We start from the raw sequence: 57,671 nt of genomic DNA, 5'->3' as shown, positions 1-57,671 counted from the left end.
GCCTGGATCCCGTTGATTCCCGGCATATGAATGTCCATAAAGACAATGTCCGGATGAAAAGTTTCTGCTTTTTCTGTCACTGCTCTTCCTGTCTTGGCAGTTTCTGTGATACAGCTGTCCCCAAATGTACTGGATATCACACTTTTGAAAGCTTCCAGCATAATTCCCTCGTCATCTGCTACCAATATACGATACATTGTTTTGTTTCCCCTCCACTTTCTTATGCTACTCCAGTTCCTCTTTTTCCATCGGAATGACAATATGAACTTTCGTTCCGGTTCCAGGTCCGTCACTCTCGATCGTCATAAGTCCTTCCTGTTTGTAATACAGCTTCAGTCTTTCTATGACATTATGTACCGCGATTCCTGTAGAATAGCGGTTTTCTTCATCCTGCACTGCTCTTCCTTCCATAACCTTCGCGATCATTTCTTCCGTCATTCCCGCACCATTGTCGCTGACCGTGATATCGATCATATCCTGGTTTCTGTGGATAGACATCACAATGCGTCCCGTCTCCATGCAGTCATGGATTCCATGCTGGACGGCATTTTCTACCAGCGGCTGAAGGATCATGCTTGGAATGCGGATGTTTTCGATGTCTTCATCTATTTCCCGGATATATACAATATCTCCGGCAAAGCGCACATTCAGGATGTAGATATAATTATCTACCGCCTCGATCTCCTCCCAGAGCATCGCATCTTCTTCCATCTTGCGCACATTATACCGGAAAAAATCCGCCATTTTTTCCAGAAATATACCTGTCTTGTCCGCATCTCCCATCATCGCAAGCTGTGCACCTGCATTCAGGGAATTGAACAGAAAATGCGGATTGATCTGCGCCTGAAGGAACTTCAGCTGTGCTTCCTTAAGGTGTGCCTCCATCATAAGCTCTCGTTCCTTCATCTGCGCCTGCCGCTCCATGCTTTCCTTGAGCTGGTCGATGTTCTCGCGGATGCTCTCCAGCATCTGGTTAAAACTTCTCGTCACGACTCCAACTTCATCATCCATAACAATAGGAAGCTGCGGAACATCGAGATTTCCTTTTGCAACCTCATGTGCCGTATTGGAAAGAGCGGTCAGCGGGCGGATCATATTCCGCACCAGAAGGACCGTCACTGCAAGCCCAACCACATAGACGACGATCAGTACGATCAGGCAGAGTCTGTACAGCACATTCATCGATGACAGTAATAACTGATAATTTGCTGAGTTTGTCTTAAAGCGCAAATTATTTAATTTGTATATGTAAGTGTTGATATATTCATAGAGCTGATTTTCTGTTTCGTAGGAAGTCTTGTATTTCTCTACATTTCTTCCTCGCTTCGCCTGAACTGTCTCATTTGTCTGATCCAGATAACTCTCGGACATCCTGCGGATGTTTTTTTCGAGCATCTTTACTTCGCTGTCCATGTTTTTGTCGTTGAGATCTTCGATCAGATTTTTGTAATTCTGGTCATAACGGTAATAGTTTTCCAGTGTCTCGGTACTTTTTGTATTCAGGTATTCATAGACTGTGTTCTCAACAAGTTCCAGTGCTTCCGAAAGCTCATTCACATCGACATTGCTGGAAAAGACCGCATCGATCCTGGTAACGGCATTCTGGATCTGACTGAAAATAAAGAAATTGATCCCGAGTGCAAAGACAAGCACCATGAGCATGACTCCACTCAGTCTGGTCTGTATGGAATTATTTACGGAAGGGGTGTCCTTTTTTTCTGTCATTTTTCGCCCTCCGTTCTGTACTCATCGGTGTTATCCTTTGTGATCACATGCTGATTGACACTGTAATATCCGTTGCTGTGCCCAAGAGATAAATACTCTTCCAGTGCGTTGACACTGTATTTTCCTACTTCATCCATATCCATCGCGATCGTGGAGGACAGGATCCCCTTGTCGATCGCATTCAGAATCACATCGGAATAATAGTAACCGATCACCTTGACATTTCCAACCTGGTTATAATCGACCAGGGCCTGATATACGCATTCCGTCACGACTTCATCCATGCATACCAGGACATCCGGCAGACTTTCCTCATTTACAAACATATCCCGGACAAATTCTTCCGTGTCAAAATCTGCACTGCTATCCACACAGTACTCTGACAGATTGACAGACTGGCCTGTTTTTTTCCTGGATTCCAGTTCTTTTTTTACCTGATAGTAAACAAGATTGGTCTCCTGTGTCTTGGAACTGGAAGTCGAAAGAAACAGGATCTGTGTGGTCCCTTTTTCATTCAGCATTCCTGCTATCTGGTCAGTATAAGCACTTCCCATCTCATAACTGTTCAGACCGACAAAGCTGATCCTGCGGCATGCAGAATCGTCTGTAAGGATCGTGACAACCGGGATTCCCTCGCGGGCAGCCTCTTCGATCAGTTTCTGCTCGGCCTTGCTTCCGTCTGCTTCAAGAATGATCCCGTCAACGTGAGATGCGATCCCGATCCGCAGACAGTCTTCCTGTGTGTAATTCTTCATCTGTTCCGGTGAAAGAAGTTCGACGTAGGCATCGGCTTCTTTGGCAGTTTCGCTGGCGCTTTGGTAGATGGACTGCCACATCAGGGTATCTTTGTCATTGGAGATCATCAGATAGTGCTTCTGATAACTCGCTGCATATTCTCCTTCGCCCAGATCCACCTTATCCATGGATTTCTGAAAGTAGACCCAGATCCCTGACAGAAAAAAGATGCATCCTGCCAGTATGCAAAAAACTGTCAGTGTAAATTTTTTCATAATTCATCATAATTCCTTTGTATTTTTTCATATTGTAACACAATTATGACAGCATTGCAAAAGGAGCCATTGCTTTTGCACAATGACTCCTCTTGTTAATCTGATCAGATCGATCAGCCGTTCTTTCTGTTGGATAATACATCAAATACAACTGCGATAAGAAGTACGGCACCTTTTACTACGTACTGCCAGGAATCACCGATACCCATGATGGACATACCCATGTTGATGACACCGAGGAGAAGAGCACCGATCACTACACCGCCTACAGTACCGCTGCCGCCGTATGCGGAAGCACCACCGATGAAACAGGAACCGATCGCATCCATCTCGAAGGATGTACCTGTACTACCGTTTACAGAACCTACACGTGCTGCACAAAGAAGACCTGCAAGACCTGCAAGAAGTCCCATGTTTGCATACGCGATGAAGTAAACTTTGTTTGTATCAATACCGGAAAGCTGTGTAGCTTTCTCGTTACCGCCGATTGCGTAGAAGTAACGTCCAAATGCTGTTCTGGATGTGATGAAGTTGTAGATCAGGCAGATTGCAACAACCCATACGAACATGATGGAGATACCTTTGTACTGGAACAGTTTGTAGCAGTACCAGAGGATAACTGCTGCGATGATGACTGCTTTGCTGTAATCAGAAAATGCTGTGTTCTGGCGATATCCTCTTTTTGCTTTGTTTGCTCTGGAACGAACTACGTTGAAGATCACATAAACTGCAACTACGATACCAACGATCAGTGCAGAATAGTTTGCTGTGTCGTCAAGTCCAGGAATGTTGATGTAGGATGTAAATACATTCAGGAAACCTTTGTCCTGGATAGAAACAGTCTTGTTGTCCAGGATCAGACGTCCAAATCCACGGAAGATGAACATACCTGCAAGTGTTGTGATAAATGGAGGGATACGTTTGTAACCGATCCAGTAACCCTGCCATACACCTACCAGAAGACCTACAACGAGGCAGATGATAATGGTAAGATATGGGTTCATTCCTTTGTTACCGATCATGACAGCTGCAAGACCACCGACCATACAGATAACAGCACCTACAGAAAGGTCGATGTTACCACCTGTCAGGATACATAACAACATACCACATGCAAGAACCAGAACGTAACCATTCTGAAGCATCAGGTTTGACATATTCTGTGCATACAGAAGTCTTCCATCTGTCAGGCCACAGAACAGGATAAATACAACTACCAGTGCAATGACCATTGTATATTTTCTTAAGAAATCTTTTACATTAAACTTCATTTTTTTACCCCTTTCCCGGTAGAATCGAATTCACGTTTCGACCTTATTTCTTATTCTGCTCCTGCATGATCGAAGCCATAATACGTTCCTGTGTTGCCTCTTCGGCACTGAGTTCGCCTGCCAGACGGCCCTCACTCATAACGTAGATACGGTCACACATACCAAGAAGCTCCGGCATTTCGGATGAGATCATGATAACTGATTTTCCATCTTCTACCATTTTGTTGATCAGGCAATAGATATCGTATTTTGCACCTACATCGATGCCTCGTGTCGGCTCATCCAGAATCAGGATATCCGGTTCTGTAAACATCCATTTGCCGAGAAGTGCTTTCTGCTGGTTACCACCGGAAAGGTTGCCGATCTTCTGCTCATTGGAAGGAGTCTTGGTTCCCATTTCCTTTGTCATCTCATCAGCCAGGTGCACTTCCAGATCTGTGTTGATCACGCCCTTTTCACAGACTTTGGAAAGTCGTGCAAGCGTTGTATTAAATCGAATAGATTCTCCGAGGATCACACCGTTTGTCTTACGGTCTTCTGTTACATAGGCAAGACCATGACGGATCGCATCACGCGGATTCTTGAGGTTTACTTTTTCTCCCTTGATATAGAGTTCACCACTGATGTTGCTTCCGTAGCTCTTTCCGAATACGGACATTGCAAACTCAGTACGTCCTGCACCCTGCAGTCCGGAGAAACCAATAACCTCGCCTTTATGTACTTTACAGGAAATATTGTCATCTACGACTTTTTCCGGATAAAGCGGATGATGTACGGTCCAGTTCTTTACTTCCAGCATGACATCTTTGCTGACGTTATGCTTTCTGGCCGGATAACGGTCATCCATAGAACGGCCAACCATACCTTTGATGATACGGTCTTCGCTTAAGTCATCTACGCCTTTTGTCAGTGTTTCGATCGTTGTACCATCTCGGATGATCGTACAGCGGTCTGCACAATAGATGATCTCATTCAGTTTATGTGTGATGATGATAGAGGTAAGACCGTTTTTCTTGAATTCCATCAGAAGATCCAGAAGCATTTTGGCATCTTCATCATTCAGAGAAGAGGTAGGCTCATCCAGGATCAGAAGTTTAACCTTCTTGGAAAATGCCTTGGCGATCTCTACCAGCTGCTGTTTACCTGTTCCGATATCTTTGATCAGTGTCTGTGCAGATTCATGGAGCCCAACCTGAGCCATGTGTTTTTCTGCTTCACTGTATGTTTTGTCCCAGTCAATGCTGCCTCTTTTATTCTTAATCTCGTTTCCGAGAAACATATTCTCTCCGATAGAAAGCAACGGAATCAGTGCAAGTTCCTGATGAATAATGACGATACCTTTCGCTTCACTGTCGTTCAGGTTTTTAAACTTACATTCCTCGCCTTCATAGGTAACGGTACCTGTATAACTTCCATATGGATACTGACCACTTAATACGTTCATCAGTGTGGATTTTCCCGCACCGTTTTCACCGATCAGCGCGTGAATCTCTCCTCGCTGGACCTCAAGATTTACATTGTCCAGAGCTTTGACACCGGGGAACTCCTTCGTAATGTGATCCATTACTAAAATATTGTCTGCCAAAATGGCGCCCCCTTTCCAAAAAGCAGGCGGGGCATTCACCCCGCCCATTTAATTCAAGTTTATATATTTACTGGTTGCTCACTGCCTGCGGAAGTATCAGCCTGCTGGATGAAGGTATCCGTCATCGTCCTGTGTGTAGTATCCTGTGTCAACAAGTTCTTCTTTCATGTTGTCTTTGGTTACAACTGTAGGAACAAGCAGGAAGGATGGGCATTTGTTTCCATCAGATGTTTCATAGGATTCTGTATCATATGCACAATCGAAATCCCAGCCAGAGTTTTTGATCAGAGATTCATCAATTGTGTCACCTTTCAGCATTGCTTCTGCAAGGTCAAGTGTTACGACTGCTTCGTTTGCAACTGCTTTGTAAACGGTCATGGACTGTTTTCCGTCAACGATGTTTGCAAGGTTTGCTTCGTCACCGTCCTGTCCTGTGATCAGAACGTCATTTTTGCCTGCATAGTCAGACTCGATCGCCTGTGTAACACCAAGTGCTGTAGAGTCATTGGAGCAAAGAGCTACATCAAGCTGTGTTCCGTCTGCATAGTAGGAAGCGAGGATGTTCTGCATTCTTTCGAGAGCTGTCTGTGTATCCCACTGAGCTGTTGCAACAGAGTCGAAATCTGTCTGTCCGGAAACTACATTTAATGTTCCTGCATCCAGATAAGGTTTCAGAGTATCGTAAGCACCGTTGAAGAAGTATCCAGCGTTGTTATCTGCCGGGTCACCTGCTGTGAACTCGATGTTGTAGGTTTTGTCACCTGCATTGTCAAGATCCAGAGTATCGATTACGTACTGTCCCTGAAGAGTACCTACTGTGTAGTTATCGAAAGAAATATAGTAGGAAACTGCATCGGATTTGATCAGACGGTCATAAGAAATAACCGGGATTCCAGCATCTTTAGCTTCATCCATAACTGTGTTAAGTGCTTCACCATCGATAGCTGCAACTACCAGAAGGTCAACTCCGTCGGAGATCAGGTTCTGGATATCATTTACCTGACGGTCTGTTTCGTTGTCGGAGTATGTCAGCTCTACATCATAGCCAGCTGCTTTGAACTGTTCTTCCAGATAAGAACCATCTCTGTTCCAACGCTCCAGAGACTGTGTCGGCATGGAAATTCCGATCTTTCCGCCGCCTGCTGCATCATCAGAAGCAAATGCAGGAACTGCACAGGATGTGATTGCCATTGCTGCTGCCATCGCTAAAACTAATTTTTTCTTCATAAGAAACCTCCCATTTTTTATTCGTTCTTATTAGCTATTTCGTATAGCTTTTTGATGAGATTATAATACCATATGGATATATTAAACAAAATGGACTGTTTTTTGATGCACCTTTCAATTTTTGCGAAAAAAAATATCCAGATGGGACTCATCTGGATATTTTAGTAAAATCTTTATAAATGATAGTAAAATTATGCTATTGACAGGGAGTTGTATGCTATTTTGCTGCCTTATTTACTCTCTGCATCCAGGGCGCGGAGGCTGTGTACGAGTTCTTCGCAGATCTCCAGCTTGTCCTTGCCATCTGTCTCGATCACGATGTCAGAAGCAGCTTCGTATTTCTCGCGGCGTTTCTCCATCAGGTCTGCGATGAAATCAACGTTTTTGTTGCCCTCAAGGAGCGGTCTGTCGTGATTGTCCTTGACACGGTTCAGGATTGTCTCCGGTTTTGCGGTAAGGAGAACGACACGTCCATTCTTCTTCATCTCAACAACGTTGCGCTCTCTCATCGGAACACCACCGCCGCAGGAGATGACAACGTTTTTCCTGGACTGCATCTCGATCAGCAGTTCTGTCTCCAGATTGCGGAAGTATTCTTCTCCATAGGTCTCGAAGATATCGGAGATGGACATTCCCTCTCTCTCCGCGATGATCTGATCCATCTCAACAACTTCCATGGCAAAAACTGTCCGAAGAAAATCAGAGATTGTAGATTTGCCGGCTCCCATGAAACCGATCAGCACGATATTGTAATCAAACAGTTTACGTGCCTGGATCTTCTTGCTGTTTCTGGTGATCTCCTCAAATACTGCGTCTACTTCGTTCTTATGACGCTTGCCTTCCATTCTTCTGGCAAGCCATTCCTTCTGTTTTGCCTCCTGCTCCGGCTGGAGGATCGGGATATCGTTGGCTTCCTTGTAAACCATGATATCCTCTACAATTCTGTTACGCATGAGCAGTGCATCCAGAAGGATCTCGTCACACTGTCCCAGGCTCTCTCTAAGTACATCTAACTGGCTCATATCGTTTCCTCTTTTCCGTTCACCTCTGTTATCTATTCTATATTCTGCAAAATGGAATTCTTTTCCGTGAACAATTTCGTCCTTTTATTATAACAGCTATTTAACACTTTAACAATATGAAGTGCGAATTTTATTCCAGTTTATTCTGCATTTTTGAGAGCTTCGCCCATAGGAACTTTGCGGATCCTTCTGTATTCCAGCAGCGCAACGATACCATAGGTCACAAATCCTGCTGCAAACATCTGCACATAGATCATCGGGTCGATCCATAAGGCAATCCAGCCGGAAATACTCTGCAGCATCATTTCCCTGAACAGGACTTCCATCACGGTCGCCTCGATCGGCAGACTGATGAGAAGGCACAGGATGACTACGATCGATGTGGACATGATGTACAGCCTGCTGATCTCTCCGTTCGTGTAACCAAGGATCTTTGTCATGGAGATGGACTGTGCGTTTTTTTCGATGATGATCTTGGACAGGAGATAGATCAGGATCATATAGATTGCGATCGCAAAGCCGTTGACCAGCCCCATCATGCTTCCCATTGATACATTCAGCTGTCTGGAAATCTTTGTCAATGCATCCAGATCTATCACGGAACCAATGTAGCTGCTGTCGATATCCGTAATCTCTGAGTTGCTGAAATAGCCACTGAAATAATCATCTCCCAGATCAAACATCTGATTCAGTTCATCCTGCGGCATAAAGATACAGAGACCTCCATTGTAATCATAGATCCCGCCGATTCCGAATGTATACTCATCATCTTCATATTTTTCTTTGAGGGTGATCGTGTCTCCCGGCTTCAACAAAAACTTATCTGCATATGCCTGTGAGATATAAACTCCATCCGAAAAATCCGCATCGATATACTTACTGTCATCATGAATGCCATAAAGAGACACTTCTTCGCTCTTATATTTGCCCGGAAGCGTATTCAGTGAATAGGCACTGAATTCTTCCGCATCTTCATTATCCGTTTCCGTATCACGTGAAAAAAGAAGCATATCCAGCATACTTTCCAGTTTATTGCTGCCTCCCATCACACTGACCGGCACAGACAACATATACTGGTATTTTGCCAGCATATTGTTCTGGATCTCCATCTGATAATGATCCAGTGCGGACGGAAGCAGAAGCCCGAACATCAGAAGCAGGTTTGCAAAAACGATTCCCACAAAAAGCACCAGATAGTTGCTGATATTCTGGAAGATCACACGCAGACGGAATCTGTGGAAGATCTTGAGTTTCGGGCTTAAATAAAGGGCTCTTTTCTGTTTTCTGGTGGACAGATCCCTTCGAAGGAATTTAAGCGGGGAAAGCTTCAGCTTATGATGCAGGATTGCATAGTTGACCACAAACATGATCACCACAGGAACCACAGTTGTCAGAAGAAACGCTTCTGCATTCCAGATCGTCACATAAGTCGGAAGGCTGTAGCTTCCATAATACATACCGGCGCAGACATCTTTGAACGCCGTATATCCCAGAATATTTCCGATCAGTGCACCGATGAGTGTCACAATGACAGGAAGTGTCATATAATGCTGGGCCAGCTCGCCTCTGGTATAACCGGATGCCCGGAGTGTTCCGATGACACCGGCCTCTTTGGCGATCGTATTGCTGGTTGTGATGCCAAATACAAATGCCATGATCACAATGATGATATACAGAAGCATGACCATCATTGCCTTATCGCTTCCCATATCGTCACCGGTAAAAATGATCGCCTGATTCTGATACTGTGGAACAAAATTTTCCAGTGTGACTACTTTTCCCATTGCCTTCATCAGATCTTCGGAAACATCTTTTTCCTCAATCTCGCTCTGTGGCTTTTCATTGTAAGTCCAGGCATAGTTATACTGGAGTTTGTCCTGATCGAGAGTGTCAAACTCTTCCTCCGTTACCAGACCAACACCAAATTTTACCGCATCAAACATTGTGTCACTGTTGTTCTGAAACAGGCAGCTGTAATCGGAAAGTGCAACGAGCCCTGTGACCGTCCAGGATTTTGTTCCATCCTCCAGCGTATCTCCGATCTTCAGGTCATTGTTATCCGCATACATACGGTCGATTGCGATCTCGCCTGTTTTTTCTGCCAGCTTGCCGTCCATCAGGCAGACTTTGTTGACATCTGTACGGTTCTTGAAGAAACGCATCGTACTGCCATTGGTGAGAGTATCTTCTATATAATAGTTCTCATAGACTTTGACGCCTTTTTCTTCGATCGCTTCGCGCTGTCCACGGTACAGCCGCTCTCCGGTGCGGAAGTTTCCATCTTCGATGTTGTATTTTTCAAATCCCTCATTGTATGCCTGGATCATACTGCCATCTGCAACCAGGAAACCGGATACCATTCCGATCGTCGTAACCATCAGGATAAACACGACCAGATATTTGCCGAATTCCCCTTTGAGTTCACGGGGGATCCTTTTTCTCAGAGGATTTTTCATGATACCGCCTCCTTACCAGTCAAGATCCATTGCCGGGATCTTATGTTCATTCTGATAATTCTTACGTATCATGCCATCACGCAGTTTAACTACACGGTCTGCCATATCCTTGATCGCATCGTTGTGCGTTACCATGATGACGGTATTGCCGTATTTCTGATTAACAGTCTCGATCAGTTTCAGGATCTCCTTGGAAGTATTGTAATCCAGTGCTCCTGTAGGCTCATCACAGAGCAGGATATCCGGATTCTTTACGATGGCACGTCCAATCGCAGTTCTCTGCTGCTGTCCGCCGGAAAGCTGGTTCGGAAGTTTCCTCTGGTGCTCATAGAGTCCAAGTGTATGCAGAAGCTCATCCACATCCAGTGCCCGGTCACTCAAATATGCCCCAACTTCGATATTTTCACGGACAGTCAGATTCGGTATCAGATTATACATCTGAAAGATGTATCCCAGATGCTTCCGCCTGTACTGGGAAAGTTTCTTTTCTTTCATATCTGCCAGTTTCTCACCTTCAATGGAAATGCTTCCTGCATCTACGCTCTCGATCCCGCCAATGATATTCAGAAGCGTGGATTTGCCGGAACCGGATGGACCCAGAAGCACACAAAATTCTCCTTTTTCAATATCCAGATCCAGACCCTTGAGGACATCTACCCTGCTGTCCCCGGAGCCAAATGATTTCCTGATATCCCTTATTTCCAAAAACATAATAGTCTCCTTTTCATACTCTGTTATAGTGGTATAACACTGTTACTATTATGTTAGTTTAAACTATCCAGGTTGTCAACTTGTGGAGTTTATTATGAAAAACTTTCTCAATAGTGCTGAATTCAGGCAACTTTTGCACCACCAGTTCTTCTTTTGAGATATGTAATACAAAAAATAATCCCCTCAGACAACCGATTACGGTCATCCAAGGGGATTGAATTCACTTCATTAATATGAAACCTCTGAACTAATTATTTAGCTGCCGGAGCATCAGAGATGATGGAGAACAGAGAAATGTCTTCCAGAGTGATTGTAACTGTGTGGTTCTCTAAATCGATATCTTCTGCCGGAATCTCAACGATTTCCCAGAGTCCTGTTTTTGCATTGTAAGCCAGAACTTTGAGTCCTGTTAAGTCTTTTGTAAGGTTCTGAACAGTAAGAGTTACTTTGTATTTACCATCCTCTGTTTTTTCGATAGTTACATCAGAGTTCTCATCTTCTGTCAGGGAGTAGAATGCTGTTACGAATTCTGTTCCTTCAAGTTTTTCAGCGATCTCTAAGAGATTTGCTTTCTGATCTTCTGTCAGATTAGCGTTTGCAGTTGTTTCTTCTTTTGCTGCTGCGATGAAATCTTTCATTACATCTGTGCCTTTGTTTACATCAACAACTGCGCCCGGAAGAACTGTGTAAGTTTTGGAAATTTCCTGGTAAATAGGTGTAGTTGTATCTACAACTGCAACTTTGTAACCGTCTGCTTTACCAGTCTTGTCGATACTTCCTGCTGCCATTGCAGTAACTGCAGAAGTAACTACTACTGCTGCTGCAACAACACATGCCATGATACGTTTTTTGAGCTTCATCTTTCATCTCTCCTTTGGGATTTTTATTTAGATAATAGTACTTACGTGCTAACTATCTCTTACAACTTATTATAAAACATAGAAAGAACCAGTTTGTAAAGTGCATCATCATCTACATGATACTCGTCATAATATTCCCCTTCTACGCCCTCACCAGGAACAGTCTGTGTTTCCAGTGTACTGTTTCCTGCTGCATTCAGGAGTTTGACAAACACATCATTTCCCATATTTGTTACGGTATAAGGCTGGATATCATTCAGCATATTACCCACAAAAGAGGAATCTGTCTGTGTCTTCTCCTGAAGTTTCGGGATCAGAGCCTTCAGATAGGTCTTCTGCCGCTGCTGGCGAACCAGTGCACTCTGACTCTTGCCCGAATCTCGATAACGCAAAAATTCTTCTACATTATCGCCATTGATAACTACGGTTGCTCCTTCTTTGAAATAAGGATCGTATTCTTCCAGACTGTCATCCGGTACAACGATCTCCACATCACCTACAAGCTTCCCAATCTCGGAGATACCGCTGATGTTCATAGAATAATATCCCTGAATCGGAAGGCCATGAAGAAGATTCGAAACTGCTGTTTTCATCAGTTCACAGCTTTCTTCCTTACCATCTCCATAGGCATACTGCAAGTTAATATGGTTGTCCGTCATTCCCAGACTTATTCCTGACGGGTTAAAAACCTCAATCTCTGTAATTGTGTCACGTGGAATGGAAAGTACCTGCACCTGCTCAGTCGCCCGATCCAGAGATACTAAATAAATAGAATCCGCCTGTCCGGCATCCAACTGACTCTCCATCTCACTGACTTCTTCTGTTGAATCAATTCCCATAAATAGGTAATTGCTCAGATGATCATTGTAACGGTACGTCGCTCCTTCATACTCAACAGTACTCTGGTCTGATGAACTGACCGTTTCCCCCTGACTGGCACCTGTACTGGTCTTCACAACTCCCTGTGTCTGCTTCCACAGAAAATATCCAACACACAATGCTGCCACCAGAATAATCACAATGACAACAATCACAATCCTTGCTCTACTCTGTCTCTGAGATCTTCTTCTCTTAGTCTTCATTTCTTTTCACTGTCCCCGGACGCTGTATTACTCTTATCAGCATTCTGTGTCTCACTGTCCTTGGACTCTGAAGATTTGTCTGTATCAGAAGTCTTGTCTTCCTCTGAAGTCTTATCAGTATCCGAAGATTTCGCTTTATTTGTCGCTGCTTCCTGCTTCTGTTTGGAAGTATCAGCAGTTCCTGTGCTGTCTTCTTCACCTGCTTCTTCTTTGAGTTCAGACGCATGTTCCTTTACAGTTTCATAATTGTCAATTCCTGTCTCCTGCTTCTCTGACAGTTTCTGCAGACGTTCTGATTCCTGCTTCATTTCCTTGCGGTTTGTCAGTAACAGTCCTCCAAGAACCACAATCAACGCAATACAAATGATCACCAGAATAATATTTGTAAATTTACTATTTCTTCTACTGTTCCAGCTCACTTCTAACCTGCTTTCTTTTATTGTGTTTTTTCTGTCTGTTCTGATGTTGCCAGTTTCTGATAATAGCCACCATAATGTTTATAATAGGAAGAATAATACTTATCCTTCTTGGTGTCAACTTTATTCATTACTGCCCCAAGAATACGGCATCCACTCTTCTCAAGCTGTTTGATGCACTTCTGTGCAAGCTTATAGCTTACGACACCAGGTTCAATGACAAAAATCCCACCATCACAGTATCTCGCAATTACCGCTGCATCGATTACACTTCCGATCGGAGGTGTATCTACAATGATATAATCATAATAATTCCGAATCTCCTTCATGAATGTCCGGAACAGATCCTCACTGAGAAGGCCTGACGGGTTCGGTGCAATCGGTCCTCCGAAAATAATATGTAAATTCGGGTAACTGGTTGAATAAATAAGATCCTTGACCTCTGCCTGTCCACTGAGGAACTGAGACAGCCCAACTACTTCCTCTTCAACTCCCAGACGGATCGCAAAATCAGACTTACGGATATCTCCGTCTATAATAAGCGCTTTCTTGCCAATACTGCTTAACTCCTGAGCTATACTAAGGACAATATCGCTCTTCCCCTCATTCGGAAAGCAGCTGCTGACCATGATCGTCTTGATACTCTTTCCTGAAAGCTGGATGTTGGTACGAAGAGTCTTGATTGCTTCTGTATAGAAATAATCCGGCTTTCTGATATCTTTTATTGCAATTTTCCTCATTTATAAGATTCCTCCATCCAAATCAGTGTCTTTTTTTCCTGCGTTTCTTGCCTTTGTAGTGGACGTAGTCCTTTCTGTCCGGAACTACTGCAAGAACAGAAATGCCGAGATATTTCGCAATATCATCTTCTGATTTCAGAGTATCATCCATAATTGTGATCACAACTACGATTGCTGCTGCTGCTACCACGCCAAGGATAAATCCCATTACGACATTCTTCTTCATGCTTGGTGAAGACTGAACTGCCGGGATCTTACCAATCTCAATGATCTTAGGCGGAATAACCTCCATCTTATCTCCAATGTAATTGGATGCTACATTAGCGATCTCATCTACGATCTTCTTTGCCTGCTCCGGATCTGTATTCTGTACAGAAATCTCCAGAATACGGCTGTCGGATGGATTCTCTATGGAAATATTTTTTCTCAGAGCATCAGAATCCATATCCAGATCCAGGTTCTTGATTACCTGTTCAAGAACAGGTGTACACTTGATCAGTACGGTGTAATCACTTGTCAGACTGGTTCCCAGCTGAATATCAGCAAGAGAAGTAAGTGTTGTCTCCTTGGACAGAACCAGAATGCTTGATGTAGAGGTATATACCGGAGTCATTACAAATTTCGTGAATAATCCGCAGAGACAGCCAACCAGCAGACCTGCTGTCAGAAGAATCAGGAATTTGGATTTTAACACATTAAAAATCTCAAGCAGATCAATCTCTACCTCATCATCCTGTTTGTTTCCGTCAATCGGATCATCAAGATACGAATTCAAATTCTCTAACATCGTATAATTTCCTTCCTCTGTTTTATTACGCTGCAGCTTATATCCTATACTATCTTCAGCGTAACATCATAATATATGCATTTATCATATTACCATACGCCCTCAGAAGTGTCAATCAACAAAACTTCCAGATATCTTGCAGAATGTGTCTTTTTCCCTGTACATTCTCCCTGTTCACATCACAAATCCCATGATTCTTTCTGCAATAAACACCGCCGCACATGCGAATAATGCCACCGTCAGAAGGCTCTTTTCCTTATACGCGACAATCAGTGCCACGACAAGTCCTACCACACCGGAAAGGATTCCTCCTGCAGTCGCTGTCAGGATCGCCGGGAAAGTCATCGCAGCAAGACAGGCATATGGCACATAATATAAGAAAGATTTTACAAACGAGCTTGTGATCTCCTTCTTAAAAAGGACCAATGGAAGCATACGGATCAGGTAGGTAACACCTGCCATGACCAGGATATAAACATATATATTTGGCTTCATCTCTCTACGCCTCCTTCTCTTCCGGGACCGGGCAGAAATATGCTGCGATTCCGGCTACCAGTACGGTTGTAATGATGATCACAAATCCGGCAGAAACTTTATTCAGGACCGGAACAACTGCAAAGATGGTGCTGACTGCCATTGCTCCGATCACAACACCTAATATCGCTCTGTTTTTCTTTGCCGGCGGTATGATGACTGCGAGGAACATTCCATAGATTGCCACGCTCAGTGCACTGACCAGGAAATCCGGCAGAAGATTTCCTGAGACTGCCCCGACCAGAGTACCCAGTGTCCATCCCGGAATCGCAACTGCCATCACACCATAGTTGTACCATGGGCTGACACGCCCCTCCTGGCTGGCACTGACACCAAAGATCTCATCCGTCACACCAAAAGCAACAGCCAGTCTGTGCCCTGTAGAAACACCTCGTTCCAGTTTCTGGGAAAGTGAGAATGACATCAGACAATATCTCAAGTTGATAACAAGCTGTGTCAGTGCCATCTCCCACAGAGATCCCGAAGCAAAAATAATCCCGATCCCTGCAAACTGTCCCGCTGAAGTAAGGTTTGTCAGTGAGATCAGTACGGCGGCGGCGATTGAGATCCCGCCTGCAACCGCCATCATACCAAAAGTAAAGGATACCGCAAAGTATCCCAGACCAATGGGGACTCCGTCATGGAGTCCCTTCTTAAAAGCTGTGCTGTTCATGATGATTTTTAGCCCTCCAGACTGTTCAGTACACGGAAGCCATTGTTGGTCAGTACGTTTTCTGTGACAAAAACATCGTCTGTCTGAAGGATCATGATCGGAAGACTGTTTCCTCTATGATAAGATGTATAAATATAATCAAGGTTTACATTGCAGTTTCCGAGAACTTCAAGAACAGCATTCAGGCCGCCGACTTCATCCTTGATGTCTACGGCAATGACCTCTGTCACACGGTTCATATATCCATTCTCTGTAAGGATCTTCTCTGCCTCATCTGCTTTGTCTGTCACCATACGGAACAGTGCAAATTCCGGTGCATCAAAACATGCAAATCCATAGATGTCAATTCCTGCTTCTTTGAGGAGGCCTGTTACTTTCTGAAGGCTTCCTGCTTTGTTTTCGATGAATACGATATTCTGTTTGATCATTTTCTCTCTCCTCGTCCTGTATGTATAAATATACTAACTTTTTTCATTATACTCACCTTTATACAAAAAGTAAACCGTCAGAAGCATTTCTTATGCTCCTGACGGTCTGATATTTTAGTCTAATTCTTCATCCACATATTTCTGGATATTGGATGCATTCACATATTTCTTAAGATGCTCTCCATCTGTGATGACCAGAGTCGGTGCCTGCATGATCCCGAACTGGCGCGCCATGTCCGGATTCTTCTCTGCATCAATGATCTCCAGATCTTCGCCTTCCAGCATTTTCTTGGCCATACGGCAGTTCGGACAGGTACTTGTAGTAAACAGGTATTTATGTGTTTCCACCGGTTCTACTTTGACATCATCCTCTGTCACTGTCACCATGCTGGTGTGTACCTTCTTGAGTGAAGAATGCATCACATCATATAAAGTACGGTTCTTATATTCCTGTGCCTTACCATCGTTCCAGTTCTGTACCGGACGATAGTATCCTGTAATACGGCTGTAAACTTCTGCCTTCTTGCCACATTTCGGACAGGTAAAGTGCTCACCGCTCAGATAGCCATGTTCCTTGCATACGGAGTAGGTAGGTGAGATCGTGTAATACGGCAGTCTGTAGTTCTCTGCGATCTTGCGTACCAGAGATGCTGCTGCTTTCCAGTCCGGAAGTTTCTCTCCGAGGAATCCATGGAATACAGTTCCTGAAGTATACAACGTCTGAAGCTCGTCCTGGATATCCAGTGCATCAAAGATATCAGAGCTGAATTCGACCGGAAGATGGGAACTGTTTGTGTAATACGGTGTGTCGCCCTTGCTTCCTGCTGTACGGATGTCCGGCCAGCGTTTACGGTCATGTTTTGCCAGACGGTATGCGGTGGACTCTGCCGGAGTCGCCTCCAAGTTAAAGAGTTCTCCCGGATATTCCTCCTGATAATCAGAAAGTCGGTTACGCATATGTGTCAGAACTTCTTTGGTAAATTTCTGAGTACGTTCATCAGTCATGTCGCATCCGAGCCATCTCGCATTCAGACCAGCTTCATTCATTCCTACAAGACCGATTGTCGAGAAGTGGTTGTCAAAACTTCCCAGATATCTCTTGGTGTACGGATACAGTCCCTCATTCAGAAGTTTCGTGATCACTTCACGCTTGATATGCAGTGATCTCGCGGAAATATCCATCAAGCGGTCCAGTCTGCGGTAAAATTCCTCCGGTGTCCTGGACTGGTATGCGATCCTCGGCATATTGATCGTCACCACGCCGACAGAACCTGTGCTCTCACCGGAACCGAAGAAGCCGCCGCTCTTCTTGCGGAGTTCACGAAGGTCAAGACGAAGTCGGCAGCACATGCTGCGGATATCGCTCGGTTTCATATCGCTGTTGATATAGTTTGAAAAATACGGAGTTCCGTATTTCGCTGTCATTTCAAATAACAGACGGTTGTTCTCTGTATCTGACCAGTCAAAATCTTTCGTAATGGAATAGGTCGGGATCGGATACTGGAATCCTCTTCCGTTGGCATCACCCTCGATCATTGTCTCGATGAATGCCTTGTTGATCATATCCATCTCTTTCTTGCAGTCTTTGTACTTGAAGTCCATTTCCTTGCCGCCTACGATCACCGGAAGCTCTGCGAGGTCGTCCGGAACGGTCCAGTCAAGTGTGATATTGGAGAACGGTGCCTGTGTTCCCCAGCGGCTTGGGGTATTTACACCATAAACAAAGGATTCAATGCACTTCTTGACTTCCGGATAAGCAAGTCCGTCTGCCTTGACAAACGGAGCAAGATACGTATCAAAAGAAGAAAATGCCTGTGCTCCTGCCCATTCATTCTGCATGATCCCAAGGAAATTGACCATCTGGTTACACAGAACGCTTAAGTGCTTCGCCGGGGCGGATGTGATCTTGCCCTCGATTCCGCCAAGTCCCTCCTGGATCAGCTGCTTGAGAGACCATCCTGCACAGTAGCCTGTCAGCATGGACAAATCATGAATGTGGATATCTGCATTTCTGTGCGCTTCTGCAATCTCGTTATCATAGATCTCTGAAAGCCAGTAATTGGCTGTTACTGCACCGGAGTTACTTAAGATCAGACCTCCGACGGAATATGTTACTGTTGAATTTTCTTTTACTCGCCAGTCCTCGACCTTAACATAGCTGTCTACGATTTCTTTGTAGTCGAGGATCGTTGATTTCATATTGCGGATCTTTTCTCTCTGTTTGCGATAAAGGATATATGCCTTTGCCACATCGCTGTATCCGGCCTGGATCAATACGTTCTCCACGCTGTCCTGGATGTCCTCTACGGTTACTTTATTGTTCTGGATCTTATTCTGAAAGTCTGCCGTAACCCGAAGTCCGAGAAGATCGATCATATCCTTACTGTAAATTTTTTCTTTTGCGTCAAATGCTTTGTCAATGGCTGAAGTGATCTTGGACATCTGAAAGTCTGCGATCTCTCCGTCACGTTTAACTACCTGAAACATGCTACACCATACCTCCCTGTCATGCGCTGTAGACCTATTGTATCAAACTATGTCCTTTGCGTCAATATATAAAAAACACTATATATTGTGTCATGTTAATCATTTCACAACTATATAGTGTTTGTTTTTGTTATATTTTTCTTATGATATCTGCCGGTTTTGCCCGTATTTTCGGGCTTTTCGCACGTTATTTCGGCATCACAGAAACAAAGATTTCTGCCGGTACACGTGCCTTTACAAAAATTCCATCTTCACGATATTCTTCTGAGAGAAGGCTTCCAAACTCACGGATCTTCTGGATCTTGCCAGCTTCACTGTACGGGTACAATTCCTCCAGATAGATCTGATCCTCCGCCAGAAGTTTCGCAAGGACGTCCTTAAATTCATCCAGACCTTCTCCTGTTCGTGCAGAACATTTCACAGTATAATCCGCTTTGAGATCACGGATATCGCTTCCTGTTACCTGGTCCTGTTTGTTCAGAAGTGTAACGATCTTTTTGCCGGTCGCTCCCAGTTCCCGGAGAGTTTCATAAACTGTGAACATCTGAAGCTCCGCCTGCGGGTTGGATGCATCCACCACGTGGATGATATAATCTGCATATTTTGCTTCTTCCAGTGTACTCTTGAAAGCTTCTACCAGATGATGCGGCAGTTTACGGATAAATCCTACAGTATCTGTAAGCAGGATCTGCTGTCCGTCCTTGAGTTCGAGCACTCTCGTTGTCGGGTCCAGCGTGGCAAAAAGCTTGTCTTCTGCCAGGATCCCCGCTCCTGTCAGTGTATTCAAAAGAGTGGACTTTCCTGCATTCGTATATCCGACGATCGCCGCTGTCTTGAGGTTTCCTCTGGAACGCTTACCGCGGATCAGTTCTCTGTGTTTCTCCACCTGTGCAAGTTCTGCCTTGAGTGCAGAGATCCTGGTACGGATCAGTCGTCTGTCTGTTTCCAGTTTCTTCTCTCCAGGTCCTCTCGTACCGATACCGCCGCCCAGACGGGACAGGGATTCTCGAAGTCCGACGAGGCGCGCCGCACGATAACGAAGCTGCGCCAGTTCAACCTGGATCTTACCCTCACTGGATATAGCACGTCCTGCAAAAATATCCAGGATCAGAAGGGTTCTGTCCATAACCTTGCAGTCCAGTTCCCGTTCCAGATTGTTCAGCTGTGCCGGAGAAAGTTCATCATCACAGATGACTCCATTGGCATCCAGAGCGCGTAAAAGGGATGCCACTTCTTCAATCTTGCCTTTGCCGATATAGGTTCCAGGATGGACTGCCTCTCTGTTCTGGATCACCTTCGCTACTGTCTCTGCTCCGGCAGTCTCAGCAAGTTCTTCAAGTTCATCCAGAGAAGCTTCTACATCGTCTCCCACTTCTGTCTGAACACCAATGAGGATCACCCTCTCCTGGGTTTCCTTAAATTCATAAAACTGCATAACTTAATAACTCTCCTCGGAAGATTCGTCTGTGCCAGTATCTGCTGATTCCTCCGCTGTACTTTCATTGGAAGTGTCTGCCTCACTGGCATCCCCTGCCGCTGCCTGGTTTCCAACTCTTGACTGAAGGAAGGTCAGTTCCTTCGCTGCTGCATCATCATCCTTAAATGTCTGTACATATTCCTGGGCTTTGGAAAGTGCGGTAGAAAAATCCAGTTTTTTCTCATAGACAACGATCTCGTTGAACAGAAGATCTCTCATCTCATCCGATGTCGCATCTCCGAGACCCTGGCTGATATTCTGAAGTGCACTGTCATAATCTCCATCTGAGATATCGCAGAGTGCCAGACCATTATAGCCCTTCGCCGGATCATCTCCATCCGCATCAATATACTGCTGATAAAAGCTACGGGCATTGGAAGTATCTCCCTGCGCCATATATACCATGCCAAGGATCAGTGTTGCCTCTGTGCTGCCTTTATCAGCAGCTGTTGTAAGCTCTGTCCTGGCATTCTCATAATCATCCATATAATAATAAACTTTGCCACGTTCGCAGTAATCATCGGCTGTCTTTGCCTCTGTCTTAAGTGCAGCTTCCAGGTATCTCGTGCCGTCAGCTTCCATATCCTGTCCCAGATATGCCTCGTAGATCTGGATCGCCATCTCATAAGTAGAATCACTTCCATAGGCTTCTGAGAAATTGGAGGAAGCCTCATCATAAGAATCCATGGCAAGCGCCACACAGCCCGTAAGATAATAATCATTCGCATTCAGCGAATAATCCTCAGCCAGCGTCTGACAGTCTGCCATCGCCTGATCATACAATTCTGCCTTGAGTTCTGCTGCAGCACGGTATTCCAGAAGATCCTTTCTGTCAGACTTGCCCGTTTTCTCATCATTCAGCGCATTTGTCAGGTCATCGATCGCCCCCTGATAATCGCCGGTACGCAGTTTGACAATTCCTGATCCCCTGTAAGACTGTGCCAGCTTATATCCGGCAGAAATACAGGCCTGGTATTCATTCAGTGCATAATCATAGTTAGCCTCTTCCAGATCTGCATTTGCCTGCTCATATGTTTTTTGATTTTCTCCACCACAGCCGGTCAGGAGCAATGCTCCAAGACCGGCTGCCAGCAGACATATGATTTTTTTGTTTCTCATCCTTCTACAATTAATCCTTCTGATTCCATCACCTGTACCACATGATTTACATGCTCTGCACAGATATCCTCTGTACCAGCTTCTACCATAACACGGATCAGTGGTTCTGTTCCACTCTCTCTCACAAGGATACGGCCGTCTGTTCCAAGTGCTCTTGCAACATCCTCAACAGCTTTTACAACTGCCGGATTTTCTCTTGCCGTCTTCTTGTCTGCCACACGGACATTGCGGAGAATCTGCGGGTACACTTTCATTTCTTTTGCAAGGTCACAGAGAGTTGCTTTCTGCTCGACACATGCCTCCATGAGCATGAGAGATGTCAGGATACCGTCACCGGTAGCTGCATAACGGCTGAAAATGATATGTCCGGACTGCTCGCCTCCGATACTGTAATCGTTTTCCATCATGTTCTCTGCTACATATTTGTCGCCGACTGCTGTCTGCTCATAATTGATTCCTTCTCTTTCAAGGGCTTTGTACAGACCCATGTTTGACATAACCGTAGTAACAACAGTATTTCCCTTGAGTTTGCCCTGTGATTTGAGATATTTACCGCAGACATACATGATCTTGTCGCCATCGATGATGTTTCCCTTATGGTCAACTGCGATACAGCGGTCTGCATCACCATCATAGGCAAAGCCTACATCCAGTCCATGATCTACAACATATTTCTGCAGAACTTCGATATGTGTGGAACCGCAGTTTCTGTTGATGTTTGTTCCATCAGGCTCATCGTTGATCACATAAGTCTTGGCTCTCAGCGCATCAAATACACTCTTGGCGATCGCAGAGGAACTTCCGTTGGAGCAGTCAAGACCGATCTTGATATTCTTGAAATCACAGCTTGGGATAGAGATCAGATGACCGATATAACGGTTACGTCCGGAAGCAAAGTCAACGGTACGTCCGATATCTTCTCTTGTCGCATATGGAAGTTCTTCCAGTCTGCCGTCCAGATATGCCTCGATCCTTGCCTCTACCTCTGCTTCGATCTTCTGTCCGTTTCCGTTCAGAAGCTTGATTCCATTATCATAAAATGGATTGTGGCTTGCAGAGATCATGACTCCACAGTCAAAATCCTCTGTGCGGACAACATAAGAAACACTTGGAGTTGTCGTTACATGAAGAAGATATGCATCTGCTCCGGAAGCGGTCAGTCCTGCTGCCAGTGCATATTCAAACATATAGCTGCTTCTTCTTGTATCCTTGCCGATCACGATCTTTGCTTTGTGCTCACGACCATAGTACCAGCCCACATAACGGCCTACCTGAAATGCATGATTTGCTGTCAGCTGTACGTTGGCTTCTCCACGGAAACCATCTGTTCCAAAATATTTACCCATCTTATGTCACTCTCCTTAGATCCAGATTAAATCATTTATAAAGCTGTGCCGGATATACTCCGTCTTCTACAAGTTTTTTGAATGCGGCTGTTACAGCAGCTTTATCTTCCTGATAAGTTACGCCGAACCAGGTATCCTTTGTCTCAAGTACATCTACTTTTGCCTTGCCATCTTTGATGAGACGGTCGATCATTTCCGGAAGAAGATATTCTTTCTTGATATCTCCCTCTTCTACATTCTGAAGGAAATCTACGAAACCTTTTTCCAGAGTATCCATGAATGCCGGTGTCAGTCCCCACATGTTCATGGAAACAAGACTTCTGATATCCAGTTTCTCTACATTTCCATTGTCATCTCTTGCTTCTGCACCGTCTGCTGTCTTGAAAATATTGTGTGTCTCTGTAACACCAACCAGTGCACCGTCCTCGATGTGGCATACACCTCTGGTAACGCTTCCGTTATCACTTAAGGTATTTCCAAGACGGAATCCTGCCATGCAGATGTGATGGATTCCATCTTCTGGCTGTTCCTGTACCAGATAATCATGGACTTTGACATATGCTTCCTTACCGTAATAATCATCTGCATTAATTACCATGAATGGCTCGTCAAGAACTGCCTTTGCAGCAAGGACTGCCTGCCCTGTTCCCCATGGTTTTGTACGGTCTGCCGGTTTCTCAAATCCTTCTGGAAGATCATCCAGGGACTGGAATGCGTATGCAACTTCTGTAACTTTCTCGATCCTCTCACCGATCACGCGGCGGAATTCTTCTTCCAGGTCCTTGCGGATGATAAATACAACTTTATTGAATCCTGCCTCCAGTGCATCATGAATAGAGTAGTCCATAATGATCTCACCATTAGGTCCTACTGGTGCAAGCTGTTTGATTCCTTTTCCAAAGCGACTTCCGATTCCGGCTGCCATGATTACAAGTGCAGTTTTTTTCATTTGAAGTTCCTCCCTTTATTCTTCTTCATTTAATGAACTTAATTTAGCTGCCTGGTCTGCGGCGATCAGGCTGTCGATGATCTCATCCAGGTCACCACCGAGAATGCTTTCCAGGCGATGAAGAGTAAGTTTGATCCTGTGGTCTGTCACACGTCCCTGCGGGAAGTTGTAAGTACGGATCTTCTCGGAACGGTCACCGGTTCCAATCTGGCTTCTTCTTGCTTCTGCCTCTGCGTCATGCTGCTTTGCCAGTTCCATCTCATACAGACGGGAACGAAGTACCTTGAGTGCTTTATCCTTGTTTTTGAGCTGGGATTTCTCATCCTGACAGGAAATAACGATTCCTGTCGGAATATGTGTCAGACGTACCGCAGAGTCCGTGGTGTTGACACACTGTCCACCGTTACCGGACGCACGGAATACGTCAAATTTACAGTCATTCATATCCAGGTGGAAGTCGATCTCCTCTGCCTCCGGCATGATCGCTACAGTACAGGTGGAAGTATGGATACGTCCGCCGGATTCTGTCTCCGGTACACGCTGTACACGGTGTACTCCGCTCTCATATTTCAGGCGGGAATAAGCACCCTGTCCCTGGATCATGAAAGTGACTTCCTTGAATCCGCCGATGCCGTTCTCATTGAGACTCATCATCTCTGTCTTCCATCTTCTGGATTCTGCGTATTTCACATACATACGGTAGATCTCTGCTGCAAAAAGCGCCGCCTCATCACCGCCGGCACCTGCACGGATCTCCACGATAACGTTCTTGCTGTCATTTGGGTCTTTTGGAAGAAGCAGGATCTTGAGTTCCTGTTCCAGTTCTTCCACGCGCTTCTTGGCATCGGAAAGTTCTTCCTTGAGCATTTCGCGCATATCCTCATCCTTCTCCTCTTCCAGCATGGAAAGGCTGTCCTGGATGGTTTCTTTGTTTTTCTTGTATTCTGTATAAGTGTCTACGATAGGCTGCAGATCACTCTGTTCCTTCATCAGCTTCTGAAAACGTTCCTGGTTGTCTGTCACGCCCGGTTCTCCGAGTTCATTCAGAACTTCCTCGAAACGAATCAGCAAGTCATCAAGTTTATCAAACATGCTGTTCCTCCTGCATTTGCTTTTTACCAATTACCACTCTGTCAAGTCCTGCAAGATCTTTCTTTACAGCGACATCGACAAAGCCATTCTGTCTCATGATCGCAGATACATCTGCTCCCTGCTCACAGCCGATCTCGTACATCAGCCAGCCGCCCGGTTTGAGATAGCTGCCCGCCTGTTCGGTGATCCTGCGGTAAAAATAAAGGCCATCCTCGCGCCCGTCCAGAGCCAGTACCGGATCATGAAACCTTACTTCATCCATCAACTGCTGAATATCCGCCGTAGGTATATAAGGCGGATTTGAAATAAGCATATCATATTCCAAGGATGTATTTCCACTGTTTTTCTGAAAATAATCTCCCGAAAATGTATCACTTTGTACCAAAACTGCCCGTTCTTCGAGATTCAGGTTTTTTCTGTTCTGTCCGGCAACCTTAAGTGCGTCCTCAGAAATATCAACGCCGGTTCCAAAAGCATCCGATCTCTCCATAAGGATACTTAAAAGCAGGCATCCAGATCCCGTACACATATCCAGGATCTTCGGATTCGGGATCTCCTTCAGACGGTCCAGCGCTTCCTCCGCCAGAACCTCTGTGTCCTGCCGCGGCACGAGGACTCTCTCATCCACATAAAAATCATATCCCATAAAGCACGCCTGATGTGTCAGATGCTGAAGCGGGATATGCTCTGCTCTTTGTTTACATAATTCAAGATATTTGAGGGCTGTTTTTTCTCCTGCTTCCGTTTCCGGGTGAGCATAGTACCAGGCACGGCCGATATCTGCCGTATACTCCAGAAGGAGCCAGGCATCCAACCTGGCTTCTTCAATCCCCGCACTTACAAGAAGCTGTGTTCCCTCAGTCAACAGCTCATGAAATGTCTGCATGGTCTTCCTCATTTTCTTCTTCCGGCTCCCAGCCGAACTCATCTTTCAAATATTGTTTCCAGTCAAAAACTGCTTCTACTGCCTTGATTGCAACCTCAACCATGTCCGGTGTCGGCTCCTTGGTCGTAAGTTTCTGCATTGCCAGACCCGGCTTACTGAAAAAGTCTGCCAGTTTGCTGTCCGTTCTTCCGGCCCACTGAATCATCTCGAAGGAGATTCCCGCCACGACCGGCACCATCAGGAGACGTCCGAAAAGGCGGACCCAGTAAACAGGCACCAGCACAAAAACAAAATGCAGGCAGATACTCACCAGCATGACCAGAAACAGGAAACTGGTTCCACAACGCTTATGCTGTCTGGAGCTTGCCATTACATTCTCTACTGTCAGAGGCATTCCATGCTCCACACAGTTGATGCATTTATGCTCCGCTCCATGATACATGAAGGTCCTCTGGATATCCTTCATTCTGGAGATCAGGAACATATATCCCAGAAACAGTGCCAGTTTCACAAAAGCCTCCGCCACAGTCACTCCAAACTCAGAAGCTCCGACCTTACGAAGAAGGCTTGCCAGTGCATACGGAAGCAGCATAAAAGCTGCTACGGAGACAACAATGGAAATCGCAACCGTTATGTACAGAAGCCACTGGAACTGCTTTGCTTCCTTCTCTTTCTTGGCAGAAAGTTCTTCCTCTGAAAGTTTCGCATTCTTTGCCGCTTCTTCCTCGTCCTCCTCGTCTCCTGCGATCTCTGCCGAGTACATGAGGCACTTGGTTCCGACTACAAGTCCGTCCACAAAGCTGACCACACCACGGATGATCGGCTTCTTAAGGAAAGAAGCCTTACCGAAGGTGCACTTGTAATCCTCAACCTTCAATTCTATTTCTTTATCCGGACGGCGTACTGCAACTGCATATTTGTCCTTGTGGCGCATCATGATACCTTCCATTACCGCCTGTCCGCCAATGTTTGATGGTTTCATATATCACTCCAATTATCCACAGAAGCAAAGAAAGGTTGAGATTTCCCAACCTCAACCTGTTCTCTAGTTTCTTATTCTGTCTGATTATTTGTTTAAGCCGTATTTTCTGTTGAACTTATCAATACGTCCGCGAGCCTGAGCCGCTTTCTGCTGTCCTGTGTAGAATGGATGGCATTTGGAACAGATTTCTACGTGGATATCTTTCTTTGTAGATCCTGTTACGAATGTGTTTCCACAGTTGCAGGTTACAGTTGCCTGATAGTAGTTCGGATGGATTCCTTCACGCATGATTTTCACCTCTCTATGTTCGTTCTATTTTCTATTCGTATTAATTTGACGAATTTACTATTTCACAGCTTTCTGATTATAACACAATGAATATTGAATTGCAAGCTATTTATAAAAATTTCTGTTTTTTTGCCATCTGGACAAATTCTGCATTTGTCTTTGTCCTGGAGAACATGTTCAGGATCTGCTCTACTGCATCTTCAGCCTTGAGGCTGTTCAGTGCTTTACGCATATTATAGACAGCTTCCTGCTCTTCTTTACTAAGAAGAAGGTCCTCTCTTCTGGTACCTGATTTCTGAATATCGATTGCAGGGAAGACTCGTTTTTCCTGGAGTTTACGGTCAAGTACAAGCTCCATGTTACCGGTTCCCTTGAATTCTTCATAAATGACATCGTCCATCTTGCTTCCGGTCTCTACAAGTGCCGTTGCAAGGATCGTCAGGCTTCCGCCCTCCCTCATATTACGTGCCGCGCCAAAAAATCTCTTCGGCATATGAAGGGCTGCCGGATCCAGACCACCGGAAAGCGTTCTTCCACTTGGATTTACACAGAGATTGTATGCCCTGGCAAGTCTCGTAATGGAGTCAAGGAGGATCGTAACATCCTGCTTATGCTCTACAAGACGGCGTGCACGCTCAACGACCATCTCTGAAACTCGTCTGTGATGCTCCGGAAGTTCGTCAAATGTAGAATAAATAACCTCTACATTGCTGCCCTGGATTTCTTCCTTGATATCAGTTACTTCCTCCGGACGCTCATCGATCAGAAGAATGATGAGATGCATATTCGGGCTGTTTTTGAGGATAGATTTGGCCACATCCTTGAGAAGTGTGGTCTTACCAGCCTTCGGTGGAGATACGATCATGCCTCGCTGACCTTTACCGATCGGGCTTAACAGATCCATGATACGCATGGCAACTGTACCGCCCGGACGCTCCATACGAAGTCTCTCATTCGGGAAGATCGGAGTCATATCTTCGAAATTATAACGTCTCTGTCCTTCACTTGGATGGAATCCATTGATCGAATCCACATAGAGAAGTGCACTGAACTTCTCACCCTGTGTCTTGATGCGGATGCTTCCTTTAAGGATATCGCCGGTCTTCAGATTGAAGCGGCGGATCTGGGACGGTGAAACATAGATATCATTTTCTCCCGGCAGATAATTTTCACAGCGGATAAAACCGTATCCATCCGGAAGCACTTCCAGAATGCCATCTGCTTTCTCGCCGCTGTCAAGCTGCGCTGTCTCTGACGGGGCTTTAAAAAACTCCGGAGTTCTCTCCTGATAGTCCTCCTGACTGCGATATGCATAACCTTCCGGATTTCGTTCCTGATAGTTGTTCCGCTCCTGATAATTTCGTCTCTCATTATTATCATAAAAAGTACGGTTTTCACGAGTTCTGAAACTCTGACGTGCTGATTTTTCATTTGCCCGTTCAAAATATCTCTGTTCTCTCACCACTTCCTGTGGTTTTTCAGTCTGAACGCTCTTCTGTACCTTTGGTGCAGATTCTTTCTGAGCAGCCTCCTTCTCATCCTCCTCAAGCATACGGTTGATCAGTTCCGGCTTTCTCAGAGTGGAAATTCCCCTTAATCCCCTTGCTTTTGCAAGGTCTTTCAATGTTGCCAGCGGCAACGATTCATATTTTTCTCTCATAAAAAACCTCTCATTTTTCTTCTTACAGGTCCTTAATGAATCAGATTTCCAAGAACGCCATAAGAAACTATACTCATGATAACAGTTGCCATAATAAGACCACAGAAAATTGCGATCGAAGATTTCTTGATATCTACTTCCAGAAGAGATGCGATCAGTGAGCCTGTCCATGCACCGGTTCCCGGAAGCGGGATTCCTACAAACAGCAAAAGCCCCAGAAATTCATATCTCTTGATCTGGTCACTCTTGCCCATTGCACGGTTTTCCATTTTTATAATAAGTCCACGGAAAATTTTTGTTTTTTTGAGCCATTTGAAGATTTGTTTGATAAACAACAGAATAAACGGGATCGGAATTATATTTCCTAAAATACAGATAGGAATCGCTTTCACCATAGATATATTAAGAAGCGATGCTGCCAGAAGTCCGCCCCTTAGTTCCAGGATTGGAATCATGGAAATAATAAAGATCACCATTTCTCTTGAGATATGCTGCCCAAGAGTATTTGTAAACCAGTTTACTAAAACTTCCAATATATTTCTCCTTATTCAGATAAATAGTCTCTGAGGAATCCAATAAAAGTTTCCATTTCTTCTCTGGTTCCTACAGTAATGCGAAGATGATTTCCTGTTCGTCCACCCGGGAAATATCTCACATAGATGTGGCGTTCACGCAGTGCTTTAAACAGATCCTCTGCCGGACAGGTCTCATGCGTTGCAAAAATAAAGTTTGCCTTGGAGTCCTCAAAAGAAAAGCCGAGTTTGCTGAGTTCCTTCTTTGTCCACTCTCTTGTCTCTATGATCTTATGACAGGTCTCGCAGAAATACTCCTGATCTTTGACTGCTGCCACACCTGCTGCCAGGGCGGTTCTGTCCATAGTATAAGAGTTGAAAGAATATTTGGCATCATTCAGATATTTAATCAGTTTCGGTGAACCCATTGCAAAACCGATTCTCATTCCCGCCATAGACCTGGACTTGGAAAATGTCTGAACGATCAGAAGATTCTCGTATTTTTCGATGAGAGGAAGCGCTGACTGTGAGCCAAAATCCACATAGGCTTCATCTACGATCACAATCACATCCTGATTGTGTGCAACAATGTCCTCCACTTCAGAAAGCGGCATTACCACACCTGTTGGTGCATTTGGATTCGGAAATACAATTCCTCCATTTTCCCCGAAGTAATCTTCTTTGCGAATGTGGAAATGCTCATCCAGTACCGGCCTCTCATACGGAATACGGAAAAGATCTGCCCATACATCGTAGAAAGAATAAGTGATATCCGGAAACAGGATTGGTTTCTCACTGTTAAAGAAAGTAAGGAAACTCATTGCAAGTACATCATCAGACCCTACGCCTACAAACACCTGATTATCCGAAAGCCCGTAAGTATCAGCAATTGCGCGTACAAGATCCAGTGCTGCCGGATCCGGATAAAGTCTCAGTGTATCGGTATCCATATTGCGAAGCACTTCTCGTACTCCCGGTGCCGGCGGATATGGGTTTTCATTTGTATTCAGTTTGATCATATCCGGCTGATTTGGCTGTTCTCCCGGAGTATACGGAACAACTTTGCGGATATTGTTTTCCCAGTTTGCCATATCTTAATCCCCTTTCACATATCTGCTATTGTACCTATTCTTTAGATATTTGTCAAAGATTTCTTCTTATTCTGGCTGTTCTTTCTGTACTTCAGAGGTGTTGTCCCCGTCTGCCTGTGAAACTCCCGCAGAAAATTACCGAGATTATTATATCCACACTCCATTGCAACTTCTGTCACAGACTCGTCCGTATCCTCCAGAAAATGCATTGCCTGACGGATCCGAAACTCATTGATATATACCATCGGTGAACGTCCAATGCTTTTCTTAAAAAAGCGGCAGAAATACTGTTCATTCATATTAATGAGTTTCGCCAGATCTCTTATGTATATTTTTTCGTCATAGTGTCCCTTTATATAAGAAAGAACTTTCTTGATCTCTTCAACACGCTTATTGCCATTCTCCGTCATAACAGTAAAAAGCTGATATTTCCACAGAACTGCAAGGATCCGGAGCAAAGAGGACTTAATGTACATCTGGCTCACCACATCATCGGTAACGCCGCCTTTGGTCATCCAGAGTTTCTCCGTCCCGTCTTTGTGAAAAATCATCAGGATCTCTTTGAAATACTGGCGAATCTCCTCAAAAACAGCATCTCCTGGAAAAATCTGCCTCGGAAAAAGCAGCCGCCCGTTCTGGATCGGCTGGAGCAGTTCTATCTGCGCTGCATCATAAGATTCAAAACTCAGGACAGCCGGGTGAAACACAATTGCGTCCTCTCCCGACTCCTCTGAGCAGATTTTTGTAATGCTGTGCAGTTCTCCCGGATTAATGAAACAGATACATTCGGATTCAACCGGATAAACTTCCATGTTGACTTCCAAAAGAAAGCCACCTTTATCAAAATAAAGCATCTCTACTTCATCGTGCCAGTGATGTTTCACCATAACACCCTGACCTTTTGAACTTGTTCTGTATACAGCGCAGGGGAACGTTTTGGTCCCATGGCTTCGAATTTCTTTTAGTCTTGTATTTTCTTCTTTTTTCATCCTGAAATACAACTACCGGATCATACGGTCAGATGCGGGCTACGCCTGTTTTTCTTGCCGCTTCTGCAACTGCTTTCGCAACTGCCGGTCCCACTCTCTTGTCAAATGCCTTCGGAATAATATTGTCCTCAAAAAGTTCTTCATCTGAAATCAGATCTGCGATAGCCTTTGCTGCTGCAATCTTCATTTCTTCGTTGATATCACTTGCCCTTACGTCAAAAGCACCTCTGAACACGCCCGGGAATACCAGTACATTATTGATCTGGTTCGGGAAATCAGAACGTCCTGTTGCAATAACTCTGGCTCCGCCTTTTCTTGCCTCATCCGGCATGATCTCCGGTGGCGGGTTTGCCATGGCAAAAACGATCGCATCGTCTGCCATTGTGCTTACCATCTCTGCTGTGACAATATTCGGTGCAGATACGCCGACAAAGATATCTCTGCCCTTCATAGCAGTCTTGAGGTCTCCATGGATCTGTTCTTTGTTTGTCTTTTCTGCAATTTCTTTCTGTGCCGGGTTCATCCACTCTTCTCCCGGTGCAAGGATTCCCTTGCGTTCAACCATAACAACATCACCGATTCCAAGTTCCAGAAGGAGTTTACAGATAGAAATACCTGCAGATCCGGCACCATTGATGACTACCCTGGCCTCTGAGAATTTCTTATTCACAAGTCTGAGCGCATTAGTCAGCCCCGCAGATACTACGATCGCAGTTCCGTGCTGGTCATCGTGGAAAATCGGTATGTCACATTTTTCTTTGAGCTTCTTTTCGATTTCGAAACATCTCGGTGCGGAAATATCCTCCAGATTGACTCCGCCAAAAGATCCTGAGATCAGATAAATCGTATTTACAATCTAATCCACATCATTGCTCTTGATACAGAGCGGGAATGCATCTACATCACCAAAAGCCTTGAATAATGCACATTTTCCTTCCATAACAGGCATGCCGGCTTCCGGTCCGATGTTGCCCTTCCATTCTCCATGTAATCTTAAAGATTCTTTTGCGTAATCCATTTCTGTTATCCTCCGTGGAATCTTAGTATTTTGATGTTGTTGTTTTAATGTCTCTATTGTAATCTATTCATTATTTACTTTCAACACTTTCAGATACGTTTTCCCTCTGGTTTGCACTCTTTCTGCATTTCATCCATATAACGCTCGATCGTATCCATGTGTTCAGACATGCAGTGTTCTGCCTGTTCCACATCGTTGTTGATGATTGCCTCTACCAGACGGTGATGCTGCTCATCTATGTCTTTGGATGAATTATTTTTTCTCATGATATAATCTCTGGTGCCGGATACAATGTTGTCCGTGAGCTGGTCTGCTGCTGCCAGAACACTGTAGACCATCGGATTATCCGCGATCTTTGCAATTTTGGTGTGAAGTTCACGGTCCAGCTCTCCCCTTGTCTTCTCATCTTCCTCTGAATCCAGACGGTCGAGGATCATCCAGAGTTCTGCTGCATCCAGCGGAGTACATTTCTTTGCAGCAAGGATTGCCGCTTCTCTCTCCAATGCTGCACGGAACTGCTGGTTCTGTTTCAGATATCCATTATTCAGCTTAAAAAGAATAGTCAAAGGCCCGATCAGCCAGGTATCCAGATTCTCAGTAATATAATTCCCGCCTCCCGGAACCGGTTTGATGATCCCAAGCAGTTCCAGTGCCCGCAGTACTTCTCTTACCGCCGGTCTGGACACGCCCATAGTCTCTGCCATTGTCCGCTCTGCCGGAAGTGCGTCACCTGCCTTTAGTTTTCCATTCTGGATATTATCTATGATCTGATTCAGAATCCCGTTAAATGCACGTTCATCTCCTATTTTTTTAAACATGATCTATGCCTCCGCATCCCGCTCTTCCCTGTACAGCTGATCCCGCCATACAAAAAACAGCGATTCTTTTCTTATTTATGTCTGTAAAATAAATATAGCATTTCTGCCAGTTTACAGCAAGCATTCCACACGATTCTGACTGCATTCTTTTCTATACAAGTTTCTGTTTCTTTAATAAAAAACTGCCCTGAGGCATTTTTTTGTATTTATGGTTCCTCTGCTGCATTTTCTGCATTTTCATTGTACCAGGTAGCAATCCGTTCTTTTTCCCCGGTACTGCGGTCCAGTCTCCATAATTCTGTGTTATTTTCACCCTGATCCGGCAGGAACTGTATAAAGAAAGTCGCATCTCCAACTTCATTACAGCCACTTATATACAGATTCATTCCGCCAAAATCGTATTGTGATACAGAACCATCTCGCATATTTCTTCTGTACAGTACAGTATTTCCATCTTCTGTCTTTTTGTAGTAAAGTCCATCTCCTGTGACAACTGATCTGGAAGCATTTCCCTTTTCAAGAACTACTTTCTTTCCTGTTTTTATATCATATCCACAGGTTGTCCAGGTATCACCATCCTGATAGATATAGCAGACTTTGCTTCCTACGATTCCCAGTACAGAACCTTCGATACTGTCGTCCTTCTGTATATTTTCAAATCCGGGCTCTGAAACATACCAGTCTCCGTCTTCAATCCCCGTAGAGACCCATATCTTTTCATTTCCATAACGAAAAACATAACTGCCGCTCTCTACATCCTCTCCTGTCGCAAGATCAATCTTTCTTCCATCGTAGTTCTGACTGCCATCACCGGAGGTATAATACAAATAATTATTATAGATACAGAATTTTGCATTAGGTTTCGCTGAATTTGTAAGAACCGTCTGATTATCTCCGTCCAGATCCATACGGATGATCTCACTCGACTGACCAGAAACTGTGCTGGATTTGCGCCAGTAGATCTTGTCCTGATAAATTGCCATCGTATCTTTGTACTGTCCGGAGATACAGTGATACCCTTTCTTTGCAACCTTATCCACAGTATAGATTTCTCCATTATATTCTCCAAATGTGCCGGAAGTCACAACTTCCCCGGTATTCGCATCCGTATCTTCTGCCGCCTGAACAGGCATCACACTGCTGTTTGCCACTACAAAGCTGCTGCAGATTACAGCCAGTAACAGTATCCACAATTTCCGTCGTTTCTCTGCTGCTTCTCTCATTTCACATTCCTCCCGAAAATTTTTCTACATCTTTTATCATAGACGCCATTTTCTGATAGCGGTTTTCTTTCCGAATACTCAATCCTCTTTTTAATATTTCTTCTATTACAGGAGGAATCGGGATTCCGAGCTGCGACGGCATGCGCAGATCATCATGTTCTGCCCGTCTGACGGATCTCATTGGTCTCTGTCCTGTGATTCCACGATATATAACTGCACTGAGCGCATAAACATCTGTCCATGGTCCCTGTTCATGTTCTGAGTACTGCTCCAGCGGAGCATAGCCATCCTTCAGTTCCATAGTATAGGTATTTCTGTTCAGATAATCTCTGGCAGACCCAAAATCCATCAGCTTCAATCCTGTCCCTGAAGCATCATTTTGTGCAAATTTAATATTATCCGGACTGATATCTCTGTGAATGATTCCAGACTCGTGAATTTTGTCCAGTGTCCGCATTACCGGAAGCAGCATGCCAAACATCTCTGCCGCCTCTACTCTTCCTTTTTTTCGGAAATATTCATTCAGCCCGGGACCATCGAGAAACTCCATGATAATATAAACCGTATTATTTGCTTCAAAATAACCATACACCCGAACCACATTCGGCTGTGAGGCAAACTTACTGAGCCGTCGTGCCTCTTCTACAAATTTCTGCTTTGCTTTCTCAAATTCCTGCTGGTCTTCTTCATTTGTCAGAACAACTCTGTTACCCTGCCGGTACATACAGCCCCTGTTATAAAACTCTTTGACAGCTACTTTCCTGTTTCCAAGCATTGCCTCATAAGTAACAGAAAATTCTCCCATCCGCAAAGTCCTCAAAATACGGCATTTTCCAGCCAAAACGATTCCTTCCGGAAGGCGATCTTCTCTAAGTGTTATTGTTATCTTTCCCATACGTGCTCTGTTCTCCATCCGTTATGCAGATTTTTATTGCAATCTCTCAGTCTATCAGAGTTCTGAGTTTTTTATTTTCACTTACAGCTCCCTGATACATATGATAGAGATAAAAATTCTTTTCGCTTCTTGCCGCATCTGCAACACTCTCCATGAGAAATCCCATGCGGTCATCCACCTCTAAATACTGGATCACAAAACGATCAAAGTCATCGCCGTCCCGCAGCATTGCATATCCACATTCCAGAAGAATCTGATCCAGTCTTTCTCTGGTCATCACTCTTTCTTTGTTTTCAAGAGATTCCTGTCCCATAAACAGAAGATAACAGATAAGTGTCGTCCTGTCCAGATCCGTCACTCCTTTGATATAACTGCGGACCGATTTCTCTCCGGAACGATTCTTCTGATAAGTTTGTCTCTTGCTTTCTTCCCTTGCATACTGACTGTCTTTCAGACATTCCTGTTCTTCTATCTCCTGCACTTTTCTTTGGATTACTTCTTCATCTGACAATTCATCCCATCCATCCTCATATGACCGGATCGCATGGGCAAGAAATTCGATTTCTTTCTCTGACATTCTACTGAGGCTTCCCTGATAACCATCCATCAGAATTTCCATCCAGTCTGTAGAAACATACTCAAAATAAAAATAATTAAATGCATCATAAATATTTCCAAAAGAAATCGCACAGTCCAGAAGCGCTTCACGAATTTCCTGGTCATCTTTAAACTTCTTTCGAAGAAGCTCTACGCACTTCAGTACATTCAGTTCTGCAAGTGTCTGTTCCTGACCAAAACCACTCTTTCTTGCTGCCAGGTATGCTTCTGTTTTCTCTTCGATATAATAGCACAGATATTTGCAGAAATAATATCTGGCTTTCTCACGGACCACACAGAAATCTTCCCGGTTGTCCTCCATAAATTTCAGAAAATCTTCTTCGGTAGTACTTTTTTCGATCTGTCTGCGAAGCTTTCTTGTAACTTTCTGAGTCTGAAGTTCCTCTTCTGTGATGTCAGAATTCTGGCGGACATATTCCCGAAGTTCCCGATATGTTACGGTCGAACTGTTAAACCACATATCGGTTCTGTCATCATTCATTTCCCGGCAGATCCTTTCCAGATTCAGCCACTCTTCGTAAGAAAATCCCTTCAGGAAAGCATAGATCAGCGTTGCCTCCACCTGATTACGGGCATACAGCTGTTCACACCCGTTCTCTTTTAACTTGCTGTCCAGCTCATCCAGTGTCATATGTGAAACAAAGCCTATTGCAATAAGACGATACCTCAGTGGAATTTTTTTCGCTTTTTTCACATCTGGCTTCATGCATTCCTCCAGAAGCTGTGCCATATCTTTCCTTCTGAAATCCTGTATCATCTTTTCAAATATCGACGCCATGTCTGATTTCCCTTTCATACTCCTGGTACTCCTGGCGAACCTGATTCTGTATACAGTCCGGCACCTTTCCTCTGCTCAATGCCTCAAAAATCTCTCTGTCATTCATGACGATGCGATTCATCTCTCCTGTTCTACGTATCAGTTCCGTTTCCCATCCATTTCTGAGTATGACCTTTCCTTTTAGTTGGACCGGGTTCATGGAATACTGTATATCATGCGTGAGTCTTTCATTACGTTTTGCCGCATACCAGCACATCAGTTTTTTGGCCTGTGCTTCGTTCTCCCATAGATTTGTCTGTACAAGTGTAAGTTGGCTGCTGCCCGGTATTATTTTTACTCTGTATTCTATAATGTCTTTTTTCTCTGATGCTTTCCGGTGATTGACCCGGAAAAGTATTTCGTCCTTTTTTTCATCCATAAATACCTTCCCTGCTCCGGCATTTTGCAGACAGTCTGAAACTTTCTGAAGCCAGTCTGCTGTCTCTTTCTGATTTTTCTGACCCGCTGCTGAAAAACAGTATCTTAATAATCCAATATCTCCATTTTCCATAATACACGCCCCTTTATTCTAATTATAATATTACACTATAATTTTACAATAAAAGATTTGCATATTTGTTTTTTTTATGGTATTTCAGACTGCCGCCTGATATTATTCGATACGAATGGACAGCATTTTTGCCTTTCCGCCATCAGCAAGTTCCGTATCTGCGGAATATGTTGTCGCTGTAATGATATCACCATTTTTCTTTTTCAAGAAGTTTCGTTGTGTCTTTTTTGCTGAAATCCTGTATCATTTTTTCGAATGTCGACGCCATATATGCTCCTTCTTCCCCTTTAAGTTTTGCTGAAAAAATTATACCATTTTTCTGTGCAAAAACCAATGGGATGTTGCATTAAGCAGGTGAACTCAAAATCAGGCACCCGGTTTCGAAAAGCCGGATGCCTGGGATATACAGATATTTTATTATTTTGCTATACTCTGACAGATCTTGTTGCAGAAGTTTTTGTGTATACTCTTGTTCCGTTTATGTTTTTGTAGCCACGGATTCTGTAGTAGTATCTGGCGTTTCTTCTGAGTCCGCGGTTTGTGCAGGAAGTAGTTCCTCTTCCGACGGTTGCAATTCGTCTGTAAGTGCCACGGGCAGAAGTGCTCCGGAAGATTTCATAGCCATCTACACCACTGAATCGTCTCCATGTTAATTTCGCGGCTCCGGAGTAAGCCTTTCTGAGTCCGCTAAAGGAAACTGCATTTGCAAACTGACCGGTAAGCCGTACGGAATAGCGGTGTTTTTCGCTGTTGGATCTATAAATATCTGCCTGACGGATATAATAAGAACCGCCGTTTAAATTCATTTTTATCTTGATATAACATCTATTTGAGCTTCTGTTATAAGACCATCCACTGTACACAGAACCGATTTCATTTCCACTGTTATTATAAACTCTGATAAAATCAAACGGAGAAGTTCCCTCTACAGAAATGGAAAGATATAGTTCCATTCTTGCCGGAATTTTCACATAAAAATAATCGTCATAACAGTCATATGGATCCATCAGCGTCGGTTTTACATTATTTCTTGCCGTTCCGTTGATCGTCCTGTTAAGATACATTGTTTTTGCAGTCCTCATCCAACTGTAAACTGCCGCCTGTGTCGTCTGTGTCGGTGTCAGGATTCCAGTGACCAATACTGCCACGATCATAATTGCACACGCTGTCTTTTTCCACATTATCTTTAAATTTTCCATCATGTTTCCTCCTTCAGAAGTATGTTCTGTTGTTTATACTTTCAGTATACTCCGGAGTTTTGCAAATTTGTTTTTTATAAAAAAAGTCTTCCAGAATTTTTGTTCCGGAAGACTTTTGATTTATTTTGCTTTTTTGCTTTCTTCGTATTTTTTGAGCTCTCGCAATGCTTTTTCGCCCTGCGGGTACAGGATGATGATGTTGAAGACTGTCATAAGGCCGATTCCCACATCGCCAAGGTCCCATACAAAAGTATAGGCCGCAAGACCGCCGATGAACAGCATAATAAGTGCAAGAACTTTGTATGCAGTCTGGGATGCCCAGTTATCTCCAAAAAGATAGGCCACATTGCTTCTCGCATAAAACAGGATTCCAAGGAAGGTGGAAAAACTAAACAGGAACAGTGTCGCTGCAATGAAGATCACGCCGAATCTTCCGAGATGATGTTCCATTGCCGTCTGCAGAAGATCCATCCCGGAAAGTCCTGCGACTTTTTCTTCCGGTGCGAGGAGCATGATCATTGCAGTACAGCTGCAGATCACGATCGTATCTACAAAAACACCAAGTGCCTGTACAAGTCCTGCCTTAACCGGCTGATCACATTCTGCCGCTGCTGCCGCACACGGTGCAGAGCCGGAACCTGCCTCGTTGGAAAACAGACCTCTCTTGATTCCATTCATCAGTACTGCGCCGAAACCGCCGGCTGCCGCCTGACGAAGTCCAAATGCTTCCTGAAAGATCCTTGCAAAAACTCCCGGAAGGCTTCCAATGTTCATCACAATAATTAAAATTGTGATTGCAAAATAGCACACTGCCATTACCGGCACAACCATATCAAGCACTTTGACTGTCGCATTCTTACGAAGCACGATCACTGCAGCAACTACAACCAGTACAACCGTCGTATAGATCGGCGGAATAGAAAATGCATTCTTAAAGGAAGAAACAACAGAATTGCTGATAACCTGGCTGATACCACACCAGCAGATCAGACCGGAGATTGCAAATAATACAGAGAGCACGACTTTCTTTCTCTTTTTGTGCTGTTTTTCTTCTATGTATGCATGGATATAGTATGCCGGACCGCCCCGGTAACCGCCATACAGCGGGTCTTTTTCTTTGTAGAGCTGTGCCAGTGTCGCCTCGATAAAGGCGGTGGACGAACCGATCAGTGCTGTGATCCACATCCAGAACACTGCCCCGGCTCCTCCGGCTGATATCGCCGCAACCACGCCGACCAGATTTCCCATACCAACTCTGGTCGCTGTCGATACGACCAGTGTCTGGAACGATGACAGGCTGTTTTTGTCCTTCTTCTTCTCAACCAGCGCACTTACCATATCCGGAAACAGACGGATCGGCAGGAAACGTGTCCTGATCGTAAAATAGATTCCTATAGGAATCAGCAGGATGATCAACAGTGAAATTCCAAGTGAACTGCCTCCCGGCAGCGGAATCCGCACCAGATTTCCCCACAGAAAGCTGTAAACTTTCTCAATTAAAGTAACAATCATAATTTAAATCCTCTCCCAATTTTCACACACGACCGAAACATAAGGCTCCGGACAGATACCATTTCAGTATAGCTCATAGTAACCTGTAAACACAAGTACTTTTGGGGTTTAAAGTCAAAAAACTTGAAAACGTTAAAGATTACATTTTTATATTTCAATACTAAACATTTTATATTTTACGCCCATTTTGTTCTTATTTGTGTTATACTATAAATGCTGCCGACCCTCCAGCAGGAAGGAGGTGAATCTTATGGAAGAATTTTTATCCTCATTTCTTGTCTCCGTGTTAGCAAACGTAGTTAGCTACTACATATGCAAATGGCTGAGCGGAAGACGATAGGCAGCAACAGCCTAAACGGAACAGCTCACCGTTAACGAGCAAGAAAACCCCCAGAGCGGCAACTCTGGGGGTTTTCGTTTTGCCTTATGGAAGTTTATCCTCACTTCTTAGCTATTATTAGCATATGCCATAGTTATCGAAATGTCAACTATTAATTTATTTCCACTCCGTCATCACGCCGGACCCGATGGACTTCGGCTGAACAGTAATCTCTGTACAGTATTCTCCGAGGCGGATATGTGCTGTGAGTTCTTCATCGGTCCGGTTCAGGATGACGAAGGTAATCTTGTCATCTTTTTCGAAGGCTGTTATTTCAATCGAAGACGAGGGAGGTCTTATTTTATGTTTAACTTTATGGTTACAAGTGACGGCGGGCTGACTACAGCCGGATATGCCATCGCGATCATCGCCGGAATCGTTCTGTTTCTGGCTGCGATCTATTTTGCAGGCAAGCATTCAGAGAAACAGAAGCTTACTACAAGGCAGCTTGTGTTCTGTGCTGTGGCAATGGCGCTTGCTTTTGTTACTTCTTATCTGAAGATTTTTACTCTGCCGTGGGGTGGAAGTGTTACTCTTTGCAGTATGCTGCTCATTGTACTGGTTGCTAACTGGTATGGTGTTGGAACCGGTATTACTGTCGGTCTTGCTTATGGAATCCTGCAGTTTATCCAGGAGCCATATGTACTTTCCTTCTTCCAGGTTTGCTGTGATTATATTCTTGCGTTTGCTGCACTTGGCGTTGCGGGATTTTTTGCAAAGCAGAGCCATGGACTGCTTAAGGGATATATTGCGGCGGTTATCGCAAGGGGTGCGTTTCATGCACTTGGGGGATATCTGTATTGGATGAGTTATATGCCGGAAAATTTCCCGAAATCTCTGACTGCGGTTTATCCTATTGTGTATAATTATAGCTATCTGGTTGCAGAAGCTATTATTACTGTAATTGTGATTTCTATTCCGGCGGTGGCGAAGGCACTGGTGCAGGTTAAGAAGGCTGCAATTCAGTAATTAAAGGGGACTGCCCTTTGACCCGTTAATTTCATTGACATTTGGTTTTTTCAGGGTGTGTACCCTGGGGGATTTGTTTTACATTTGGAATGTAAGAAAACCGCGAAGGGACGTCGCCCGTCCCCTCGCCACCCCTGGGCTGGGTGTTTGACGGGAATTTTTTCTTATGTAGTACCCTTTGAAAAATTCTCTTGGTGTTTCAGGTCAGAAGACTTTCGTATGAATGATATCGCAATATGTAAGAATGGCAGGATTCTTCTCTTTTATATGGAGAAGATGTCCTGCCATTTTAGCATACTATTGGTTTATTGGTCGTAAATCAAGATTCCAGGGGCTGGAGCATCTAATTTTAAAGCTTGTATTGACCTGAGTAGAAATGATTGCAATTCAAACCATCTATTTTCGGTCGCTCTGTGGACTCCCAGACACCTTACTCTTCTACAGGCCATTTTCCACCTAAATTTCTCTTGGTCCAATATATACTTACTCTTCTACCAGTCATCCCAATACCCTTAATTTCCGTTTTCCCAGTAAATCCAACACCCATCCAACTACCTTAAGTTTCCATTCCCAGCAAAGTTAGTACTCTTACTATATGAAAGGATTATAAAACCGTCCAAACTTAATAGTTACAGTAAAACTTACAATCAACAGCACCACGCCCAGCCCCAGGGCAATAAAATCACGTCTTGCAAACGGCCTCCTGGTATACCAGGTCCGTTTCCTATTTTTTCCAAAACCACGCAACTCCATCGCATTGGAAATTGTATCAATGCGATTCAGACTTGTCAGTATCAGTGGCAACAAAATATTGACAGAGTTCTTCAACCTGGAGAAGAAATGCTCATTCTTTCCAAGCTCCACTCCTCTTGCCTGCTGTGCCTGGCTGATACTGTGATAATCTCTCTGGATATCCGGGATATAACGAAGCGCGATCGCCACAGAACATCCTACTTTATAGGAAATTCCGATGCTGTTCAGGCTCGCCGCAAACTCACTCGGGTTTGTCGCAGAAATAAACAGAATCGCTACCGGCAATGCCACGAAATATTTCAGAGAGATATTCAGCATATAAAACATCTGCTCCGCGGTCACATCATATCTCCAGAACAAATGACAAAGCACATGTCTCGTTCCATACAGATTCGTTCCCTGATTCGGGTCGAACAGGAAAATAAACACATTATTCAAAAGCAAAAAAACAAGCATAAAGATCATCATAAACCGCACTTCGCGGTATTTGATCTTGCTGAGCTTAAACGCTGCAAGACTGACTGCAAAAAGCCCCAGCAGCACCCAGATATTATAAGTGATCATGCTTGCGAACGTAAACAGCAGGAAAAATGCCAGCTTGGTAGTTCCTGTCATCTTGTGTACTACGCTGTCGCGGTCCAGATAGTTTAATACAGTCTTAGCGGCCATGGCTTCTCACCTCCCTGTCTTCTCCGATAAATCTTTCTACAAATACCTCCGGCGGTGTGATCTCGCAGTGGTTTGCCAGTGTAAAGAGACTTGTCTCTTTCAGCGCGGCACGCTCGATCAGTTCCGGATCACAGAGTACTTCAGAAGCTCTGCGGTCTGCGATCAGCTGTCCATCTGAAAACACAAGTGCCCTTGGTGTATATTCCAGCATCAGATGCATATCATGCGTGATCATAACAACCGTCACTCCACGCTCATTGAGCTTACGCAAAAACTCCATGATCTCTGTATAATGCTTGAAATCCTGTCCTGCAGTCGGCTCATCCAGGATGATCAGTTCCGGATCCTGCACAAGTACACTTGCGATCGTCACACGCTTTTTCTGACCGAAACTCAATGCCGATACCGGCCAGTTTCGGAATGGATAAAGCCCGCAGATTTTGAGCGTATCTTCTACTTTCTGGTGAACTTCCGCCTCTGCCATTCCAGATTTCTGAAGGCTCAGTGCTACCTCGTCATAGATCATTGTCTTGGAGATCATCTGGTTTGGATTCTGCATGACATATCCAATGTATTTCGCACGATGACGGATATTTTCTTTCAACAGATCTTTTCCGTGGAAGGAAATCTCTCCGGAATCCGGGTCTTCAAATCCGCAGACCAGCTTGGAAAATGTTGATTTTCCTGCACCGTTTCGTCCCACAATGCTGACCATCTCACCTTTATCGATCGACAGGCTTACATTTCGCAGTGTCTGATGGTCTTTCGTATAACCGAAGCTTAAGTTGCGGACTTCCAGGAGTTTTTCGCGTTCTCCTGCATCTTCCTGAATCGGCTGTGCCTCGAACCAATCCTGAAGTTTCTTACGGTCTATATCGTCCAGCACAACAGAATCTACGTGTGCAGGTTTCTTCTCTTTTGTAATATCAATTCCTGCGTAACGCATGGCAGTCACATAAAGCGGCTCACGGATTCCGTTATCTGCAAGCAGACTTGTAGAAAGAAGTTCATCCGGCGTCATGTCCGCGAGGATTTTTCCCTCGTTCACCAGTACGATACGGTCAACATTTCTCCAGAGGACATCTTCCAGACGATGCTCAATGATCAGAACCGTCGTGTCTGTTTTTTTCTGGATCTCATCGATCAGCTCGATTGCCTGTTTACCGGCGGCCGGATCGAGATTTGCCAGAGGCTCATCAAACAGAAGGATTTTTACCTGATCCACCATGACTCCTGCAAGACTGACTCTCTGTTTCTGTCCGCCAGACAGTTCATGCGGTGCATAACCCAGATGACTCTCGATTCCTACCAATTCTGCGGCATGTCTCGTAATTTCATGCATTTCATCCTGAGGTGTACAACTGTTTTCCAGTGCAAACGCAATGTCCTCGCCGACAGTCAGACCAATAAACTGACCATCCGGGTCCTGCAGAACAGTTCCTACATGTGCAGACAGTTCAAAAATACTGCTGTGCGGTGCATCTACGCCATCTACTGTCAGCGTACCTTTGCACTCGCCTGGATTGGAAAAAGGATTCAGACCATTCACGCAACCAGCGAGTGTACTCTTACCACTTCCCGATGGGCCAGCAATCAGCACCTTTTCGCCCGGATAAATATCTAGATTGATTCCGGTCAGTGTGGGCTTTTTCTGCGCCCGGTACTGGAATGAAAAATCTTTGAATGAAATAACAGGGGATTTTTTTTCAGTCATTTAAACACCTCAAATTTAATACTCACAATAAATAACAAATGCAATAGAAAAAGCCTTTTCACAAGCCAGAACAGCCATATGAGAAGGCTTTATTACTTTTAAGCAACCATCTTATTCCATATCCAGAGAACCTTTTTTTGCAATGGTCTTGGTATATGCCAGAACAAGAAGTCCACCTACGATCACGCCGGTAATGCTGTTGGAAACTGCTGCGAACACACCCTGTGCAAAAACTTTGTTTGCCGGTTCTGCATAGATCAGGATGTCAAGAACAGGAGCTACAACTACCCAGCCGATCACGTGTGCGATCACGTTGGAAACTACAAATACTACAACTTTGCCTTTACCGAACTCGCCGTCCTGAACGTTGAGTTTCTTGGCAAATAATCCGATGACCACACCGACAAATGCAGATGTGATAACCCAGCTCCACCACGGGCTTCCACCCCAGGAAAGATCGATCAGAGCGTGACCGATGAAACCGATCAGTCCGCCTGCAACCGGTCCGTACATAGCAGCCAGAAGTGCAAGTACTGCATACTGAAGGCTGATGTTTGTATTTGGTACCGGGCTCGGTATTGCAACAAAACGTCCGAGTACAAAGAACAATGCTGCGCCGATTCCGACAGCAACTACGGTTTTGATACTGCTGTTGTTTTTCATAATAATATCCTCCTCAAAAAGTTCTGCTCTGGTCATGCCAGAGTCAGTGATAGTATAAGGCTTTTTGACGGATTTTGTCAATGGATTCCAAGTGCTTCTTTTGCAAGTTCATCCACCATATCATTATATTTATCATTAGAATGTCCCTTAACCTTGCGGAATTCAATATGAACACTCTTTTTCGCTTTCTGGTAGAAATCGCGATACGCGATCGTCCCGGCTTTATTTGCCTTCCAGTCGCCGTTGCACCAGCTCGCAATCCCCTGATAATCGTGGTAGATGATAATAGAGGGAATTTTGTGATCCAGAGCGTACTGCATCGCCGCCTCGCTTCCTTTGATCTCACCAGCCACGTTTCGCATCTGTGCCAGCTCCGGGTCGGACATTTTCTGTGAAAACTTTTCTTCTCTTCCATCGATCAGAACGACCATTCCGTAAGAAAATTCTTTCGTGCCTGCGTGGTAACTTCCGTCGACGTAGATTTCTACTGCGTCTGCTGCATTACTGTCTGCCTGCATCCCATTTGCAGCCACCACACTTCCCACACCAGAACCAGAAGCACCAGATATACCTGCCTCCTGCCTAATCCCCAGATACTCCTTCGCTTCCGCTTCCGTCCCAAAACTCTTATATATCGCGCCCGGATACCCCATCACCTGCTTCTTACACTCGTCCCAGGTAAGGAACATCCCGGTCTTTCTTCCCTGTCTTACTGCATAAAATTTCTTCTTTGCCATGCTGCCTCCTGTTCTATTCCTGCTCCAGATTCCTCAAATGCAGATACACCGTATTCTTGCTGATTCCAAGGATTTCCGCGGTCCTGACTACCGCATCTTTCATGTTGTAGACGCCTTTCTGATAAAGTCTCTGGATGATCTCCTTGTTTCGGTTGGAGGTCGGGATGTCTTTGTCCTCAATGACCTCGCGTCGGATCTCCTCTACCATGTCTTCCAGAAGTTCCACGCTGCTGGAGGAAAAATTCTCTTTGCGGTTTTCGTACTGCTCCTGTGGTTTCAAGCCGCATGCCACGAAGTTGCTGATATATTCTGAGAATGGTGTGTTCAGATAAAAATTGATGCAGAGCAGTCCGATGATGCGGTCTTTTTCTCCGCGGACAGGAATCGTCACGGATTTCAGCGGTTCCCCCTTCTTATTGTGAGTAAAATACGTAATCCCGCGGCTATCTGCATCTTCCTTCTGCATCTCTTCCAGAAGATCAAGTGCAAGGTCTGTGAGAGGCGCGCCTTCTGTTCTTCCTGTGTGAAGCCCATGAATTACTTTGACCGCAGAGCTTGAGTAATCCTCCAGACTGTGAAGCACCAGTTCGTACCCTTCCCCAAGATACATGGACAGCCCTTCCAGCATCGTGCTGTAGGATTTCAGGATCTCACGGTCTGTTTCCGTTAATTTCACATGATGGTCTTTCATTTTATTCTCCTGCAACGCAAAAAGGGGGTGTCGAAACATCCCCTTCTTGTGCTGTATTTCTTATGATTTATTCTGCTACTGCGATTGCTTCTACTTCGCACAGAACGTTCTTCGGAAGCTGTTTTACAGCAACACAGGAACGAGCCGGTTTGCTTGTGAAGTATTTCTCATAAACTGCATTGAATGCAGCGAAATCTGCCATGTCAGCAAGGAAGCATGTTGTCTTTACAACGTTGTCAAATGTAAGACCAGCTTCTTCGAGGATTGCTCCAACGTTCTTGCAGGACTGCTCTGCCTGAGTCTCGATCTTGTCGCCTGCAACTTCGCCTGTAGCCGGGTCTACCGGGATCTGACCTGATGCGAATACGAAGTTTCCTACCATTTTTGCCTGTGAATATGGTCCGATTGCTGCTGGTGCGTTTTTAGTTTCAAGTGTTTTCATGATGAATTCCTCCCGTACTTTTTTCTTTATCATATCACTGAATTTTTGTTTAGTCAATGTAATATTTTACAAATATTTTCTCATCAGTGCATAGAGTGTTTCAATCCGTATCGGTTTGGCCATATGGTCATTCATTCCTGCCTTAAGTGCCTCCTGTACGTCCTCTTCAAAGGCATTGGCTGTCATGGCTATGATCGGCTTCGATGCGATCTCCTGATTTTCCAGTCTTCGGATCCGTCTTGTTGCTTCGTAGCCGTCCATTTCCGGCATCTGGACATCCATCAGTACTACATCGACTGTATCAATAAAGAAATCCAATCGCTTCGCCTTGATGTCTGACTGAAGGATATTTCGGAGGTCATGCATCACTACAGGAATACTGCATTCATTTTCTTCTATTTTGACTTTGCCACTCTCAATGCGGCTCATATCAAGCACATCATTGATCAGGGAAAGGAGATGATTGCTGGAGACCATGATCTTGCTGAGATAACCTTTGAGCCGCTCAGGATCCTCCAGGTGAGTTGCTGCAAGAGATGTAAAAATTTCCATTCTTTTCCTTCCTGTATTAAAAAAAGCTTCCAGTCGCTACAGTGCTGCATGTAGGTCTGGAAGCTGAATAAGATTTCTTAAGTCCAAAACATACTATATTTATTATAGAAGTCTTCAACGCTTTTATCCACTAAAATGTACGTTTTTACGGCAATTTTATATCGTTTAACTCTCCAAAGATCCCGCATTTTTTGATCTTTTTCAGAAAAATCCTGCCGGAAAAAGCGATATGCGGAAGTTCGATGAATGTAGAATCCGGCGGACAGATCGGGCGGTAAAGAGGATCTGCAAAGATGATCCCTGCATCCTTTAGAAGCTGCTCCATTTCTTCTTCTCCATCTGCTGTACAGTCATTCGGTGCGAGAAGACCTTCGTGAGTTTCCAGCGGACAGATGACGCGGACTGGTTTGTTGTATTGTTTTTCGAGGGTTACTGCCAGGGAGCCCATGGTCACGGCTTCTCCGATCAGAGTTATCTGCGGAGTTCCTGCCAGACGGTTCTTAAGATATGCCGCGAGAATGTTGTTCTTGTCTGCTTCTTCTGCTTCATTATGATGTGAAACTTCTTCATTTATTGCCTGGATGAGTTCTTCTGTAAATCCTCCAACCGGAGTTCCAATAACATATGGAGTTCCGAATTTTTCCTGGAGGATCTTTGCTGCCGGAAGACCTACGGAGGATACGACCAGGTTTACTTCTGCTTCACCTGCATGGGATAAATCCTCAAGCGTATCTCCCATCGCCCAGGTAGAAATGACCTCCCAGCCACGTTGGCGTAAAGTCTGTTTCATGGCATCTACGTTTGCCTGCGGACCAAAATCCAGCGGGGTTACGCCGAGAAGATTAAGGGTATGCGGTCTGATATGATGCGGTTTCTTAACAAATCGTTCTGCGATTTTCTCCAGTGCAAGACCTGCTCCGTAAGTATAATCATGCATGCCATTTGTCGGAACTGCAAAAGCCGGGATTCCTGTCTCTGTTTCGATCACCTGCGCGATTGCAGGAAAATCTGTCCCGTTCATAAATGGGATCGGCGAGCCTGCAAGTGCGATGAACTTCGGTTTTAGTTCTTTCGCCGCTTCTTCAATATCGTGAATGAATTTTGCATCGTTTCCCATAACTGCATCGATCTCTGTCAGCCCGGAAATATAGATCAGACTGTCCTGGTCGTACCAGCGGATCTCGTCATGTGTATTATAAGTCGAATTACAGCCGGACGGGTCGTGCATGACTACCATGCCGCCCAGGTCATACAGGGCAGAGCATACACCAGAAACATCGGCGGTGTAGATCGGTATGATTTTGTATGACTGTCTCATATGCAGCTTTCGCACCCCCATCCTTTACGAACGATCAGATCCTCGGGATCTTTTTCTTCGAGAAAAGCTTCTGTCATCAGTTCCATGGTTCCTCGGATCCCGTCGAAGCCCCACAAGCCGCCGCCCTGTACCATGTTGACGAAATTTCTGCTGCCGGAAAACCAGGCGGCTTTCTGTCCGATAGCAAGAACTTTACCTTCTGTCCCGCGCGGAAGGACACGCATCTTGGTTTGGATCGTGGCACGCAGTTCCAGGTCCGGATGATGAAGTTTCAGCCAGTCGAAGGCCGGCTTTTCTTCCGGACTTATGCTGTCGAGGTAGACGGTTGTTACATGGAAACCGTGTTCCAGAAGAAGTTTTGCGAGACCTAATGGTCTTGGGTGGTACAGATAATCCAGAACGACCGGGGTGCCGCCGATGATGGATTTTGCGTGGTTGATGGAATCTTCGCAAAGAGTGATCTCTCTCTGGCAAAATGCTTCTATTTCTTCGGATGTGATATCTGCACACTTTGTATTCGAAGTATCCTCCCGGCTCCATCCTGCCTGAAGCTCCTTTATCAGATTTCGAATTTCTTCTTTGATCTCCTCATAATCAAAACTGCCCGGAAGATACAGATGTGTTCTGTTCAGGCGTTCTGTCAGCATGGCTGCACCGTATTTTGCCGGCGGGTAACAGGAAACAAAAATTTCTGCACTTCCAAGCTGCTGGTATTCCGCCCATGTTTTACAGGCTGGAAGTTCCCGCAAAGTGTGACCGGTACTTCTCAGCAATCGTTTGATGTCACTGCTTTCATCAAGTACAAAGTCGCTTCCAACGAGCGTTACTGTCAGCGGATCTGGCTCCTTCGTGATAAGCGGATCGTACATTGCCTTTCGCAGTTTCTGATCCGGTGTCAGTCCATGTTTCTGCATGATCGGATCCATGAAGCAGCGCACAAAAACGATCTCCGGGAAACGTGTGCCTAGTTCTTCATAGACTCTGTCCAGGTCGCATCCCAGAAAATGATGCAGACAGACAGTAAAAAGAAGCACTGCTTTTGGTTTCTTTTCTAATTTATTGAGGATATCTGTCACTCCTTCGATCGTCACATCCTCCAGATTTCCGTTCAGGAGATTTTCTTCTTCCACAGTGACAAAGGAAAAACGGTCTGCCGCATTCATCTCTGCCGCTGTCAGAACGACGCCTCGCATGCAGTTGTCTGCGCAGACATAGATCTGGATCGCCTCAGGCATAAGCATTCCGGTGTGGACGATATTCCAGTTGCCATGTGCCGGAGAGTTGAATTCCAGTCCGAGCGGAAATGGAACAGGAAAATCAGCTTCTCCGATCGTTATGACTGCACCTTCCGGGTTTATTTCACCGCCAACTCGTTTCAGCATAGCCCGTCCTTTCTGCAGATAGCCAGAATGTTTTCTGCCAGTGTGCGGTATTCTGCTGCCATTTCGCTGTCCGGGTAACATTCCATCAGGGTTTTGCCCTGTTCTTCTGCGTCTGTGACCAGGTCGCTGCGGGTGAGTTTTCCGATTATCTGCGTTTCAAAATCATCGGCAAGTTCCTGTACTTTTTCTTCTTCTCGTTTTACATTGCGGCGGTTCAGGATGATGCCACCAAGGGTTGCGTAACCACGGTTTTTGAAGTTCTGTACGGCCATGGCAATATTGGCTCCGGCATGGATTGCCATGTTTTCACCGGAAGTTATGATAAAAACTTTGTCTGCATAGCCTTTTCGCATCGGCATGGAGAAACCGCCACAGACGACGTCTCCGAGAACGTCGTAGAGGACGATGTCCGGTTTATAAGTCTCGTAAGCTCCTGTTTCTTTTAATTTTTCGAGGGCAGTGATGATCCCGCGTCCTGCACAGCCAAGTCCTGGCGTGGGGCCTCCGGCCTCTACGCAGATCACGCTCTGATAGCCGGTTGTGATCATGTCTTCGAGCTTGAGATTCTGTTTTTTCTCATTATAGAGATCGAGTACGGTCCGCATCTGTTTTCCATGCCGAAGCTGGATCGTGGAATCTGCTTTTGGATCGCAGCCGATCTGCATGACGGTCAGTCCTTTTTCTGCGAGGGTGGCTGCCACGTTGGATACGGTTGTGGATTTGCCGATTCCGCCTTTGCCGTATACTGCTATTTTAATCATGTTTTTCCTCCGCGTGTGTGATGACATTGGAATAAGCGGTCTTGGTGGACACGCCTTTGAGGCGGCCGATCTTGCCGGAAAGGGCGCTGATAATGTCCTGTGAGGCATCGATAGCGATGCTGATGATGCTGATTCCTTTTTCACGGTATGGGATGCCCATGCGGCCGATGATGTAGTCGCGGGCATCGTAAAGAAGCTGGTTGAGGGTTTCGATGGAATCGCTGTCTTCGACGATGATGGATATTACTGCTACTCTTGTGTCCATGGTTATCCTCCTTAATAATAATTCTACAGAATGCTCCATTGTTTCGCAATTAGCAGATACGTGGTAAAAGTTCTCCTCCCGGCTGTGGCAGGAGTGCCTGGGTGCCGATCTCAGTTGTCATGACTACTTTGCCTGGCTGGTCGGCGGTGACTTCTCCGATGATGGCGGCGTCCTTGGAATATGGACACTGGCGGAGGGTTTCGACGATTTTTTCTGCTTCAGCTTTTGGAGCCATGATGACCATGCGGCCTTCGCATGCCAGATAGAGCGGTTCAAGTCCGAGCATACCGCAGACTCCTTTAACTTCCGGTGCTACCGGGACGGAGGCTGCATCGAGGCGGATCCCGACGTTGCTCTGTCCTGCAATTTCATAGAGGACGGTTCCGACACCGCCTCTTGTGGCATCACGGATCACATGGAGATCGTGGGTAGTGTTCATGACAGCTTCTACTGCTTTCCAGAGCGGCGCGCAGTCGCTGGTGACATCTGCTTCGATCCCGAAATCTTCTCTCGCAAGAAGGATCGTGCATCCATGTCTTCCGACATCACCGGTTACGATGATCGCATCTCCCGGCTGTGCAAGGGTTCCGCCGACTTTTACGCCGTCTTCGATCTGTCCCATTCCGGTCGTTGTGATAAAAACGCCGTCTACCTGTCCTTTGCCTGCAACTTTGGTATCACCGGACACGATATGTACGCCTGCTTCTGCGGCTGTTTTTTCCATTGCGGAGGCGATTTCTTCCAGTTTTTCCATCGGGAAGCCTTCTTCGATGACAAATGCGCAGGTCAGGTACAGTGGTTTTGCACCCATACATGCGAGGTCATTGACCGTACCGCAAATGGAAAGTTTACCGATATTTCCGCCCGGAAAGAATGCCGGTGAGACGATAAATCCGTCTGTGGAAACTGCCATTTTTCCTGCCGGTGGTGTCAGGACTGCCGCATCATCTGCTGTCAAATCCGGGTTGGCAAAGTGTGCTGCAAAGATCTGGTCGATCAGTTCTGAAGTCTGGCGGCCGCCTGCGCCGTGCGCCATTGTTACTGTTTTATCTTTTAAACTGCTCATAGGATTGTCCTCTTTTCTCTTAACATTATTATACCTGTAAACATACTCAGCATTTGGAACTTTAATCCCTGGTATTATTTATTGTCCCCATACGCATAATAAGCCGAACATGCGCCTTCATTTGAAACCATACATGCTCCTACCGGGTGCTGAGGGGTGCAGACTTTACCGAATACTTTGCAGTCGGATGGTTTGCATTTGCCCTGCAGGACATCGCCGCATCTGCATGCCGGGTTTGCTTTACCCTGGATCGGTGGAATATTGTATTTCTTTCTTGCGTCAAAATCGCTCCACTCTTTTTTAAGACAGACACCTGATCTCGGAATCACGCCAAGCCCTCTCCACTCACTGTCACAGGCTTCTGTCATTTCTTCAGTGAGCTGCTGTGCTTCGCGACTTCCTTCCGGTTTCACGACTCTCGGATAGCAGTTTGCAAAGAATGGTTTTCCTTCCTGGAATTTCACCAGGGAAACGGCAAGTGCTGTGAGAAGCTCTTTCGCAGTAAATCCGGCAACAACACCGCTTACGCCTTCTTCTGTCAGATGTTCGCAGAGTTCTGTTCCTGTGATCGCATTGACATGTCCCGGATACAGAAAAACATCTGCACTTCCTTTTAGTGCCTCGTATGCCTGCGGCATGGTCTTATTTGCCATCAGCAGAGAATAATTGAAAAGACCATCCTTCTTTGCCTGCTTTACAGAAAGACATTCTGCCGGTGTTGTAGTTTCAAATCCGACAGACAGGAATACAACCTGTTCTTCCGGATGTTCCAGTGCATATTTTTCTGCATCTGCCGGAGAATAAACGATACGGATCTTTGCGCCTTTTTCTCTTGCTCCTGCAAGGCTCATCTTAGTTCCCGGTACTCGTACCAGATCTCCGAAAGTACAGATCGTTACATTTTTTTCCAGTGCCAGCCACACTGCCTCATCAATGAATCCAACCGGGGTCACACAGACCGGACATCCCGGACCGGAGATCAGTTCTACCTGCGGCGGCAGAAGTTTGCGGATTCCCAGTCGAAAAATCTCGTGTGTATGTGTTCCACAGACTTCCATGATGCGGACTGCCGGACCGTCATAGTTCTCTATGATCTCGCGGGCTGTTTTTTTTCTCTCTTCTCCCATTACAGCAGTTCCTCCATTAACTGATCTGTTTCGTCATCATCTTCATCAGTGATCTTTGCGATTGCAACACCTGCATGGATCATCACATAATCACCCGGTTCCAGGTCTTCCAGAAGCTGTGCGGAAACTTTTCTTTTAGCTCCGCCAGCGTCTACAACTGCTGTTCCTTCACTGATTTTTACTACTTTTGCTGATAAACCTACACACATGGTAATGCCTCCCTTTTTACTTATTTCTATTTCTATCTAAATATGCCATCGCATACACTGCCTGTCCAAGTGCGATCCCGCCGTCATTTGGCGGTACAAGCTGATGTTTCAGCACTTCAAATCCCTGCTGTTTCAACATATGATCAGTCAGTTCCAGAAGCAGCCGGTTCTGAAAAACACCGCCACTTAAAGCTGCTTTATTACAGCCGCTCTGCTCTCTGATCTTCACACAGGATGCCGTGATCTGGCGGGCAAGTTCCTGATGGAAAATGTATGCCAGACGGTCAGAATCTTCACCGTTTAACCTGCGGTACAGGATTTCTTTTATCAGGGAGCCGGTGTTGAGAAGCAGCCGGTCATTGCCTTCTTTTAATAGTTCATAAGTCGGTATCTCCGGCATCTTTTTCGCATTTTTTAACCTGTTCTTCTGATACTCTTCCGCGGCAAATTCGAGTGCCATGGACGCCTCACCTTCAAATGTGGACTTCCTGCGGATTCCAAGTATCGCGCTTACACCGTCAAACAAACGGCCTGCGCTGGTTGACATCACGGCATTGATCTTACGGTCTGCCATGGTGAACTGTACATTTGCTTCCTGTTTCGTACAAAGTTCTAATTTCTCTATAATTTCAGATGTTTTTTCCCTGTCACCTGTCATTCCATAGAGCAGGGAAACTGCGATACGCCATCCCTCTTTTGAAGAAGCATCTCCGCCGATCTGCAGGAATGGCATGACACTTCCTGCTCTTTCGAATCCATTCAGATCTGACAGAAGGATTTCTCCTCCCCAGATCGTACCGTCTGTTCCATAGCCGGTTCCGTCAAACGATACGCCGATCACCTGCTCTGCACAGTCATTCTCTGCCATGCAGGAAAGAATGTGTGCATAATGATGCTGTACCTTCACTACCGGTAATCCAAGTTCTTCTGCGACCATCACAGAATTGTACTTCGGATGCATATCACAGCATACGATCTCCGGCTCCACTTCCAGCAGTGTTTCCAGTCTTCCGACTGTCTCACGAAGTGCTTTTACTGTCCGCAGATCTTCCAGGTCTCCCACATATGGGGACGGATAAAAACGGTTATCCACACCGATGCAGAAGGAGTTTTTGAGTTCTCCACCGATTGCGAGCACCTGTCCCTGATATGGTGTGGAAACCATAAACGGAAGTGGTGCATAACCTCTGGAACGGCGGATCATATATGGTTTATCCTCATAAAAATCCATTACAGAATCGTCTGCGCGGATACGGATCTTGCGGTCATGGGACAGCATGCAGTCGCAGAATCCAGACAGTTCTGCCTCTGCTTCCCGATCGTCACGACAGATCGGCGCACCGGATATATTTCCACTGGTCATTACCAGAAATTCCGGCATTTCAATCCCGTCATCATACGTAAAGATCAGAAGCTGTACCGGTGCATATGGCAGCATCACACCGACTTTTGGATTGCCCGGTGCCACGGATGGACAGAGGATCTCAGCCTCTTTTTTCTTATCCAGAAGCAGGATCGGCTTCTGATGTCCGTCGAGAATTTTGGACTGTTCTGCGCTAACTTCACATTCTTTTCTGACAGCTTCGGGATCTTTTGCCATCACTGCAAAAGGCTTCATCGGACGACGTTTGAGCTGCCGCAGGCGGCTGACTGCCCCCTCATTTGAAGCATCACAGCAGAGATGAAATCCACCGATGCCTTTGATCGCAACAATCCCGCCCTCTGCAATCGTTTTTCTCGCATAAGTGATCGCAGCCCTGCCTCTTTCTTCTCTGCCGATCAGGTATACTTCCGGTCCACAGTCATTGCAGCAGACCGGCTGTGCATCGTATCTTCTTGTCGCCGGATCATAGTATTCTTTTGCACAGTCCGGGCACATCGGAAACTCTTTCATACTGGTCCGTTCTCTGTCATAAGGAAGCGAATCCAGAATCGTCAGTCTCGGTCCGCAGCAGGTACAGTTGATAAACGGATGTAGATATCTCCGATTCCTGGGATCAAATATTTCCTCCTTGCATTCATCGCAGATTGCAATGTCCGGTGAGACAAAAATCTCTCCTTTTGTCTTCTCACTTTCGATGATATCAAACTGTGTATACGCTTCCGGATGCTCTACATTTTCGACATTTACTTTGAGGATCGCTGCACGTTTCGGCGGCCGGTTCTGGATATCTGAGATAAATCCTCTGACCGCTTCCTCTGATCCCTGTGCGTAAATTTCCACATAAGGTCCCTTGTTACAGACATTTCCACGGATGCCCCGCGTGGCCGCATGGCGGCTGACCGTTGGCCGGAATCCTACCCCCTGTACGATTCCGTAAATGCGGATCTGTCTGGTGATTTCTTCACTCATAATCTTCTCCAATCTGCTATATCACTCCATAGATACAGCAGGATTTTTTATTTACAATTGTCTGCTCGTGATCAGCTGACTTTACTTCCCGATCAGCTTCCCTGATACTGCAAAATGTCTTGTATTTATGAAGCTTCCTTTAAATTCCGGTGTCATGCGCTCCATACATCCGTCTGCAAAAATGATATCAAAATCTCCATTTTGTACCAGTTCTATGTAGTCATCCTCGTCACGAAGAGACATATCTCCGTCTGCCAGAAGTTCTTTTTTCATCATAAACCAGCCTGCTGTCTGGACGGTCTTTGCGCCTCTCTCCAGCAGTTCTCTGCGGATGGAATCGGCGATCACCTGCTGGTGTACAACAAGGACTTTTTTGCCGGTATAATCCAGTTTCGGAAGCAGTTCCTCTACCAGTGGATAGTGGATTTCATATGGCGTTCCAAATGTCTTTTCCAGATATTTCGCCGCCATAAGTGCCGCCGGAGAAACCACGATATTTCTACTCACTGAGGAAGCTTTTTTTACTTCTTTCAGTCCGTCGCCCATACAGTAACAGACCGCCTGCTGACCATATTTCTGCTGATACAGGGCACGTATTTTGTCTGCTGCCGCAAGGTCGCTGACATCCTGCGGAGTCATTCCGAGGATACCGATCCTGCGCTCTTCCACTGGATATTTTTCCGTTGCAAAAGTTTTGAAAAGCTCCACAAAAACTTTCTCCTCGCCTTTGTCATAAAGTTCCATTCCATCTGTATCAACGGTCAGGATCGGCAGATTTATCTTCTTCTCACTCATGCGTTTCAATGCCAGATAATCCGTTGCGATCACCGCCGGAACCGGGGTTCCGATCACTGCTGCGAACGTTGCATCTACCTTCTGTGCTGCATCTGCAAGCTTCGTCACCAGACGGTCATCACGTCCAAGGATCGCATCCATATCTCGAAGTCCGGCGCTGAAGATCGCACTTTTCTGTTCAAACCACCGCGGCTCGTCAAATCCGCATACATTACCGGTACATCCCCCCGCATCGCAGATCACCACAATACCTCCCAGTTCAAAAAGTACCGATACTGCACCTGACTGATCTGGTGCAAATGGCGTCAGGTATTTCCGTAGTCCTCTCATTATTTTCCCCCTTATACACAAAAAGACTCCTCGCCCATCAGGGTAGAGAAGTCCTGTAAATTCATGCCAACAACTATTCCTGCTCGGATCTGCAGTGACCTACCCGGTCCTATAAGTTACTGTTCACTCCGTTCACAGTAACTTGGTCAAAATCCATTCCAAATCACCTTCGGTGATGGGATTTTGCCCTGTATTTCTCGGGATTTTGCCATATTCATGGCAAAACGCCTCGCGGGATACTACCTGTGAACAAGTAACCCCTATACATATGTTTCCTCGCCATCAGAGTCTGTTCTTTAGTATTTATAAAATTTGAACGTGTCTGTGTAGTTGCATTCAGGTAGATCAAGTCATCCTGTCTGCTGTTAGAATTTATTATATCTCATACACAAGTTGTCAGTCAACGCTAACACGTCCGTTTTGCCATATATTTTCCGCACTGGTTGCCTTGATTCTTTGAATTTTATGTGAATTAAAATC

55 protein-coding genes and 1 pseudogene (1 of these 56 running past the window's edge) are annotated in these 57,671 nt (G+C 45.2%); 1 reads left to right on the top strand and 55 read right to left on the bottom strand.

What is annotated here, in order from left to right:
* The 39 genes and pseudogenes from WMO75_RS01905 to WMO75_RS19945 form a co-directional block, all read right to left on the bottom strand.
* On the bottom strand, positions 1 to 197 hold the start of the coding sequence (locus WMO75_RS01905; RefSeq protein WP_022215386.1) for a response regulator. Its footprint begins 1,399 nt before the window's first position; only the first 197 of its 1,596 coding nucleotides appear in the window; its start codon is at positions 195 to 197; the stop codon falls past the left edge of the window.
* Positions 198 to 225: 28 nt separating this feature from the next.
* Positions 226 to 1,725, bottom strand: a complete 1,500-nt coding sequence (locus WMO75_RS01900; RefSeq protein ID WP_022215387.1) for a sensor histidine kinase — start codon at positions 1,723 to 1,725, stop codon at positions 226 to 228.
* Positions 1,722 to 2,735: a substrate-binding domain-containing protein gene (locus tag WMO75_RS01895; RefSeq protein ID WP_118252104.1), complete on the bottom strand. Its 1,014-nt coding sequence runs from the start codon at positions 2,733 to 2,735 to the stop codon at positions 1,722 to 1,724. Before WMO75_RS01895 ends, WMO75_RS01900 begins: the two co-directional genes overlap by 4 nt.
* 113 nt (positions 2,736 to 2,848) lie before the next feature.
* Positions 2,849 to 4,006, bottom strand: coding sequence for an ABC transporter permease subunit (locus WMO75_RS01890; RefSeq protein WP_022215389.1), 1,158 nt, complete (start codon positions 4,004 to 4,006; stop codon positions 2,849 to 2,851).
* Positions 4,007 to 4,049: 43 nt separating this feature from the next.
* Entirely contained in the window at positions 4,050 to 5,591 is a 1,542-nt protein-coding gene (locus tag WMO75_RS01885; RefSeq protein WP_118698610.1) for a sugar ABC transporter ATP-binding protein, read from the bottom strand.
* 96 nt (positions 5,592 to 5,687) lie between these two features.
* Positions 5,688 to 6,818 (bottom strand): substrate-binding domain-containing protein, encoded by a 1,131-nt coding sequence (locus WMO75_RS01880; protein WP_118698609.1) that lies wholly within the window; start codon positions 6,816 to 6,818, stop codon positions 5,688 to 5,690.
* A 230-nt stretch (positions 6,819 to 7,048) separates the two neighbouring features.
* Complete coding sequence (locus WMO75_RS01875) at positions 7,049 to 7,840, bottom strand: shikimate kinase (protein WP_118252107.1); 792 nt, start codon at positions 7,838 to 7,840, stop codon at positions 7,049 to 7,051.
* Positions 7,841 to 7,980: 140 nt separating this feature from the next.
* Positions 7,981 to 10,296: an ABC transporter permease gene (locus WMO75_RS01870; protein WP_022215393.1), complete on the bottom strand. Its 2,316-nt coding sequence runs from the start codon at positions 10,294 to 10,296 to the stop codon at positions 7,981 to 7,983.
* A gap of 12 nt (positions 10,297 to 10,308) precedes the next feature.
* Positions 10,309 to 11,007, bottom strand: a complete 699-nt coding sequence (locus tag WMO75_RS01865) for an ABC transporter ATP-binding protein (protein WP_022215394.1) — start codon at positions 11,005 to 11,007, stop codon at positions 10,309 to 10,311.
* A gap of 251 nt (positions 11,008 to 11,258) precedes the next feature.
* A complete protein-coding gene (locus WMO75_RS01860; RefSeq protein WP_118252109.1) occupies positions 11,259 to 11,867 on the bottom strand; it encodes a hypothetical protein in 609 nt (202 codons plus the stop codon).
* A 59-nt stretch (positions 11,868 to 11,926) separates the two neighbouring features.
* Positions 11,927 to 12,949: an LCP family protein gene (locus WMO75_RS01855; RefSeq protein ID WP_118252110.1), complete on the bottom strand. Its 1,023-nt coding sequence runs from the start codon at positions 12,947 to 12,949 to the stop codon at positions 11,927 to 11,929.
* On the bottom strand, positions 12,946 to 13,368 hold the full coding sequence (locus WMO75_RS01850) for a hypothetical protein (RefSeq protein WP_118252111.1): 423 nt from the start codon (positions 13,366 to 13,368) through the stop codon (positions 12,946 to 12,948). The genes WMO75_RS01855 and WMO75_RS01850 overlap by 4 nt, the downstream gene beginning before the upstream one ends.
* A 17-nt stretch (positions 13,369 to 13,385) precedes the next feature.
* Positions 13,386 to 14,105: a CpsD/CapB family tyrosine-protein kinase gene (locus WMO75_RS01845; protein ID WP_227222778.1), complete on the bottom strand. Its 720-nt coding sequence runs from the start codon at positions 14,103 to 14,105 to the stop codon at positions 13,386 to 13,388.
* 22 nt (positions 14,106 to 14,127) lie between these two features.
* The gene (locus tag WMO75_RS01840; RefSeq protein WP_022215398.1) at positions 14,128 to 14,892 is read right to left on the bottom strand and encodes a YveK family protein; all 765 of its coding nucleotides are present in this window, start codon (positions 14,890 to 14,892) and stop codon (positions 14,128 to 14,130) included.
* A 174-nt stretch (positions 14,893 to 15,066) separates the two neighbouring features.
* Entirely contained in the window at positions 15,067 to 15,387 is a 321-nt protein-coding gene (locus WMO75_RS01835; protein ID WP_173905273.1) for an AzlD domain-containing protein, read from the bottom strand.
* Positions 15,388 to 15,391: 4 nt separating this feature from the next.
* Positions 15,392 to 16,099, bottom strand: coding sequence for an AzlC family ABC transporter permease (locus WMO75_RS01830; RefSeq protein WP_118252112.1), 708 nt, complete (start codon positions 16,097 to 16,099; stop codon positions 15,392 to 15,394).
* Between the two features lie 8 nt (positions 16,100 to 16,107).
* The gene (locus WMO75_RS01825) at positions 16,108 to 16,527 is read right to left on the bottom strand and encodes an ACT domain-containing protein (protein ID WP_022215401.1); all 420 of its coding nucleotides are present in this window, start codon (positions 16,525 to 16,527) and stop codon (positions 16,108 to 16,110) included.
* A 114-nt stretch (positions 16,528 to 16,641) separates the two neighbouring features.
* Entirely contained in the window at positions 16,642 to 19,014 is a 2,373-nt protein-coding gene (locus tag WMO75_RS01820) for a ribonucleoside triphosphate reductase (protein WP_227222779.1), read from the bottom strand.
* A gap of 187 nt (positions 19,015 to 19,201) precedes the next feature.
* Complete coding sequence (gene hflX, locus WMO75_RS01815) at positions 19,202 to 20,449, bottom strand: GTPase HflX (RefSeq protein ID WP_349077515.1); 1,248 nt, start codon at positions 20,447 to 20,449, stop codon at positions 19,202 to 19,204.
* A 3-nt stretch (positions 20,450 to 20,452) separates the two neighbouring features.
* Positions 20,453 to 21,610, bottom strand: coding sequence for a tetratricopeptide repeat protein (locus WMO75_RS01810; RefSeq protein ID WP_022215404.1), 1,158 nt, complete (start codon positions 21,608 to 21,610; stop codon positions 20,453 to 20,455).
* Positions 21,607 to 22,956: a phosphoglucosamine mutase gene (gene glmM, locus WMO75_RS01805; protein WP_118698604.1), complete on the bottom strand. Its 1,350-nt coding sequence runs from the start codon at positions 22,954 to 22,956 to the stop codon at positions 21,607 to 21,609. Before glmM ends, WMO75_RS01810 begins: the two co-directional genes overlap by 4 nt.
* A 31-nt stretch (positions 22,957 to 22,987) precedes the next feature.
* On the bottom strand, positions 22,988 to 23,905 hold the full coding sequence (locus tag WMO75_RS01800; protein WP_118252115.1) for a nucleotidyltransferase family protein: 918 nt from the start codon (positions 23,903 to 23,905) through the stop codon (positions 22,988 to 22,990).
* Between the two features lie 15 nt (positions 23,906 to 23,920).
* Positions 23,921 to 24,997 carry a peptide chain release factor 1 gene (gene prfA, locus WMO75_RS01795; RefSeq protein WP_022215407.1) on the bottom strand — a complete coding sequence of 359 codons (1,077 nt, stop codon included), beginning with the start codon at positions 24,995 to 24,997 and terminating at the stop codon, positions 23,921 to 23,923.
* Positions 24,990 to 25,883, bottom strand: coding sequence for a peptide chain release factor N(5)-glutamine methyltransferase (gene prmC / locus WMO75_RS01790; RefSeq protein WP_022215408.1), 894 nt, complete (start codon positions 25,881 to 25,883; stop codon positions 24,990 to 24,992). The genes prfA and prmC overlap by 8 nt, the downstream gene beginning before the upstream one ends.
* Positions 25,867 to 26,865, bottom strand: coding sequence for a DUF1385 domain-containing protein (locus tag WMO75_RS01785; RefSeq protein WP_227222781.1), 999 nt, complete (start codon positions 26,863 to 26,865; stop codon positions 25,867 to 25,869). The genes prmC and WMO75_RS01785 overlap by 17 nt, the downstream gene beginning before the upstream one ends.
* 84 nt (positions 26,866 to 26,949) lie before the next feature.
* A complete protein-coding gene (gene rpmE, locus WMO75_RS01780) occupies positions 26,950 to 27,153 on the bottom strand; it encodes a 50S ribosomal protein L31 (RefSeq protein WP_022215410.1) in 204 nt (67 codons plus the stop codon).
* A gap of 109 nt (positions 27,154 to 27,262) precedes the next feature.
* A complete protein-coding gene (rho, locus tag WMO75_RS01775) occupies positions 27,263 to 28,813 on the bottom strand; it encodes a transcription termination factor Rho (protein WP_118252117.1) in 1,551 nt (516 codons plus the stop codon).
* Positions 28,814 to 28,845: 32 nt separating this feature from the next.
* Positions 28,846 to 29,346, bottom strand: coding sequence for a COG2426 family protein (locus WMO75_RS01770; protein ID WP_022215412.1), 501 nt, complete (start codon positions 29,344 to 29,346; stop codon positions 28,846 to 28,848).
* A gap of 11 nt (positions 29,347 to 29,357) precedes the next feature.
* Complete coding sequence (gene hisC / locus WMO75_RS01765; RefSeq protein ID WP_118698602.1) at positions 29,358 to 30,416, bottom strand: histidinol-phosphate transaminase; 1,059 nt, start codon at positions 30,414 to 30,416, stop codon at positions 29,358 to 29,360.
* Positions 30,417 to 30,457: 41 nt separating this feature from the next.
* Entirely contained in the window at positions 30,458 to 31,405 is a 948-nt protein-coding gene (locus tag WMO75_RS01760; RefSeq protein WP_118252119.1) for an AraC family transcriptional regulator, read from the bottom strand.
* Between the two features lie 28 nt (positions 31,406 to 31,433).
* A pseudogene (locus WMO75_RS01755) lies at positions 31,434 to 32,423 on the bottom strand (NAD(P)-dependent malic enzyme).
* A gap of 89 nt (positions 32,424 to 32,512) precedes the next feature.
* Entirely contained in the window at positions 32,513 to 33,241 is a 729-nt protein-coding gene (locus WMO75_RS01750; protein ID WP_022215417.1) for a FadR/GntR family transcriptional regulator, read from the bottom strand.
* A 206-nt stretch (positions 33,242 to 33,447) separates the two neighbouring features.
* Positions 33,448 to 34,464 carry a DUF5050 domain-containing protein gene (locus WMO75_RS01745; RefSeq protein WP_118698600.1) on the bottom strand — a complete coding sequence of 339 codons (1,017 nt, stop codon included), beginning with the start codon at positions 34,462 to 34,464 and terminating at the stop codon, positions 33,448 to 33,450.
* Position 34,465: 1 nt separating this feature from the next.
* Complete coding sequence (locus tag WMO75_RS01740; RefSeq protein ID WP_158583623.1) at positions 34,466 to 35,359, bottom strand: serine/threonine protein kinase; 894 nt, start codon at positions 35,357 to 35,359, stop codon at positions 34,466 to 34,468.
* Positions 35,360 to 35,405: 46 nt separating this feature from the next.
* Entirely contained in the window at positions 35,406 to 36,773 is a 1,368-nt protein-coding gene (locus tag WMO75_RS01735) for a hypothetical protein (protein WP_118698598.1), read from the bottom strand.
* The gene (locus tag WMO75_RS01730) at positions 36,739 to 37,305 is read right to left on the bottom strand and encodes a hypothetical protein (protein ID WP_118698597.1); all 567 of its coding nucleotides are present in this window, start codon (positions 37,303 to 37,305) and stop codon (positions 36,739 to 36,741) included. The genes WMO75_RS01735 and WMO75_RS01730 overlap by 35 nt, the downstream gene beginning before the upstream one ends.
* A 425-nt stretch (positions 37,306 to 37,730) precedes the next feature.
* On the bottom strand, positions 37,731 to 38,507 hold the full coding sequence (locus tag WMO75_RS01725; protein WP_147399626.1) for a fibronectin type III domain-containing protein: 777 nt from the start codon (positions 38,505 to 38,507) through the stop codon (positions 37,731 to 37,733).
* A gap of 117 nt (positions 38,508 to 38,624) precedes the next feature.
* Positions 38,625 to 40,016: an alanine/glycine:cation symporter family protein gene (locus tag WMO75_RS01720; RefSeq protein WP_118698595.1), complete on the bottom strand. Its 1,392-nt coding sequence runs from the start codon at positions 40,014 to 40,016 to the stop codon at positions 38,625 to 38,627.
* A 496-nt stretch (positions 40,017 to 40,512) separates the two neighbouring features.
* Positions 40,513 to 40,812: a glycoside hydrolase family 30 beta sandwich domain-containing protein gene (locus WMO75_RS19945; RefSeq protein ID WP_118698644.1), complete on the bottom strand. Its 300-nt coding sequence runs from the start codon at positions 40,810 to 40,812 to the stop codon at positions 40,513 to 40,515.
* On the opposite strand from WMO75_RS19945, the gene WMO75_RS01715 reads away from it, so the two are divergent.
* Complete coding sequence (locus WMO75_RS01715; RefSeq protein ID WP_118698594.1) at positions 40,699 to 41,364, top strand: energy-coupled thiamine transporter ThiT; 666 nt, start codon at positions 40,699 to 40,701, stop codon at positions 41,362 to 41,364. The two genes, WMO75_RS19945 and WMO75_RS01715, sit on opposite strands and share 114 nt — an antisense overlap.
* 591 nt (positions 41,365 to 41,955) lie before the next feature.
* Here WMO75_RS01715 and WMO75_RS01710 read toward each other — a convergent pair.
* The 16 genes from WMO75_RS01710 to WMO75_RS01635 all read right to left on the bottom strand — a co-directional run bounded on the left by WMO75_RS01710 (position 41,956) and on the right by WMO75_RS01635 (position 57,191).
* Positions 41,956 to 42,786, bottom strand: coding sequence for an energy-coupling factor transporter transmembrane component T family protein (locus tag WMO75_RS01710; protein WP_118254428.1), 831 nt, complete (start codon positions 42,784 to 42,786; stop codon positions 41,956 to 41,958).
* Entirely contained in the window at positions 42,776 to 44,500 is a 1,725-nt protein-coding gene (locus WMO75_RS01705; protein ID WP_302699992.1) for an ABC transporter ATP-binding protein, read from the bottom strand. The genes WMO75_RS01710 and WMO75_RS01705 overlap by 11 nt, the downstream gene beginning before the upstream one ends.
* 111 nt (positions 44,501 to 44,611) lie before the next feature.
* Complete coding sequence (locus WMO75_RS01700) at positions 44,612 to 45,163, bottom strand: ECF-type riboflavin transporter substrate-binding protein (RefSeq protein WP_022213695.1); 552 nt, start codon at positions 45,161 to 45,163, stop codon at positions 44,612 to 44,614.
* A 77-nt stretch (positions 45,164 to 45,240) separates the two neighbouring features.
* Entirely contained in the window at positions 45,241 to 45,900 is a 660-nt protein-coding gene (locus WMO75_RS01695) for a ribonuclease H1 domain-containing protein (RefSeq protein ID WP_022213696.1), read from the bottom strand.
* A 13-nt stretch (positions 45,901 to 45,913) separates the two neighbouring features.
* Positions 45,914 to 46,591, bottom strand: a complete 678-nt coding sequence (locus WMO75_RS01690; RefSeq protein ID WP_022213697.1) for a helix-turn-helix transcriptional regulator — start codon at positions 46,589 to 46,591, stop codon at positions 45,914 to 45,916.
* 67 nt (positions 46,592 to 46,658) lie between these two features.
* Positions 46,659 to 47,033 (bottom strand): RidA family protein, encoded by a 375-nt coding sequence (locus WMO75_RS01685; protein ID WP_022213698.1) that lies wholly within the window; start codon positions 47,031 to 47,033, stop codon positions 46,659 to 46,661.
* Between the two features lie 66 nt (positions 47,034 to 47,099).
* Positions 47,100 to 47,585, bottom strand: coding sequence for an ATP-binding response regulator (locus tag WMO75_RS01680; RefSeq protein ID WP_330679339.1), 486 nt, complete (start codon positions 47,583 to 47,585; stop codon positions 47,100 to 47,102).
* Positions 47,586 to 47,730: 145 nt separating this feature from the next.
* Positions 47,731 to 48,903, bottom strand: a complete 1,173-nt coding sequence (locus tag WMO75_RS01675; protein ID WP_118253684.1) for a nitrogenase component 1 — start codon at positions 48,901 to 48,903, stop codon at positions 47,731 to 47,733.
* A complete protein-coding gene (locus WMO75_RS01670) occupies positions 48,900 to 50,285 on the bottom strand; it encodes a nitrogenase component 1 (RefSeq protein ID WP_349077514.1) in 1,386 nt (461 codons plus the stop codon). Before WMO75_RS01670 ends, WMO75_RS01675 begins: the two co-directional genes overlap by 4 nt.
* On the bottom strand, positions 50,279 to 51,046 hold the full coding sequence (locus WMO75_RS01665) for a nitrogenase iron protein NifH (protein WP_022213575.1): 768 nt from the start codon (positions 51,044 to 51,046) through the stop codon (positions 50,279 to 50,281). Before WMO75_RS01665 ends, WMO75_RS01670 begins: the two co-directional genes overlap by 7 nt.
* On the bottom strand, positions 51,039 to 51,311 hold the full coding sequence (locus WMO75_RS01660; RefSeq protein ID WP_022213576.1) for a TM1266 family iron-only hydrogenase system putative regulator: 273 nt from the start codon (positions 51,309 to 51,311) through the stop codon (positions 51,039 to 51,041). The genes WMO75_RS01665 and WMO75_RS01660 overlap by 8 nt, the downstream gene beginning before the upstream one ends.
* A gap of 49 nt (positions 51,312 to 51,360) precedes the next feature.
* Positions 51,361 to 52,377 carry a hydrogenase expression/formation protein HypE gene (hypE, locus tag WMO75_RS01655; RefSeq protein ID WP_022213577.1) on the bottom strand — a complete coding sequence of 339 codons (1,017 nt, stop codon included), beginning with the start codon at positions 52,375 to 52,377 and terminating at the stop codon, positions 51,361 to 51,363.
* A 74-nt stretch (positions 52,378 to 52,451) separates the two neighbouring features.
* Complete coding sequence (gene hypD, locus WMO75_RS01650; protein WP_291581272.1) at positions 52,452 to 53,504, bottom strand: hydrogenase formation protein HypD; 1,053 nt, start codon at positions 53,502 to 53,504, stop codon at positions 52,452 to 52,454.
* A complete protein-coding gene (locus tag WMO75_RS01645) occupies positions 53,504 to 53,713 on the bottom strand; it encodes a HypC/HybG/HupF family hydrogenase formation chaperone (protein WP_291581270.1) in 210 nt (69 codons plus the stop codon). Before WMO75_RS01645 ends, hypD begins: the two co-directional genes overlap by 1 nt.
* Positions 53,714 to 53,729: 16 nt before the next feature.
* Positions 53,730 to 56,066, bottom strand: coding sequence for a carbamoyltransferase HypF (gene hypF, locus WMO75_RS01640; RefSeq protein WP_291581267.1), 2,337 nt, complete (start codon positions 56,064 to 56,066; stop codon positions 53,730 to 53,732).
* 81 nt (positions 56,067 to 56,147) lie between these two features.
* Positions 56,148 to 57,191, bottom strand: a complete 1,044-nt coding sequence (locus tag WMO75_RS01635) for a nitrogenase component 1 (RefSeq protein ID WP_118698586.1) — start codon at positions 57,189 to 57,191, stop codon at positions 56,148 to 56,150.
* Positions 57,192 to 57,671: the final 480 nt, after the last annotated feature.

The organism is Blautia intestinihominis (assembly GCF_040096655.1).
GTDB classification, from domain to species: Bacteria; Bacillota; Clostridia; order Lachnospirales; family Lachnospiraceae; genus Blautia_A; species Blautia_A intestinihominis.
The sequence above is the reverse complement of the archived record's forward strand: the minus strand, read 5'-3'. Positions and strand labels throughout refer to the sequence as shown.

What these genes read in the sequence shown, in the direction of transcription:
- WMO75_RS01670 (WP_349077514.1), bottom strand. Translation starts at nt 50,285, where the DNA reads ATGCTGAAACGAGTTGGCGGTGAAATAAACCCGGAAGGTGCAGTCATA.
- hflX (WP_349077515.1), bottom strand. Translation starts at nt 20,449, where the DNA reads ATGCAGTTTTATGAATTTAAGGAAACCCAGGAGAGGGTGATCCTCATT.
- WMO75_RS01720 (WP_118698595.1), bottom strand. Translation starts at nt 40,016, where the DNA reads ATGATTGTTACTTTAATTGAGAAAGTTTACAGCTTTCTGTGGGGAAAT.
- WMO75_RS01660 (WP_022213576.1), bottom strand. Translation starts at nt 51,311, where the DNA reads ATGGACACAAGAGTAGCAGTAATATCCATCATCGTCGAAGACAGCGAT.
- hypD (WP_291581272.1), bottom strand. Translation starts at nt 53,504, where the DNA reads ATGGGAGAAGAGAGAAAAAAAACAGCCCGCGAGATCATAGAGAACTAT.
- WMO75_RS19945 (WP_118698644.1), bottom strand. Translation starts at nt 40,812, where the DNA reads ATGCTTGCCTGCAAAATAGATCGCAGCCAGAAACAGAACGATTCCGGC.
- WMO75_RS01710 (WP_118254428.1), bottom strand. Translation starts at nt 42,786, where the DNA reads ATGGCCGCTAAGACTGTATTAAACTATCTGGACCGCGACAGCGTAGTA.
- glmM (WP_118698604.1), bottom strand. Translation starts at nt 22,956, where the DNA reads ATGGGTAAATATTTTGGAACAGATGGTTTCCGTGGAGAAGCCAACGTA.
- WMO75_RS01685 (WP_022213698.1), bottom strand. Translation starts at nt 47,033, where the DNA reads ATGAAAACACTTGAAACTAAAAACGCACCAGCAGCAATCGGACCATAT.
- WMO75_RS01680 (WP_330679339.1), bottom strand. Translation starts at nt 47,585, where the DNA reads ATGGAAATTTTTACATCTCTTGCAGCAACTCACCTGGAGGATCCTGAG.
- rho (WP_118252117.1), bottom strand. Translation starts at nt 28,813, where the DNA reads ATGAGAGAAAAATATGAATCGTTGCCGCTGGCAACATTGAAAGACCTT.
- WMO75_RS01745 (WP_118698600.1), bottom strand. Translation starts at nt 34,464, where the DNA reads ATGAGAGAAGCAGCAGAGAAACGACGGAAATTGTGGATACTGTTACTG.
- WMO75_RS01785 (WP_227222781.1), bottom strand. Translation starts at nt 26,865, where the DNA reads ATGAAACCATCAAACATTGGCGGACAGGCGGTAATGGAAGGTATCATG.
- WMO75_RS01875 (WP_118252107.1), bottom strand. Translation starts at nt 7,840, where the DNA reads ATGAGCCAGTTAGATGTACTTAGAGAGAGCCTGGGACAGTGTGACGAG.
- WMO75_RS01750 (WP_022215417.1), bottom strand. Translation starts at nt 33,241, where the DNA reads ATGTTTAAAAAAATAGGAGATGAACGTGCATTTAACGGGATTCTGAAT.
- WMO75_RS01870 (WP_022215393.1), bottom strand. Translation starts at nt 10,296, where the DNA reads ATGAAAAATCCTCTGAGAAAAAGGATCCCCCGTGAACTCAAAGGGGAA.
- WMO75_RS01740 (WP_158583623.1), bottom strand. Translation starts at nt 35,359, where the DNA reads ATGGGAAAGATAACAATAACACTTAGAGAAGATCGCCTTCCGGAAGGA.
- WMO75_RS01735 (WP_118698598.1), bottom strand. Translation starts at nt 36,773, where the DNA reads ATGAAAGGGAAATCAGACATGGCGTCGATATTTGAAAAGATGATACAG.
- WMO75_RS01895 (WP_118252104.1), bottom strand. Translation starts at nt 2,735, where the DNA reads ATGAAAAAATTTACACTGACAGTTTTTTGCATACTGGCAGGATGCATC.
- hypE (WP_022213577.1), bottom strand. Translation starts at nt 52,377, where the DNA reads ATGAGCAGTTTAAAAGATAAAACAGTAACAATGGCGCACGGCGCAGGC.
- WMO75_RS01845 (WP_227222778.1), bottom strand. Translation starts at nt 14,105, where the DNA reads ATGAGGAAAATTGCAATAAAAGATATCAGAAAGCCGGATTATTTCTAT.
- WMO75_RS01855 (WP_118252110.1), bottom strand. Translation starts at nt 12,949, where the DNA reads ATGAAGACTAAGAGAAGAAGATCTCAGAGACAGAGTAGAGCAAGGATT.
- WMO75_RS01835 (WP_173905273.1), bottom strand. Translation starts at nt 15,387, where the DNA reads ATGAAGCCAAATATATATGTTTATATCCTGGTCATGGCAGGTGTTACC.
- WMO75_RS01730 (WP_118698597.1), bottom strand. Translation starts at nt 37,305, where the DNA reads ATGGAAAATGGAGATATTGGATTATTAAGATACTGTTTTTCAGCAGCG.
- WMO75_RS01820 (WP_227222779.1), bottom strand. Translation starts at nt 19,014, where the DNA reads ATGTTTCAGGTAGTTAAACGTGACGGAGAGATCGCAGACTTTCAGATG.
- WMO75_RS01645 (WP_291581270.1), bottom strand. Translation starts at nt 53,713, where the DNA reads ATGTGTGTAGGTTTATCAGCAAAAGTAGTAAAAATCAGTGAAGGAACA.
- WMO75_RS01725 (WP_147399626.1), bottom strand. Translation starts at nt 38,507, where the DNA reads ATGATGGAAAATTTAAAGATAATGTGGAAAAAGACAGCGTGTGCAATT.
- WMO75_RS01860 (WP_118252109.1), bottom strand. Translation starts at nt 11,867, where the DNA reads ATGAAGCTCAAAAAACGTATCATGGCATGTGTTGTTGCAGCAGCAGTA.
- WMO75_RS01800 (WP_118252115.1), bottom strand. Translation starts at nt 23,905, where the DNA reads ATGAAAAAAACTGCACTTGTAATCATGGCAGCCGGAATCGGAAGTCGC.
- hypF (WP_291581267.1), bottom strand. Translation starts at nt 56,066, where the DNA reads ATGAGTGAAGAAATCACCAGACAGATCCGCATTTACGGAATCGTACAG.
- prfA (WP_022215407.1), bottom strand. Translation starts at nt 24,997, where the DNA reads ATGTTTGATAAACTTGATGACTTGCTGATTCGTTTCGAGGAAGTTCTG.
- WMO75_RS01900 (WP_022215387.1), bottom strand. Translation starts at nt 1,725, where the DNA reads ATGACAGAAAAAAAGGACACCCCTTCCGTAAATAATTCCATACAGACC.
- WMO75_RS01825 (WP_022215401.1), bottom strand. Translation starts at nt 16,527, where the DNA reads ATGATCAAACAGAATATCGTATTCATCGAAAACAAAGCAGGAAGCCTT.
- WMO75_RS01665 (WP_022213575.1), bottom strand. Translation starts at nt 51,046, where the DNA reads ATGATTAAAATAGCAGTATACGGCAAAGGCGGAATCGGCAAATCCACA.
- WMO75_RS01695 (WP_022213696.1), bottom strand. Translation starts at nt 45,900, where the DNA reads ATGGCAAAGAAGAAATTTTATGCAGTAAGACAGGGAAGAAAGACCGGG.
- prmC (WP_022215408.1), bottom strand. Translation starts at nt 25,883, where the DNA reads ATGCAGACATTTCATGAGCTGTTGACTGAGGGAACACAGCTTCTTGTA.
- hisC (WP_118698602.1), bottom strand. Translation starts at nt 30,416, where the DNA reads ATGGCAAACTGGGAAAACAATATCCGCAAAGTTGTTCCGTATACTCCG.
- WMO75_RS01705 (WP_302699992.1), bottom strand. Translation starts at nt 44,500, where the DNA reads ATGACTGAAAAAAAATCCCCTGTTATTTCATTCAAAGATTTTTCATTC.
- WMO75_RS01675 (WP_118253684.1), bottom strand. Translation starts at nt 48,903, where the DNA reads ATGAGACAGTCATACAAAATCATACCGATCTACACCGCCGATGTTTCT.
- WMO75_RS01760 (WP_118252119.1), bottom strand. Translation starts at nt 31,405, where the DNA reads ATGAAAAAAGAAGAAAATACAAGACTAAAAGAAATTCGAAGCCATGGG.
- WMO75_RS01880 (WP_118698609.1), bottom strand. Translation starts at nt 6,818, where the DNA reads ATGAAGAAAAAATTAGTTTTAGCGATGGCAGCAGCAATGGCAATCACA.
- WMO75_RS01840 (WP_022215398.1), bottom strand. Translation starts at nt 14,892, where the DNA reads ATGTTAGAGAATTTGAATTCGTATCTTGATGATCCGATTGACGGAAAC.
- WMO75_RS01700 (WP_022213695.1), bottom strand. Translation starts at nt 45,163, where the DNA reads ATGAAAAACAACAGCAGTATCAAAACCGTAGTTGCTGTCGGAATCGGC.
- WMO75_RS01890 (WP_022215389.1), bottom strand. Translation starts at nt 4,006, where the DNA reads ATGAAGTTTAATGTAAAAGATTTCTTAAGAAAATATACAATGGTCATT.
- rpmE (WP_022215410.1), bottom strand. Translation starts at nt 27,153, where the DNA reads ATGCGTGAAGGAATCCATCCGAACTACTATCAGGCAACTGTAACCTGC.
- WMO75_RS01715 (WP_118698594.1), top strand. Translation starts at nt 40,699, where the DNA reads ATGTTTAACTTTATGGTTACAAGTGACGGCGGGCTGACTACAGCCGGA.
- WMO75_RS01830 (WP_118252112.1), bottom strand. Translation starts at nt 16,099, where the DNA reads ATGAACAGCACAGCTTTTAAGAAGGGACTCCATGACGGAGTCCCCATT.
- WMO75_RS01635 (WP_118698586.1), bottom strand. Translation starts at nt 57,191, where the DNA reads ATGAGAGGACTACGGAAATACCTGACGCCATTTGCACCAGATCAGTCA.
- WMO75_RS01865 (WP_022215394.1), bottom strand. Translation starts at nt 11,007, where the DNA reads ATGTTTTTGGAAATAAGGGATATCAGGAAATCATTTGGCTCCGGGGAC.
- WMO75_RS01810 (WP_022215404.1), bottom strand. Translation starts at nt 21,610, where the DNA reads ATGAGAAACAAAAAAATCATATGTCTGCTGGCAGCCGGTCTTGGAGCA.
- WMO75_RS01690 (WP_022213697.1), bottom strand. Translation starts at nt 46,591, where the DNA reads ATGAAAGACCATCATGTGAAATTAACGGAAACAGACCGTGAGATCCTG.